The following is a 57,671-nucleotide window of genomic DNA, read 5'->3' as shown; positions in this document are numbered from 1 at the left end:
AAGATGTTTGCGAGTCCCATGGCGCCGAACATGATGGGCGACGGCTAGGCAGCCTGGGCTGGATCTCCAATTTTTCGTTTTACTACGCCCACCACATGAGCACCATCGAAGGTGGAATGATCTGCACCAACGACCCACTGGTGTATCAGCAAGCGCGAATGTTGCGTTCCCACGGCATGGTGCGCGAAGCGGATGACCCTCGATTTCGCGCCGACTACCAGGCCCAATACCCACAACTGAACCCGGATTTCATCTTCGCCTTCCCGGCATTCAACACACGCAACACGGAAATCGGCGGAATTTTGGGGCGCATGCAACTCAAGCGGCTGAACGCCAATGTCGAGCGGCGCACTGAAAACCTGCTGCATTTTCTCAGCCGCATAGACCCACAGCTCTACCGCACCGACTTCAAGCTGCAAGGCTCCAGCAACTACGCATTCAACCTGATTTTGCGCCAGGCCGATGACGCCCTGGCAGAACGACTTATGGCGCGCATGAAAGCCGCCGGCATCGAGTTTCGCCGGGGCAGTGCCGGTGGCGGCAATCAGCTGCGCCAGCCGTATCTGAAGAACGTCGTGCCAGCGAACTACCACCAACAGTTTCCACAGACCGAGCACATTCATTTCTACGGCTTTTATATCGGCAATTTCCCGGATCTGCACGTCGAGGAAATCGACGAACTCTGCCACGTCCTCAATGACCTCTGACGTATGACTATCACCACCGCGATCATCCTCGCCGGCGGGCTGGGCACGCGCCTGCGCAGCGTAGTAGCAGACCGCCCAAAACCCATGGCGCTCATTCACGGACGGCCCTTTCTGGAGTGGCTGATGGATTACTGGATAGATCAAGGCATCCGGCGCTTTATCCTGTCGGTGGGTTACCAACATTTGGCCATCACCGAGCACTTCGGTAGCCGCTATCGGCTCGCTCGGCTCAGCTACGCCATCGAGCCCGAGCGCCTGGGAACAGGCGGCGGCTTGCTGCTGGCGGCACGCCAGCTGAACGATGAAGACGCTTTTTTAGTGCTCAATGGCGACACCTTTTTCGCCGTCGACCTACCGGCCCTGGACCATTTTTCCCGCACCCACGCCGCAGACTGGAGTCTGGCGCTGTTTCGCGCCGGGCAAGCCGATCGCTATATGGGCGTCACGCTCAATACACAGGAGCGCATCGTTGCCCTTGCCTCGCGCAAAAGCTCGGAAGGCTACCTGGCCAACGGCGGTGTGTATTGGGTGCGCACCACCAGTTTGGCCAAGTTTCCCTCGCACACGGAACAAGCCCTGTCGCTGGAAGACGAGTTGTTGCCTGCCTTACTAGACAGCAGCACGACGCTCGCCGGCTTTGTCGCCCAAGGCACGTTCATCGATATCGGTGTGCCTGAGGATTACGCGAAAGCCAAACAACTTCTGCTCCCTTTCCCATAACCGTCAATTGAAAAGGTACAACTGATGGGCCACAACATTCTCGTCACCGGCGGCGCCGGCTACCTGGGTTCCACCCTGGTGCCCAGCCTGTTGCAAGCCGGCCATCACGTCACGGTGCTGGATAATTTTCTGTTCAAGCAAGCCAGCCTGAACCATGTCTGCCATGCGCCAAATTTCACCGTTGTAAAAGGTGATATTCGTCTGGCCAGTGTTATGAAACCACTGCTGGCCAAGGCCGATGTGATCATTCCGCTTGCCGCCCTGGTAGGCGCGCCGATGTGCAATGCCGACCCCATAGGCGCCTCCAGCGTCAACCACGACGCCATCGCCTTGATGCTCGGGCTGCTGTCACCCGAACAGCGGGTGTTGATGCCGACGACCAACAGCGCCTATGGCACCGGTGACGCCAACAACTTCTGCAGTGAGCAATCGCCGTTACGGCCAATTTCCCAGTACGCCAAGGAAAAGGTCAAAGTCGAATACATGCTTATGCAGCGCGAAAATGTCATCAGCTTACGCCTGGCCACGGTGTTCGGCATGTCACCGCGCATGCGCACCGACCTCTTGGTCAACGACTTTGTCTACCGCGCCGTTCACGACCGTTTCGTCGTGCTGTTCGAAAGCTCGTTCAAACGCAACTACATCCATGTGCGCGATGTCGCTCGCGTGTTCCTGCATGGCCTGGCAAATTTTTCCAGCATGAGTGGGCAGATCTACAACGTGGGCCTGTCGGACGCCAATATCTCCAAGCGCGAACTGTGCGAGCGCATCCAAGCGCAAATCCCCGACTTTGTGTTCCTTGAAGCACCCGTGGGCAAAGACCAGGACCAGCGTAACTACGTGGTCTCCAACGCCAAGCTCGAAGCTACAGGCTACCGTCCGAGCATGTCGTTGGATGACGGCATCCAAGAGCTGATCAAGGGTTTCACCATGATCAAGAACAGTGCCTACGGCAATGTCTAAAGAGCTGCGGCCCTGGGTCGGCAAGGAGCTTTGGTTTGCCCGGTAAGTTTACGACAGGCCAACTCTTGCGCACCGTCAGTCGCCATCGGGCGTTGGTGCTGGCCCTGGCCATGCGCGACCTGCAAGCCCGCTATGTGGGAACGCTGGGGGGCCTACTCTGGGCGCTGGCGCACCCTCTGGCAGTAGTGGTGGTTTTTTACTTGGTATTCGCCGTCGGTTTCCGTTCTCAGGGGCCCGCCGACACGCCCTTTATTTTGTGGTTCGTAGCAGGTCTAGTGCCGTGGTTTTTTTTCAGCGACGCCTTGCAGGCTATTACCTTCTCGGTGACACGCAACAGCCACCTGGTAAAAAAAACCATATTTCCCACCGAAATTCTGCCGCTGGTGCACCTGGTGTCCGGCTTGATTCCCCATGTTTTTTTTCTCGCAGTGCTTACCGCGCTAATGCTGTTTTTCCACGTGCCGCTGCTGGCCGAACGCTTGCTGTTTCTCTACTTCCTGCTGTGCATGGGCGTGCTGTTGCTCGGCTTGGGCTGGCTGTTGGCCGCGCTGCAGGTTTTCTATCGAGATATCGGCCAGGCGCTGACCATTGTCCTCAACCTGTGGTTCTGGAGCACACCGATTGTCTGGTCCGCCGAAATCATGCCGCCCTCCATTGCCAGCTGGCTGGTTTACAACCCGATGTTCTACATCGTCAACGGCTATCGAGACACCTTGATCGCCCAGACCGTGACTTGGCCACCCCTGGACCAGACCCTGGTGTTTTGGGCCGGCAATTTATTGCTGCTCGGGCTTGGCTGTTTAATTTTTCACCGGTTGAAACCGGAATTTGCGGACGCCCTTTAATCGCCATGTCGACCGATACCGTTATTACCGTTCACCGGGTGGCGAAGAAATTCAAACTGTTCTCGTCTGCCCGCGAGCGACTTTTCGAAAGCCTGCACCCGCTGCGCAAGCGCTACCACAAAGCGTTCTGGGCGCTGCACGATGTTTCGCTGGAAGTGAGTAAGGGCGAAATCATTGCGGTGCTAGGCCGCAACGGATCGGGCAAATCCACGTTGCTGCAAATTATCTGTCAGATCATGCAGGCGACCCGCGGCGCAGTGGTCGTAAAGGGCAAGATTTCGGCGTTGTTGGAGTTGGGCGCGGGTTTCAACCCGGAGTTCACCGGACGTGAGAACGTGATTCTCAACGGCTCCATCATGGGTTTCAGCCGTGCCGAGATGCACGCGCGAATGGCCGACATCGAGCGATTTGCAGAAATTGGCGAGCATTTCGATCAACCGGTAAAAACCTATTCATCGGGAATGTTTGTGCGCGTGGCGTTTGCCGCCGCTATTCATGTGGACCCGGAAATTCTGATTCTGGACGAAGCGCTGAGTGTGGGCGATGCCCGCTTTCAGCACCGCTGTTTTCAGCGCATTCGCGAGCTTGTCGACCAAGGCAAAACCATTCTGTTCGTGTCGCACAGCGCGGATACCGTTCTGCGCTTGTGTCAGCGCGGCGTGGTAATTGAACAGGGCCGGGTAAGTTTTGACGGCCCCATTGTCGCGGCGGTCAATCACTACCAGCACTTGCTGGCAGGCGGCGCGCCGCAGGCCGAGCCCGATAATGCCGCGCCGGTCGCCCTGGCGCCGCGCGGCATTTCGGCGCTGGAAAATGCCGATCAGGTTTGCCGCCAGCCGTTCTACAACAACCATGAAACCCGCCTAGGCAATGGCACGGTACAAATCATCGATATCTCGATAAGCGTCGATGGTAGGCCATTGTCGTCGCCCATCCGCACAGGCCAGCGGGTGGAGTTGCTGTTATCGATGCGCTTCAACGAAACACTCGCGGGCGTGTCGGCGGGCTTTGCCATCGTCACGCTCGACGGCACTTATGTATTTGGCACCAACCTCCTGATGCGCCAGGCACTGCTGCTGTCAGCGCAAGCTGGCGAACACCGTCAAGTGCGGTTTTCCTTTTGCGCGGGCCTGATCGGAGCGGATTATTTTCTCGATCTGGGCTGCAACCAGATAACCGCTCAGGACGACCTTTTTCTCGACGTCAGACGCTCCGTGCTGACCCTTCGGTTTGCCGACACCCCAGGTATAACCGGGATCGCCGACCTGCAAGTTCAGCATGAAATTCTGTAAGCGTGTACTGCCCAAATTTGCCGTGGCCCTTCCCTGGAACCTGCCCTACTACATAGCCTGGGGCGGCTGCGACTCGCTGTACAAGGGGTTAGTCGACCCAGCATGCGCAGGCATCACGATCAACGCGTGGGATCACCCAGCCGTGCAGCAACAGCTGAAGACGTGTGCACGCACACGGAAACGGCTGCTGGCCGAATTATCTCGCCCGCGCGTACCGCAAGCAGGTGGCCCGTTGAATACGCTGACGGCTGAAGAACAGCTGCTAACCCGGCTGCTACCCGGCGATATCGAGTTTTTTCACTCGGTGCCTTTGCCCAGCATGACCCGCCCTTTCTGGTTGCATATCGAGTCGCTGCGCTCACTTTTTTCGCCCTGGCTTCACACTGGTGTCGCGGCTGAAGAGCACCTGAGGGTTATTCGCCAGCATTACCAAGAGGTGCTGAGTCATCCTTGGTGCCTGGGCGTTTCCTCCCATCGGCCCGAAACCCTCCTGGCACTGGAGGAATTTGTCGATCACCGCGCTATCTCATCGCGTCTGGTCCACCTGCCATTGCCCCTGCCCGAGTGGAAGCAGATCGATGCTCAACCGCACCCCGTAAAACCACCGCTCTCCTGCCCCCGGTTGCTCTTTACCGTTAGCGAAAACCACGACGCAGATTTCTTCACCTGCGGAGGCCACCGCGTGCTGCGTGCCTGGCAAGCACTGTGCACCGCTGGCCAGCCAGGCATTCTCACCATGGCCTGCGAGCGACCCAGCGCCCAGGCGCTGGAGGCGGCGGGTGTAGACAGCCAAGCAGTGGCACAGCAGACGGGCCGGAGCCTCATCTGGATAAGGGCCTCGCGCTCTGAACTCGATGCGTTGATGGCGAATTCGCACCTGTTTGTGCAACCAGCTGATGTGCTGTGCACGTCCGATATCCTGCGGGGATTGCGCAGAGGTTGCGTTCCCTTGATCGCTGCCGTCGAGGGCAGTGCCACGCTGTTGCAAAACAACCACCTGGGCTTGGCCGTAGGTAGTGAGCGGCAATCGGCGCCTTGGTTGTGGCCGGCGCGCAGCGCACACGATGACGAGCAGATCGTTATCCAGCTGAGCCAACAGATTCCTAGGCTACTGACCGAGTCGGTGTACAGCGCCAAGCAAGCGGCGGCCCAAGAGTGGGCCGCAACCGAACCGGGCGCCGGGGCATCGGCCGCCTCGGTATGGAGCCACATACATCAACGCTATAGGGAAGCCCGGCTGCCTGCACACTCTGCGGCTACCGGCCCGCTGCGGCGCTGCGTTCTGACCGACGCGGCGCTATGTCGGGCCTTTGATGGCAATGCCCAGGCGCAGCTGCAGATCAACACCGGCCAGCGCAGCGTATGGTCCCTGGGCGGTTACTACGTGATGGCTGAAAACCGTAACGATGCGGTCGCGCCACAATGGTCGCTGCTTTCGCCTTACACCCAGGCCGACACCCAGCCGTTGGTATTTGCCCATAACCTCGTCGATCTACAGGGCATCTATCTGCCAGCGAGCGCCACCGCCAGGCAGTCCTTGCTGGTTGCGGCGCTGTCGCACCTGTTGCTGGGGTTTCCGCGTTTACACAGCTATTGCGCCAACTGGTTACGGCGTTACCGGCGCCTGCACCAGCGCCTGAATGCCGCGCGCAGCAAAAAGCAGGGTGGCACGCATGGAGCGCCTTGACTGCAAGCCGGGTATCCATATCTGGGTGTTCAATCATGCCTATTTCGGCATCAGCGATCAGGTCGACTTCCTGACGCTGGCACTGCAGCAACAAGGCTATAGCGTCAGCGTTGGCAACCAGCCCCGTGCCGAGCGGCTGAACATCGTCATCGAGAACTTCTCCGAGCGCTCGCGCGACACGTTGATGGCCTTCTGCAAGGCGCATGGAAAGCGCGTTGCAGTGGTGATGACCGAGCACCTCGACTTCGTCGACGAGCAGATTCGTATCCACGGCGAACCGCTGTGGAGCAACAACGACTATATGCATCCGGCCACTCAGGTGGCACGTATTCGCCACCTGTTCGAATGCCTGCCTTATATCTGCAGTTTTCTGGTGTTAGGTGACCTTCCCGAGCTGCTGAACATCCATCGTCTAGTGCCAGGCGTAGCGGTACGCACCATCAACTTTCCAAACCTTGCGTTCGAGCCCGGCACCACGCAGCACATCGACCAAGATTTACTCTTCACCGGCGTGGTCACCCAGTACCGGGGCGAGATCCTGGAGTTGCTGCGCCTCGAAGGATTTGCGCTCGCCTGCCCAGGGCAATTTCTGCCGCATGAGCAGCGCGACACCCTCAATCGCTCGGCGCGCCTGGTGCTCAACATTCCCCAGCGTGTGGATTGGCCATGGCTGTCGCTGATGCGCGTTATTCCTGCCCTGCGGGTTGGCCGCGTGACGGTGTCGCTCGGCACGGCAGACACCTCACAAATTGCCTCTTGCTGTTTGCAGTTAGACCTGAGTGCGCAGGACTGGCTGGAGCAGTTGCGCCACCACATTGCCAACGCCGTGCCGCTGTATGGGCGCATGCACGCCAACTACCAGGCCATGGCGCAGGCCTTCGCACGCCAATGGCCTTTTCCCCATGACATGTTCATAGGCTGGCAGATGACCGATCAGGTGCCTTTATTGCCGGCTGAGCAGCCTCAGGAGTTCACCGATGGACGTTAATCCCGCCCCTTCCACAGCCACAGCAAACCCGGCGCTTATCTCCCTGCTACTGCCGACACGTGGCCGCCCGGAATTAGCCGAGCGTTTTTTCGCCAGCGTGGTAAAAACCGCCGAGCACCTGGCGGCCATCGAAGTCATTCTTTACGTCGACGAAGACGACCCCGGCAGCCACCAACTGGACGGAGGTGCGTTGCACACCGTGCGCATCATTGGCCCCAACCGATCGATGGGCGCCTACAACACCGCGTGCTACCGCGCCTGCCGTGGCGAAATAGTGGTACTGGTCAACGACGACATGGTGATGGGCACCCCAGGCTGGGACCAAGCACTACGCAACCTGCACGACCGCTATGCCGACCGCATTTACCTCGCCTATGGCAACGACCTGCTGAAAAAGCGCGGCTTGGCCACGTTTCCGATACTGGCGCGCAGCACCTGCGAGCTTCTGGTCGACCCTTACCCAGAAACCTATGCAGGAGCCTTTATCGACGTACACCTGTTCGATATTTTCAAGCGCGTACAGCAAGCCGGCTTCGAGCGCATCGTCTATCTGCCAGACGTGATCTTCGAGCACCTGCACTACCGAACCGGCAAGGCCAGCTACGACGCCACCTACAGCAAACGTGGGCGGTTCCAGGATGACCCGGCATTCATTCAACTGGCAGACAACCGGCGTGAGGCTGCTGGCCGTGTCGTCGCGGCACTTCAGGGCCTGGCGCCGCCCACCGATGCATTGCCGCCGGCCCTGGGCGCAGTACCCGCCACCAATCGCAGTGCAGTGTGGTTTTACTTCAACGCTATCGCGTTGGACCGGCAACTGCCGCTGCGGTGGCGCGCGCGCCTGTGGCTGTGGTTCTCCCTGCGACACTCAGCAGCTAACGGCTGGTTGAAACCCTTTGTCAAAGGTTGAGGGGGGGCCGGCCAGGGCCGGGTTTCACCCCTGTACCGCCATTCCCTATAAAAATGGCAAAACGTTAAACGCCACCGCCCCAACCTTTTATGCGCCAGGTGTCTGCGGCAGGCTAAGCAGTTGGCACATCAGCAGCAGTTTTGGCGGCGGCTTTGGCGCTGGTGACTGGACCGCAAGTTACTCCTCCTCCCGATAATCACTCGGCAACTTTCCCGTCCACTTCTTGAACGCCCGGCGAAAATTCGACGCATCGCTAAACCCCAGCAAATACGCGATCTCATACAGCGGCAGCTGCGTGGTGTTCAGGTATTGCAGCGCCAGCCGTTTGCGCACGTCGTCCAGCACCTGCTGATAACTGGTGCCCATGGCTGACAAATGCCGACGCAAGCTGCGCCCGCTGGTGTGCAGCGCCTTGGCGGCGCTACTGAGGTCCGGAAAGTCGCCGGGGCGCGCTAGCAGCAAGCGGCGCACGCGGGTGAGCAAGGCGTCTTGTACGTCCAGGCTGGCCAGCAGCGCTTCGCATTGCTGCTCGCACATCTGCACCGTCGCCGGGTTGGCCAGGGCCATGGGGCGTTGCAGGTAGTGTTGGGGAATGCTGATGCGGTGGTACGGCTGGTCGAACAGCACGCGCGGGCCGAATACCTCTTGGTAGCGCTCGGCATAGAGCGGCGCCGGGTAGGCGAAGCCCACTTCTATGCCGTGCATTTTTTCGCCGAGTAAGAACTGCGCAATGCTGTGCAGGCTGCACATCAAGCCTTCCGCGGCAAAGCGGCCAAGCGCACCCAACGGCATCGATTCGCTGGCGCGCAGTTCCGAGCGTTCGCCGTCTTCGCGTCGTTCCAGTTCATACGCCAAACCCAGCACGCGGTAGTACTTGAGGGCGAATTGAATGGCTTTGTCGAGAGTGGCGCTGGAGAGCACGGCGTAACCCAGAATGCCGTGGGTGGACACGTTCAGACGCTGGCCCAGCAGCAACCCCAGGGCCGGTTCGTCGCATAGGGTCAGCGCGGCACTGGCGAGCAGGTTGAAGTCGATAAATGACAGCCGGCCATTGGGGCTTTCCAGCACCTGGGGTTTTATCCGAGCGGCCTGCAGCAGGTCTTCGCGCGCCACGCCCAGCTCGGCAGCCAGGTCGATCAAGGCGCTGGCGTAGGCAATGGGTACCAGCTCGGCAGCGAAATTCATGGACTGCTTCATCGTGACTAAGCTTCATCGTTGTTGTTGTTGTTGTTGTTGTTTTAGGCCCGCATGGCCACAAATGACGTGCGGCCCATGGATAGTCAGGCGTGCATAGCCGCCGCACCACTCCTAAAGGTTTGGAAATATACCGGCGGCGGCCGTGATGGCCATAAATGACTGCCACATTGGCAGCTATCAACCTGTGCGCGCTTGCCCGTCCCGCCCATAGTGACAACCATGGTTAAGCAACGACTCAGGGAGTCAGCATGGTCAGCACCACACCCGAAGGACTGCAGATTCGCCCACGCCATCTGGATTTCGATCTGCCCAATCCACTGCCCCGCCATTGGCACAGCGGCGATGCCTTCAAGACTCACTTGTTCGATGCCATGTCGGTGTTGTTTCCCGATGGCGAGCGCTTCTTTATCGACTCGGTGCGCCACTTCCGCGACCAGATCACCGACCCGGCGCTGAAGGAGCAGATCCGCGGCTTTATCGGCCAGGAAGGTCACCACAGCCGCGAGCACCTGGAATACAGCAACCGCCTGCGTGAGCTGGGGTACAACATCACCCGCATCGAAAAACGCGCCCAGGCCCGTATTCGCTATACGCAGAAAAAGTTTTCGCCGCAGCGCCAGTTGGCTGCCACGGCGGCACTGGAACATATCACCGCGATCATGGCTGACGGGCTGCTACGCGAGCCGCGTCACCTGGAAGGCGCGCACCCTGAACTCATCCGCCTGTGGCGCTGGCACGCCCTTGAAGAAACCGAGCACAAAGCGGTGGCCTTCGACGTGTACAACCAGGTGTGTGGCAGCCGCAAACTGCTGCGCCGGGCAATGATGATGGGTACGTTCTTCTTTGTGTTCGACACCTTTCGCGGCCTGACCCATATGCTCAAGCAGGACGGCCTGCTGTGGAACTGGCGCGTGTGGCGTGACGGCATCACCTGGATGTGGGGCAAGAACGGCGTGTTCCGCCCGCTGATCAAAACCTACCTGGATTTTTTCAAGGATGGTTTTCATCCGTGGCAGCACAACAACATTGATTTGCTGCACAGCACGCGGGATGAGTTTGATGCGCCGTTGGCGCAGACGGCGTGATGCATGTGAGATGAAAATGGCCCTTCGGGGCCATTTTTTGTTGGAGCGGCGGCGCCTGCAACCCTCTCCCACAGGAGAGGGGGCCGACGGATGTACGCCGCTAGTCCGCGACTTAGCTCCCCTCTCCCGCGTGCGGGAGAGGGGCTGGGGGTGAGGGCAACCTGCAAGCGCTAATTCCCGTCCTGAATGCTCTCACCCCTGAAGAAACCGCAACGCATCCGCCGCACTCTGCTCGGGAATCTCCTCCATCGGAATATGCCCAACCCCCGGATACGTTTTCACCTGAATCCCCGGTAAATCACGCTGCCACAACGGCACATGCTTGGGCGAAATCCAGCGGTCGCGCTCGCCCCACATCAGCAGCGTCGGTGTGGTGATCTGCGCCACGCGCGCCGGCGTGCCGTGCAGTTCTTCACGGTTTACGTTGAGCAGCACACGGAAAATATCCATCATCGCCCGTCGGTTGCCGGGGCGGCGGCTGAGGTCGTAATAGCGGTCTACCACGCCGGGTTTGATCCGCCCCGGCTCGCCGTACACTTCCTTGATGCCCTGGGCAATCAAGGCGCGCGGCATCCACATCGGCATGGCCCAGGTGGCGCCCGGCAGCGCAGCGGCAGCAATCATCAGCGGCACCTTTTGCATGTGGTACCCGGCTGGGTCGATCAGTATCAGTTTCTCCACCCGTTGCGGCTGCTCCAGGGCGAAATTCCAGGCGATGTAACCGCCCAGCGAGTTGCCCGCCACCACCGCCTTGTTCACGCCCAGGTGGTCAAGCAACAGGCCGAAGATTTTCACCATGCGCTCGGCGTTGTACTGGCCATCGCGCGCTGGGCCAGTGAGGCCGAAGCCTGGGACATCGAAACGGATAATGCGGTAGTGCTCGGCAAAGGCGCCGATCCAGCCGTCCCAGGTGTGCAGGGAAGCCACCACGCCATGAATCAGCACCAGCGCCGGTTTATCCCGCGTGCCTTCGTCGCGGTAGTGCACGTTGAAGCCGTCCAGCTCGATAAACCGCGAGCCGCTGTCGGCACTGGCGTAGCGCGCTTTAAGGCGCTCAAGTGGCAACGCGCCGAAACCCAGACGGGCAAAGCCGACGGCCAGAGGTGGCGTCAGCGTCAGGCTGGAAGCAGTCATGCGGGAACCTCGACAATCTTGTTATGGGTTCGGCCATCAGAACATGCAGGCCAGCCCCCTGCGCCCAACCTAGGTTGTGACGGGGCACAGCGCGGCAATCAGCAAGTCGCTCAACACCGCCTTGGCATGTTCGATTTCTACCCGCGTGGCGGTACGCCCGAGTAGCTCCAGCGAGCTGGTTTCCAGCGCCCAGATCAAGGCGCGATAGGTCAGCGGGTCGCGGCGGTTGCCGTCGTGCTCCAGACGCTCCACCAGCAGCGCGGTCATTTCCACATGGGCACGCTGACGATGACGGGCCAACGGCGAGTCCGCCCGTAATGCCTCTTCCTGCATCAAGCGGATGATCGGTCCTACCGCCGAGTGATAGTCGAAAAAGCACCCCACCATATTGCGCAGCCACTCCTGCGGGCTGCCGGCGCCGTGCTGCATGTCGCGAAAGCGCGCCAGCAGTAACACCACGGCGGTCTGGTAGATGCCTTCGAGCACATCCATCTTGTTACCGAAGTATTTGTAGAAGGTACGGCGCGACACAGCGGCGGCGGCGAGCAGGTCGTTGACCGTAGTCTCGTTCAAGCCTTTGCGGGCAAACACCGGGATGGCGGTGAGCTGGATATTGATGCGCTGCAAGTGCCCCACCAATGGCCCATCGGCCACATCGCCCTGCTGACGCGCCACCGCCCCGTAACCGCCGAGGTCTTCGAACACCGCCAACACCGCGCCCTGTACGGCCTTTTCCGCTTCCATCGGGTTCTCCTTGAACGACCCAACCTCTGCTGGGTGACGGCGCTCGCCGGGCTGGATACTCTTGCACCCACTCTTATAAAAATTCTGCCGGAACGCCCCTGCCAATGAAGCTAACACGCTGCCTGCTGTGGCCGCTGGCCATCCTTTTGTTGGTTGTTGCGCGTACGGTGCCGGCCGCCGACCTGTTTTATCTGGGGCAGAAAATTCCCGACATCCAGAAACCCTGGAGTAGCCGCGATTACCACCAGTTGGTGGAGGCTTTGCAGAAGGTCGACAGCACCCAGGCCAATGCCCTGCCCCGGCGCAGCGGCGAGTTCACCGGGCCGATCTACCAACGCATGGTCAGCGAAGAAAATTTTCGCCCGCAGCTCAATATCTATGCGCCCCTGGAACTGCGGCAAAACGAGGCCCGCGAGTTGCTGTTCCAGCTCAAGGAGCTGATGCGCCTGTATTTCGATTTCCACGCCGCCCAGCAACCCTACGGCGCCGAAGCCTTGGGCCTGATGACCTACTCACTGCGCCAGCAAGCCGTGCTGTTCACCCTCACCACCGAATTCTGGATGACCCTTTCGCAGCCCGAGCAAAGCAACCCCGTGCGCCTGCAAGGCCTGCAAGACACCAAGGAAGCGGCCGCCATGCTCACCTCCAGCGCTCTGGATTACCTGGGTTTGACCAAACAATTCGGCCGTGAAGACCTGGCCCTGTACGCCGCCGAACTGAGCAAACAACTGCCCGAGCTATTCGTACACCTCAACGCCGAGGTCCGGCCGCAGGTGCTGGCGCGGATCCAAGAGCTGACGCAAAAACACCCCTACAGCGAAGTGCGCGCCAGCATGAATGAACTGCTGCCGGTGTTGGTGGCGATTCAGGCGGATGTGGAAAAGCAGCTGGCGATGCCCGCGGCAGAAAAACCGGCAGCCAAGAAGTTGGACCTGTCGGCCCCGTAGGGTGTGCTCCGCGCACCGTTGCGATCGGCCATCAATCGCTTGGTGCGCGTAGCACACCCTACAAGCGCCTAACGGAGTACGCCTAAGGCCTTGGCTCTGGCCACGGCCTGGGTGCGCCGCTCGACGCCCAACTTGCTGTTGATATGCCGCGCATGGGTTTTAACGGTGTGCAGGGAGATAAACAGCTGCTCGCTGATTTCCTGATTGGAGCACCCCTGCGCAATCAACTTGAGCACCGCCAGTTCGCGGGTACTCAGGGCCTCGGTGTGAACGCCGCCTTCGATGACTTCAATCGGCTCCTCATCCAGCTCTGGCAGCAAACTAAGCAGCCGTTCGCGCAGCGGGCATGCAGGGCGCGCCTGCATTTGTTCGCGCAACCACTGCGGGCGTTTTTGCAGCAGCTCGGTAAAGGGCAACAACCCACCGCCAATAGCCGCCTCCAAGCTGCTGAATAGCTGATGTTGCGCCTCGCGTTCACGGCCCTGATCGAGCAGCAGCAAGGTTAAATGCACCTGGGCAAAGCCGCCCATCAACTGCCCGCCTACGCCCTGGGCCCGCGCAATGAGCGAGCGCAAGCGGCGCTCGGCATCCGGCACCTTGCCGAGCAAACGCTCCAGCACCGCCTGCTGCATTTCGATGTGCAACGGCAGTTGCGGGTTGTACTCCGGGGCGGCAGCGGCCTGCTCGCCGCTGTAGGTGCTGGCCAGACGATAAAGCCAATCACCAGCCAATTCGGTTTGCCCGCGCAGCAGCCACAGCTCGCACTTCACCAGCGTGATCATCGCCAGGTAATAGATGGCCGGCACGTCCCAGATATGCATCAGGCGTTCAGCTTCGGCGAGTTGGGCAAAGGCTTCGTTGAAACGCCCGCTGCGCCCCTCGATAGTCGCCAGCACGCAATGACCGATCAGCACGCTGGTATCGCGGCAGGCCCGGGCCTCGGTAATGCCCGCCAGCAACCGCGCCCGTCCGGCTTCGGGCTGCATGCGCAGGGTGAGCAGGTAACCGTCGTACAACGTCAGCCGCGCCCGTACGGCGTAGAGCCGCTGCGACGACAAACCGTGCAAGCATTCCAGGCCATGGCGCACCTCTTCCTGGGCGCGCAACACTTCGCCACGCGCCTGCAATACCCGCGCGCGGTCGTAATAGGCCAACGCTTCAAACAGCGGATTGCCATAGCGCTGCGCCAACTCCAACGCATCACGGTTGAGCCCACGCGCGCGCCACAAGTCGTTACGCACAATGGCCAGGTTAGCCAGCGTCGACAGGCACATCAGCCTCTGCCCGCAACGCTCCTGAGGCAAGGCCGACAAGGCTTCGCTGCAATAGGTCTCAGCCAGTGCGCTATCGCCTCGCCCGCGGGCGATCACCCCGCTCAAGGCCAGCCACTGGCCGATCATCGAGCGCTGCGCCCGGGCATTGGGCGCCGGTAAAAACCGCGCCAACTGGCTGGCCAATTCTTCGGCCGCATCCAGTTGGCAGGCCAGGGCCAGGGCCCAGGCGTACAACACAATCAAGCGTGGAGAGCTGCCGAGCAGGCTTTCGGGCAAATCCATTTTCCAGCGCAGCAACATGGCCACGTTCTGCTCGCCGAGCAGCTGTTCTTCCGACAGGTTCTGCACCAGGCTGGCCGCCACATCGGGCTGGCCCGCGCGCAACGCCTGCTCGATGGCCTCGTCCAGCAGGCCCTGGCCACTGAACCAGCGACAGGCGCGCAAGTGCAATTTGGCCGCCGGCTGGCTCAGCGAAACCGGCAAGCGCGCGCGCAGCAAATCGGAAAACAGGTGGTGATAACGGAACCAGCGGCCGTGCTCATCCAAGGGCACCAGAAACACCTGATGGGCCTGCAAATGCTGAAGAATGGTGGCGCTGTCATGGCTGTCGCGTACCGCGTCGCACAACTCGACACAGAAGCGCTCAAGAAAGGCCGTTTCATAAAGAAACTCCTGCACCTCGGCGCTCTGGCTTTCGATCACTTCTTCCAGCAAGTAATCGCGGATCAGGCCATCGGCACCGTCCAGCGAATGCCCCCAGTTCGGCGCGTCGCCGGCTTCGCTGGCGGCCAGCATCCACAGGCGCAGCCCGGCCACCCAGCCTTCGCTGCGTTGTAGCAGGTTATCCAGCGCCTCGCCCTGCAGGTTGACGCCCTGGCTTTGCAGCAACTGGCTGGACTCGCCGTCGGTAAGGCGCAAATCCTGTTCCTGCAACTCCAGCAACTGCCGCGACAGACGCAAACGCGCCAGGTGCCAGTTAGGCCGCTGCCGGCTCGTCACCAGAAGCAGCATGCCGGCGGGTAAATGATTGAGAAAAAACTGCAGACACCGATCAAGCACCGGGCCCTGGGCCAGGTGGTAATCATCCAGCACCAGCAACAGTGGCGATGCGGGTTCCAGGCGATGGGTCAACTCATCCAGCAGGCCGTCCAGCCACTCTTCAAAGGCAAAGGGTTGGTGGCGTTGACGCAACTTGAGCAGGCCCAGGGCCTCCTCGCCCAGGCCGGGAAAGCAGCGTTGCAGGCCCACTACCAGGCGTTCGAGAAAGCGGCCCGGGTCGCTGTCCATTTGGCTAAGGCCCAGCCACAAGCTCTGCCACTGGTTGGGCAAGCGCTCGCAAAACTCGATAGCCAGGGAGCTTTTGCCAAAGCCGGCGGGGGCGGTAAACAACAACAGACGGCCCGATAACCCGGCAACCAGGCGCTCGCACAAACGCGGGCGGGTGATATAGCCCGCCGGCAGCGGAGGACGGAAAAAACGCCCCTCGGCGGCAGGGATAGTGGGAAAGGCCAAACCTTGCGAGCTGGAAAGATCGGTCATCGGCAGATTCTTGTTTTTAGGCCTGTTGACGTCGCGTAGCAGACACCCATCGCGGCTCACTCCCTGTGGCTGGCTCTAGCGCATCAGAACGGGCAGCCAATGCGCGAACGCTTTGCAGCCTAGCCCCTTGCAGCGCGCATTTGAAGCGAATACCTCGCAATAGCTCGGCTAATTACGCAGTTTTCTGACCGGACGCCCGTAGGGTGCGCTTGGCGCACCGTTGCGATATCGGTCAGATCGCTAGGTGCGCATAGCACTCCCTACGAAAGCGTGTCGAACGTGGCGATATCGGCCGCGACACAACTCAAGAGCGAGCGAGCTAGGTGAAGCAAGGCGCCCCGCAGCTTTTAAGCGCAGCGTACTGCGGTACGTGAGCATTAAAAGCGAGGACGCAACGCCGCATCACCGACGCGCAGCCGCTCGCCAAGCAACAAAAAACCGGCCCTAAGGCCGGTCCTTTTGTTGCTAACGCCGTTACCGCACGCCGGACTGGCGCAGGGCCGCCGGGGTGTAGTCAGACTCGGAGGCTTTGAAGTCAAAGTCATAAGCCGACTTCTCTTCGTTTTTCATGCCCAGGGCAATGTAGCGGCCCGAGAGCAGGTCATACAGGGTTTCCAGGGTGTACCACGGCACTTGCTTGTCGTAGTAGTACTCGGCATGGGCCTCGGCTACACGCCACAGGGTGCCACGGCCGTCGTAGTGGTCGCCTTCGGAAACCTGCCAGGTGTCTTCGTCCAGGTAGAAGTCACGCTTGGCGTAGATATGACGCTCGCCTGCTTTCAGCGTGCCCACTACGTGCCACACACGGTGCAGTTCGTAACGGGTCAGGTCCTGGTTGATGTGCCCGGCCTTGATGATGTCGGCGTACTTGAGGTTCGGCGAATCGAGGCGGTAGTTGTTGTACGGAATGTAGATCTCTTTCTTGCCTTCAAGCTTCCAGTCGTAGCGATCCGGCGCACCGTTGTACATGTCGAAGTTGTCCGAGGTACGCAGGCCATCGGCTGCAGTACCCGGGCCGTCGTACGACACTTGCGGAGCGCGACGAACGCGACGCTGACCGGCGTTGTAGATCCACGCCAGACGCGGTTCTTTAACCTGGTCGAGGGTTTCGTGCACCAGCAGCACGTTACCGGCCAGACGCGACGGCGCAGTTACCTGTTGCTTGAAGTAGAACAGGATGTTGCTTGGCTTGCTGGCATCGTAGTCGGTCAGGTTGGCGCGGAAGGTGAACTGATCCTGGAAGTACACCAGCGAGTAGGAACCGTTTGCCTGCGGAGTGGCCTGGGTAACCAGACGCTTCAGGCTGCCGCCGCGATAACGGGTGATCTGGTTCCAGATCGCTTCCACGCCGTCTTTTGGAATCGGGAACGGATAGGCCGTTTCGAAGTTCTCCAGACCGTTGCCACCTTGTACCAGCTTGGTGTTCACAGCGTTTTTCTTCGCTGCTGCTTGCACGTCTGCCGGCACGGTAGCGGTACGGTGCGTGGTGTACACCGGAATCTTGTAGGTTTCCGGGTAGCGTTTGAACATCGCGTACTGGCCCGGGGTGAGCTTGGCCTTGTACTGCTCGACGTTCTGCGCGGTGATGGTAAACAGCGGCTTTTCGTTGGCGAACGGATCGCTCAGAAAGCCTTTGCCGTCCACGCTGCCGGCGTTTTTCGGCAAGCCGCCGGTCCAGGCTGGGATGGTGCCATCGGCGTTACCGGCCATTTCTGCGCCAACCGGGGTCAGGGTAGTACCAAGCTTGGCAGCTTCTTCGGCCGAAACGGCCGCCATCACGCTAGTAGCCAACAGCGACAGTGCCAGGGCAGCGCCGGTATTGAGCAGACTCTTTGTTATTTTCATCGTCATACCTTCCTCAAAGTCTCTGTCTGCTTAGAAGTTCACGCCGACGCTGAGAGCGGCGAAGTCACGGTCCACCAGGGTGTTGTAGTCGCCACCGAAGAAGTTGGTGTACGACAGGCTGGCGGTGTAGGTGTTCTGGTATTCAGCGTCCACGCCCAGGCTCACCGCTTTGCTGCCTTCGTTGAAGGAGCTGTTTGGGCCGTAACCATGGACGTCATGCGACCAGGCCACGTTCGGCTTCAGGTTCACACCCGCGAATACGCTGTTGTAGTCCCAGATGGCGCGGGCGCGGTAGCCCCACGAAGTCGAGGTGGTGAAACCATCGTTTTCGCACCACTTGCTGACATTTTTGGTGTTGGTCCCCAGGGTTGCAGCGTTGAGGCCTTGGCAGCTGTTGTTAGGCAGTGGGCCCGGGCCGTAGATCGGGTCGCGGCCGTAGCGCACATCGGAGTTGCTTTCCAGACCGCCCACATGCACCACACCTACTTCGCCTACCAGCGTCAGACGCTCGGCGCCCATCACCTGATCGAAGAAGTGCGTGAACGTGGTCTGGAACTGGGTGATTTCCTTGCGGTTGTAGCCGTGTTGATCCTGACCCGGCAGGCCGTCGAGCGTCGATGCATCGGCATAGGCGCCGCCGAGCAATTTCACACCGGCGTAGAGGATGTCGGTGGAGTTGATTTGCACCGGAGCGTTCGGGCGGTAGCTCAACTCACCGCTCCAGGCCGTGCCTTCGGGCAACGTGGTGGAGAAGCTCAGACCGTACAGACGGATGTCTTCCGGGTATTCCATGAAGTAGGAAGAGTTACCGGCAACAACCAGAGGCGCCAGCGTACCGAGCGCGCCGGCTGCGGTGTAAACCGCCTGGCTTGGCGCGGTAGCACTGAAGATCGGTGTGCGGCTGTGGTAGTTCATGAAGTAAGCACCGAACTCGGTGTTCAACTCATCTGCAAAGTAGCGAAATGCTGTACCCCATTGGCCGCCATCACGTGCATCACGGTCACCACCGCGACGTACGATCACGCCCTCGTCAGGCGCGCCCCATTCCACGCCCGCCGCGCGCAGCGCAGCGATACGGCCGGCTGCCACAGCTGCCGCTGTAGCAGGCGGCGCGCCGAGGCCGATCAGCGTGTTGTAGACCGCGTTATAGGTGCTTTCCTGCGTACGCAACACCGCGAGGTTGCTATCACAGCCATCGGAAACGATGTCCGGCTGGGCGAAGAACGTACCGCAGTTATCGGTAACGGTCTGGTCCCATTCCAACTGGTAGAAGGCTTCAACCGACAGGTTTTCGGTGAGGCTTTGCTGCATAGAGAACATGTTTACCGGGATCAGACCTTCCTTGATTTCCGCGCCTGGGCGGCGGAAAGCGGAAACGTCGATCGGGTTAACGGCGTTGATACCGTTCTGGATAAAGGTACTTTCACCCCAGCTCAGTACCTGCTTACCGAGACGGACGCTGCCCGGCTGATTGGCAATGGCGTAGTTGTGGTAAACGAAGGCGTCGAGGATCTGGCCACCGGAGGACTGCGCGCCCTCTTTACGGTTGCTGTCGGAGATATCTTTGAACTCGCGGTTTTCGTCTTTCAGCTCAAAGTCGTACCAGTACTTGCCACGAACGAATACGCCGGTGTCGCCGTATTTCAATTCGAGGTCGTGGATGCCTTTGAAGATCTTCGAGAAGGTTTCGCCGCTCTTGAAGTTCAGGTGTGAATCGTCCGAGGTCTGGGACAGGCCGTTGCCACCGTTGTTAACCCCGATCAGATCCTTGTCCGCACCGGTAGTCGACCAGCTCGCGCCCACAGAGAGCGACGAGTCGAACGAACCTTCAATTTCACCGATGTTGAACGTGACTGCGAAAGCAGGTGTGGCGAGGGTGGTGGCGAGGCTGACGGCCAGCGGCAGTCTTGCCAGGCGCCAGAACGTTCTTGTTGAGGTCATCGACGCTACTCCATGTTTGTTTTTTTGTTATGGATGGCAGCGACTATAGGTACAAGGTCGTACGAAATGATCCATCTAAAGTGTGATTTGAAGGCGCCGACCACTCTGGAATGCAGGTTTCGGCGGTTTTAGCGACGTACGCAGGAGTGAAAAGTGGCGCAAGGCCAGCGCTTGAGCGGGCCAAGCGCTTGCTCGGGAGGGGGCCGTACCGGATATATACGGCCCGTTACAGTCACAGAGTGGACAAAAAGGCGCTGCCGGCCTCCTGCCATTGCGCGATATCCAGGCGGATACGTTTCTTATCCAGCTTGCCAACGCTGGTCTTGGGAATTTCAGTAACAAGCGCAATTTGCGAAGGAATCGCCCACTTGCTCAGCAGCCCTTGTTCAACAAAAGGCTTGAGGTGTTCCTTCAGGCTTTTCGCGTCCAGAGTGTGACCCTCGCGCGCCACCAACAGGGCAAACGGGCGCTCGCCCCACTGCGGGTCGGGAATACCCACCACCGCCACTTCGCGTACGCCGGGGTGGCGGCTGACCAGGTCTTCGAGCTCCAGCGACGAGATCCACTCCCCGCCGGTTTTGATCACGTCCTTGATACGGTCACGAATATCGATAAAGCCCATATTGTCGAGCGTCGCCACGTCACCGGTGTGCAGCCAACCGCCTTCCCACAACTCCTCGCTCTTCTGCGGCTCGCGGAAATAACCCTGGGTCAACCACGGCGCACGCAGCACCAACTCGCCTTGCGACTCGCCATCGGCGGGCAGGAAGTTGCCGTCAGCATCGATAATCGCTGCCTCCACCAACGGCACCGGTACGCCGGCCTTGATCTTGTAGGTGGTGCGCTCGTCTTCGCTGCCGGCCAGCAACTCGTCGTTCATATGGGCGCAGGAAATCATCGGGCAGGTTTCCGACATGCCGTAAGCAGCGGTCAGGTGAATACCGCGCGCTTTGGCGGCTTCGTACAACGAACGGTTGAGCGAACTGCCGCCGATGATGATTTTCCAGCCGTTGAACTCAACGTCTTGCGCGGCTTTGGCGTTCATCACCATTTGTAGAATGGTCGGTACACAGTGGGAGAAAGTGACCTTCTCTTTTTTCCACAGGCCCACCAGCAATTCAGGATCGTAACGGCCCGGGTACACCTGCTTGATACCCAGCATGGTCGCTACATAAGGCACGCCCCAGGCATGCACGTGGAACATCGGGGTGATGGGCATATACACATCGTCATTGGCCATCAGCCGCGGCGTGTGCACGGCGCCCATCATGCTGGCCATGCCCATGGTGTGCAGCACCAGTTGGCGGTGGGTGAAGTACACGCCCTTGGGGTTGCCGGTGGTGCCGGTGGTGTAGAAGGTGGTGGCCACCGAGTTCTCGTCGAAGTCGGGGAAGTCGTACTGCGGGCTCGCGCCAGCGAGCAGTTGCTCGTACTCACCCACCAGGTTCGGCAGGTCGGCGGTTTTATCGGCGCCGTCGGTGAGCAGAATGGTTTTTTCGACGGTGGTCAGCGCGCCCTTGATGCCTTGGTAAATCGGCAGAAATTCGCTGTTGACCAGCACCACGCGGTCATCGGCGTGGTTCATGGTGTAGAGAATCTGTTCCGGGGACAGGCGGATATTGATGGTGTGCAACACGGCGCCGATCATTGGTACGGCAAACATGCATTCCAGGTAGCGGTGGCTGTCCCAATCCATCACAGCCACGGTGTCGCCCGGTTTGACACCGGCGTTGGTGAGCACGTTGGCAAGGCGGGCGACCCGCTCGTTGAAGGTGAGGTAGCTGTAACGCACCAGGTCGCGATACACGATTTCCCGGGTTTTCTCGTAGCGACTGCCTGACAGCAGCAAGCGTTTAATCAACAGCGGCGCTTGGTAAGCGTTGTCAGCGGGTTGGATTACACGGGTTTGCAGCATTGGTTCACCTGTACGCACGGCCTAATGAAATGAAACTACTGCGCTCGGCCATGCGGCGTTGAACCCTGACTCAAAATGCTCATTGGCTACAGCCAACTCCGCTTTTTCGTCATCGTTCGCCTTGCCTGGCCTTCGCTCGCTACGTTTCACACGCTTCTTATAACCGCACTCTAGAGCCGTTGCGCCAGGCATAAATCAACCAAAAGAATGATTTCAACGTGACTCTTTGGCCACTTTTAGTCACGAGGTAGAATCGGCTCCATCGGCCGGTATTCAACGGCCGCACCACACGTAACAGAAGAACAAGAGGACAGCGAAATGACAGACATCGTTATCGTCAGCGGCGCTCGTACGCCAATGGGTGGTTTTCAGGGCAGCCTTTCCAGCGTTCCCGCTGTAGACCTCGGCGCCCTGGCGATCCGTGAAGCCGTACAACGTGCCGGCATAGACGCTGCCGACGTGCAGGAAGTGATCATGGGCTGCGTACTGCCCGCCGGCCTCAAGCAAGGCCCGGCCCGCCAGGCCTCATTGAATGCCGGCCTGCCCGCCGCCACCGGTTGCACCACCATCAACAAACTCTGCGGCTCCGGCATGAAAGCCGTAATGCTCGCCCACGACGCCCTCAAGGCCGGCACCAACAGCGTGATGGTGGCAGGCGGCATGGAGAGCATGTCCAACGCCCCCTACATTCTGGAAAAGGCCCGCACTGGCCTGCGCATGGGCCACGGCGAGATCAAGGACCACATGTTCCTCGATGGCCTGGAAGACGCCCGCACCGGTCGCCTGATGGGCTCGTTTGCCCAGGAAACCGCGGACAAATACGGCATCAGCCGCGAAGAGATGGACGCCTACGCCATCGAGTCGCTCAAGCGCGCGCAGAAGGCGATTGCCGACGGCTCGCTGACCGCTGAAATCGTGCCGGTTACTGTCACCAGCCGCAAAGGCGAGGTGGTGGTCAAAGACGACGAGCAGCCGCTGAACGCCAATCTGGACAAAATCCCAGGCCTGAAACCGGCCTTCCGCAAAGACGGCACCATCACCGCCGCCAACGCCAGCTCGATCTCCGACGGCGCCAGTGCATTGGTGCTAATGACCAGCGACGAAGCTGCCCGTCGCGGCCTGAAACCGCTGGCCAAAATTGTCGGCCACGCCACCCAGAGCCAGGACCCGAGCGAGTTCACCATCGCGCCCATCGGCGCCATGAGCAACCTGTTCGCCAAAACCGGCTGGAGCAAGAACGACGTCGACCTGTTCGAAATCAACGAAGCCTTTGCCATGGTCACCATGCTGGCCATGCGTGAACACGGGCTGGACCACGCCAAGGTCAACGTTTACGGCGGCGCCTGCGCCCAGGGCCACCCGGTGGGTTCCACGGGTTCGCGCATCATCCTTACCCTGATCAACGCACTGAAAAACACTGGCGGCAAACGCGGTGTGGCATCGCTGTGCATTGGTGGCGGTGAAGCGACGGCGGTGGCGATCGAGTTGCTGTAACGCTTCGCCAGAAACAAAAAAGCCCGGCTCAAACGCCGGGCTTTTAAATTACTGATACCTGTCTGTGCTCCGTCATTCCCGCCTGCGCGGGGATGACGGTATTAGGCTAAGGATCGCGTCACGGCATCCGCGCCAACGCCACCTTGATTCCCAACCCCACCAACACCACTCCCATCGCCCGATCAAACCAGTGCCCCATGCGCGAGAAGCCGGCGCGCACACGCTCCTGGCTGAACAACCACGCCACCATGCAAAACCAGGTCGCGGTCGCCGCCGCCAGGTACACGCCATAACCGGCTTGCACCAGCAAGGGCGTATGCGGGTTGATCACCACGGTAAACAAGGAGAGGAAAAACAGCGTGGCCTTGGGGTTCAGTCCGTTGGTAATAAAACCGCTGACAAAGGCCCCGCGCGCGGTGCGTTGCACCGGTTCGGCAACTACTTGCGCTTCATCAGCTGCAACAGCCGGCTGCGCCCGCAAGGCTTTGATGCCGATGTACACCAGGTATGCCGCGGCCAACCATTTCAAGGCACTGAACAGCACAATCGACTGCGACACGATCAAGCCGATACCCAGCAACGAATACGTGACGTGGAGGAAAATCGCGCACCCTACACCCAGCGCCGTCCAGGTTCCGGCGCGCCGCCCATTGGCCACGCTCTCGCGCACCACCACAGCGAAATCCGGGCCGGGGCTGGCCACCGCCAGCAGGTGAATCAGGGCAACGGTCAGAAATTCCGTCCAGTACATGGTGACGCTCCGCGGTCTGTTAGGCTGACAACGATACGCCCTCCTAAGACTGCAAAAAAGGTACAGCTGATGACCAACCCCAGCCGCGCCGTGTTCCTCGATCACGACTCCCTTGACCTCGGCGATCTCGACCTTGCTCCGCTGCACGCGGCGTTCTCCGAGCTGACGCTGCATGGCAGCAGCACGCCCTCCGAAGTTGCCGAACGCTTGCGCACGGCCACGGTGGTCATTACCAACAAAGCGCCGATTACCGCCGCCACGTTTACCGCCAACCCGCAGCTGAAGCTGGTGCTGGTTGCCGCCACCGGCACCAATAACGTCGACCTCGCCGCCGCCCGCGAACACGGCGTGGTGGTGAGCAATTGCCAAGGCTACGGCACGCCGTCGGTGGCCCAGCACACGCTGATGTTGCTGCTCGCGCTGGCGACGCGTCTGCCGGATTACCAACGGGAAATTCGCCAGGGCAAATGGCAACAGGCCAAGCAGTTCTGCTTGCTGGATTTCCCCATCGTCGAGCTGGAAGGCAAAACCCTCGGGCTGCTGGGAGCCGGCGAATTGGGCAGCGCCGTGGCCAGGCTGGCCGAAGCGTTCGGCATGCGCGTGTTGCTCGGCCACTTGCCGGGGCGCCCTGCTCGCCCGGACCGTTTGCCGCTGGAAGAACTGCTGCCGCAGGTGGACGCGCTAACCCTGCACTGCCCGCTCAACGAGCACACCCAAAACCTGATCGACACCCCGCAGTTAAACCTGATGAAGCCCACGGCTTACCTGATCAACACCGCGCGCGGCGGTCTGGTCAATGAGCAGGCCCTGGCGGACGCCCTGCGTCGCGGGCATCTGGGTGGCGCGGCCACTGATGTGCTGATTCAGGAACCGCCCGTTGACGGAAACCCGCTGCTGGCCGACGACATTCCGCGGCTGATCGTGACCCCGCACAGCGCCTGGGGCGCCCGAGAAGCGCGGCAACGCATCGTGGCGCAGATGAGCGAAAACGCCGCCGCGTTCTTCAACGGTGCGCCGAAACGGCAGGTCAGCTAAGCTGCCCGGCTTTTTTCCCGAGCGCCTATTCAAGGAGAAGCCCATGGACCCGCGAAGCGAAGTGCTGTTGCGCCAGCAGGCGCTGTTTACCGGCAACCTGCTATTGGCCGGCCTGCCCGCCGACGACCTGCTCGGCCAATTGCCCGACGCCCACGGCTGGAGCTGGCACGCCGGCGACCATGGCAGCCTGACGGCGCGCTTTGCAGCGCGTTGCCACTTTGGTGTGGAACCGGGTGAAAAAACCTTCGATGCCGCCGTGCTGTTTCTGCCCAAGTCCCGCGAGCTTACCGACTACCTGCTGCACGCCCTGGCCTCGCGTCTGGCCGGGCGTGAGCTGTATCTGGTGGGGGAAAAACGCGCCGGTATCGAACGTGCGGCCAAGCAACTGCAGCCCTTCGGCAAGCCGCGCAAACTCGACAGCGCGCGCCATTGCCAGCTGTGGCAGGTGACGGTGGAAAACGCCCCGGTCACGCCCGACTTGAACGCCCTGGCGCAACGCTACGAACTGCCGCTGGACGATGGCGTGCTCACCGTTGTCAGCCTGCCCGGCGTATTCAGCCATGGCCGCCTGGACCGCGGCACCGCGCTGTTTCTCGAGCACCTGGACAAGTTACCCACAGGCCACCTGCTGGACTTTGGCTGCGGCGCTGGCGTGCTCGGTGCGGTGTTGAAACGTCGTTACCCCGAGAGTCAGGTGACGATGCTGGATGTGGATGCCTTTGCTGCCGCAAGCAGTCGTCTGACCCTGGCCGCGAATAACCTCGAGGCCGAGGTCATCACCGGCGACGGCATCGACGCCGCGCCGAAAAACCTTATGAGCATTCTCACCAATCCGCCGTTTCACGAAGGCGTGCACACCCATTACCAGGCCACCGAGCACCTGCTGCGCCAGGCGGTAAAACACCTGGAGCACAAAGGCGAGCTGCGTTTGGTGGCCAACAGTTTTCTCAAGTATCCGCCGCTGATTGAACAACACCTGGGCCCGTGCGCCACGCTGGGCGAGGGCCAGGGCTTCAAGATCTACCGCGCGAAACGCCATTAACTCGGTTGCGCTCGTAGGGTGTGCTCCGCGCACCAAGCGATTCCCCAGGCAATCGCAACGGTGCGCACAGCACACCCCACGCGGCGAAATCCCTTCAGAATTTTGGCTTGCCCCTTACAGATTCCTCGGGCAGAATCCGCCCCGTCCTAGGGGAGTAGTCTCCCGCAAGTAACGCTTCTACGCGCTACTTCGCCCGGCCCGCGTCAACATACTTGCTCCACAGAGCATGGCGCGTGCGACCCAAGGTCCGCTCAGACGGACCCAGGGGTTTGACAAGACCTATGACACGTAACTCCTTACCCGGGGCGGGAAGAAGTACGTGTCATAGCCGTGTCTACCCGCCCCTGAGGAAGCCTGATGCTTGATTCCCTTCTCGTTCCAACCGGTATTGTCGCCTTGGCTGAAATTGGCGATAAAACCCAGCTGCTCGCCTTGATTCTGGCGGCACGCTTTCGCAAACCCTGGCCCATCATTGCCGGTATCGTCGCCGCCACGCTGGCCAACCATGCCGCCGCCGGCGCGGTGGGCGCCTGGTTCGGCAGTCTGTTTTCCAACGCCGTATTGCACTGGATTCTGGCCGTGAGCTTTGCCGCCACCGCGCTGTGGACGCTGGTGCCCGACAAGATCGACGACGAAACCACCACCGCCAAAAGCTTTGGCCCCTTCCTCACCACGCTGATCGCCTTCTTCCTCGCCGAGATTGGCGACAAGACCCAGATCGCGACCGTGATGCTGGCAGCGCAATACCCGGAACTGTGGCTGGTGATTATCGGCACGACGCTGGGCATGTTGATTGCCAACGTGCCGGTGGTGCTGGCGGGTAATTTTGCGGCAGACAAGTTGCCGTTGACCTTGATCCGTCGGCTGGCCGCGACCGCGTTTTTTGTTCTGGCGGGGATTGCTATCTACAAGGCCATGCAGGCCAGCGGCATGGTGTAGGCCTTCACAATTCTGGGCCCCCGCCTGCGCGGGGGAGACGGTGGAGGCTGACAAAACCCCCGTCATTCCGGCGCAGGCCGGAATCCAGACTTCAGGGCTGAACGCAAAAGTCGAGGCAGCTGTTTATCTGACGCCAACCGACTGGCGTTTCGGCCAATGCCGAATGACGGCGGCGCGATGCACAGTTTGCTGCGTTTTTTCCCACAGCAAACCGCAGAGCGCCGCTATGTCATTGGATGATATGAAAAGGCTGGTCCGCCACCACATCGACCTGTCCTGGAACAAAGGACGCACCGCCCTCGCCGAACAACTGCACAGCAAGAGCTTCCTCTACAAGAGTTCGTTTGTCGGGAGACCGCTCGATAGCGCAGCCTTCAGCCTGATGGTGCAGGAAATCCGCAGCGCCATGCCCGATCTGGTGGTCGTGGTAGAAGAAGTGATGGCCGAAGGCAACAAGGCCTTCACCTGGTGCACCCTTATCGGCACCCTGGAAAAACCCGCCCTGGGTTATCCGGCCAGCGACAAAGTGCTGAGCATCTCCGCCATGGCCTATTGGACCTTGAACTGCGCAGGCGAAATCGAAGAGCTGTGCACTATTTTCGATATGGAAAGCTTCCGCGCCCAACTGGGTCTGGTGACCCGACCGTTTGCGGAAACAGCGTTGCCGTAGGGCGAATATCCGCATTGCGGATATCCGCCGTTACGACAATGCGTGAGGCGATAGAGGTCGTCGTGAGCTCAATCTGCGAAACGGCGGATATCGCCCACGGCGATATTCGCCCTACGGCTTGGCCTGTTTATAGAGTGGCTCAACCTTCGGAATCGCCGCCTGCAAGGAGGCAATGCGACTGCTGTTCGCCGGGTGGGTGCTCATGAATTCCGGCGGTGCACCTTCGCTGGCCTTGCCCATTTTCTGCCACAGAGTGATAGCGGCGTTGGGGTTGTAGCCGGCGCGGGCTGCGAGTTCGAGGCCGAGCAAGTCAGCTTCGTCTTCATTGGCGCGGCTGTTTGGCAGGGTCATTCCGTATTGAGCCACGGTATCTGCCAGGGCCATGGTGTCCTGGCCCAGCCCCAGCAATGCACCGGCGCCCTGCTTGGCGATTTCCATGCCGTAGGCTTTGGACATCGCCTCACGACCATGCTCGCGCAGTGCGTGGGCGATCTCATGGCCCATCACGGCCGCCAGTTCGTCATCGGTGAGTTTGAGCTTATCGATCAGGCCGCTGTAGACGATGATCTTGCCGCCCGGCCCGCAGTTGGCGTTCAGCTCGTCGCTGTCCACCAGGTTCACTTCCCACGCCCATTGTGCCGAGTCCGGCCGCAGCTTGGGCGCCTGGGCGATGAGGCGTTTAGCTACTGCATCCACGCGCTTGGCATTGGCACTGGTTTTATCCAGTTGACCCTTGCCCTTGGCTTCGCTCAGGGTCTGTTGATACGACTGGGCATACATCTGGTTGACCTCTTGGGTCGACAGCATGCTGAACATGTATTGCTTGCGGCCAACGCCAACGGAATCGCCGCTGGTGGTGTTTACAGCCTGACAAGCGCTTAGCAGCAGGCAACCTGCCAACGCAGTCAAACGAAAAGAATGATTCATACCGGTCCTCCATTACAGGGCCCACATGCTAGTTCGCCACACTTTCCAGAACAACCTCACTTGCGCTCTGGCATTCGGCCATCTTTGCTCTACGAATCCGATCATTAATGGTTTCGCTACCATCTGCCGATACGCCAGGGACCGGCTGCTAACAAGTCCGACGTGGGGGTTTCTATGCGCTTCAAATCGATCCAGTTCTCCGTGGCATTGCTGGCAGGCGCCAGCGTGTTGGCCGTTGTCGTGGCATTGGTGCTGTACTCGCTGTTTGCCGGCGCGCGCACCCAGGAGCTGGTCAAGACCAGCACCCAGTCGCTGCTCGAAGACATGATTCATCAGCGCCTCACCGCCCTGGCCCAAGCCCAGGTAAGCCAGGTGCTCAAAGAGCTCGAATACCCGCTGGTGATTGCCACCAGCCTGGCACAGACCAACGCCCTGGCCGGCGAAACCGATGCCAGTGGCGCACCGGCGCTGAGCCTCACCCGAGAAGGGTTGCTCAACCTGTTGCAAAACGTGCTACAGAAAAACCCGAAACTGGTGGACGCCTATATCGGCTGGGAGGTGAACGCCTTCGATGCCCAGGACGCCACCTACGCCGGCCAGACCGCCAAGGGCGCCAGTGACACCGGGCGTTTTATTCCCTGGGCGTACCGCAAGGATGACGGCAGCCTGACCCTGGACACCCTCGGCCCGGATATCGAAAGCGACAAGCTGCTGCCCACCGGCGTGCGGGCGGGCGAGTACTACCTGTGCCCGCGCGACAAGAAGGTCACCTGCCTGATCGACCCGGCGCCCTACGAAATGGGCGGCAAGATGGTGATGCTGGCCTCGTTCAACGTGCCGATTCTGGTCAACGGCAAGTTCCAAGGCATCGTCGGCGCAGACCTCACCGTCGACTTTATCCAGGAATTTCTCAACGCCGCCGACAGCAAGCTGTATGACGGTGCCGGCGAGCTGGGCCTGATTTCCGACAACGGCCGCATCGTGGCCTACACCAAAGACCCGAGCAAACGCGGCACGCCCAGTGCCGAGGTGCTGCCGGGCATAGGCGAGCTGAAATCCCTGCCGCTCAATCAGCCCACCTTCAGCACCAACAAGGACACCGGCATGCTGCAATTGCTGATGCCGTTCACCATTGGCGATACCGGTGCCCGCTGGACCCTGGTAATGCAGCTGCCGGAAAAGGCGGTGTATGCCGAGCTGGGAAAACTGCACAACGAACTCAATGAGCAACGCCAAACCGACACCCTGGGCATGACCGTGGTGGGTCTGCTGATTGCGTTTGTCGGCCTGCTGGTGATCTGGTTCGTCGGCTACGGCATCGCCCGGCCGCTGAAGCAGATGGTGCTGATGCTCGACGATATCGCCAAGGGCGACGGCGACCTGACCAAACGTTTGCAGGTCGACCGTGCCGATGAACTGGGGCAGATCGCCAACGGCTTCAACACCTTCCTCAACAAGTTGCAGAACATGATTCGCGACGTGGTGGGCTCGGTGCAGAAAGTGAGCGACTCCTCGGAGAACACCGCCGATATCGCCATCCGCACCAACGAGGGCGTGCAGCGGCAGATGGTCGAGATCGATCAGGTCGCCACCGCCGTGCACGAGATGACCGCCACTGCCCAGGACGTGGCGCGCAACGCCACCCTGGCCGCCGAGTCGGCCAACGCCGCCGACCGCTCGGCCAACGAAGGCAAGCGCATCGTCAACAACACCTCGCAGGCCATTGCTTCGCTGGCCACCGAAATCGGCCGCGCGGTGGCGGTGGTGCAAAACCTGGCCAAGGACAGCGAAAACATCAACGCCATCCTCACTGCCATTCGTGGCATTGCCGAACAAACCAACTTGCTCGCCCTTAACGCCGCCATCGAAGCGGCGCGCGCCGGTGAACAAGGGCGCGGCTTTGCCGTAGTGGCGGACGAGGTGCGTAACCTGGCGCAGAAAACCCAGCAAGCCACCGAAGAAATCCAGACCATGATCCAGCAGCTGCAGCAAGGTACACGGGACGTGGTGAAGGTGATGGAAGACAGCCAGGGCAAAACCGACGACAGCGTGCGCCACGCCGCCGACGCCGCCGGCGCGCTGGATGCCATTACCCAGGCCGTATCGGTGATCAACGACATGAACACGCAGATCGCCAGTGCGGCCGAACAGCAGAGTGCGGTGGCCGAAGACATTAACCGCAACGTCAGCAATATTGGCCAGGTGGCGGCCGAGGTGGCCGGTGGCGCGGATGAGGCCAGCCAGGCCAGTGCGGAGTTGACCAAACTCGCCGAGCAGCAACGGCGGCTGATCAATCAGTTCCGGGTGTAACCCGTTTTTGTAGAGCCAACCGCGTTCAAGCACAAAACAAGGCTTTTGCTCTTGTAGGGTGTGCTCCGCGCACCATTGCGATCTTCTGGCAAACCGCTGGTGCGCATAGCACACCCTACGAAAAGCCGACCGCGTTCAAGCACAAAAACAAAGCCCGGCTTATGCCGGGCTTTTTTGTCAGCGCTAACGCCGTATTAGCTGATGCGATTGGCACCTACACGGTCAGCACCGCCTTCGGCTACACGGTTAGCGCCAGTACGGTCTGCGCCACCTTCAGCTACGCGGTTAGCGCCAGTACGGTCTGCGCCGCCTTCAGCTACGCGGTTAGCACCAGTGCGGTCAGCGCCACCTTCAGCTACGCGGTTAGCACCAGTGCGGTCAGCGCCACCTTCGGCTACACGGTTAGCGCCAGTACGGTCAGCACCACCTTCAGCTACACGGTTAGCGCCAGTACGGTCTGCGCCACCTTCAGCTACACGGTTAGCGCCAGTACGGTCAGCGCCGCCTTCAGCTACGCGGTTAGCACCAGTACGTTCAGCGCCGCCTTCAGCTACGCGGTTAACAGCAGCGCGGTCGGCACCGCCTTCGGCTACACGGTTTACGCCGGTACGGTCAGCGCCACTTTCGGCGACTACCGGGGAATTCAGTTGTTGGTACAGGTCGGTGGCATGCACGGTTACTGCGCTAGCGGCCAATACGGAGAGGGTCAGGCTGAGGATCAGTTTGCTGGTTTTCATGATGTTCGCTCCAGAAGTTGTTTTGCTTGGGTGTGGAGCTAGTATTGATCGATTTATTTTGAGTAAAAAGCGCAAATATCCGGCTTAATTAATCACATTATTCGATGCATATGGAAAAAACGCCGGCATTCAGACAGTTAACGCGCGCTGGTATCTGGCAAAAGACTGCTCTAGGGTAAGGCTCACAGCCATTTTCCCAGCACAACCCAGGAGAAACCATGGACGCCTTTATGCAAGCGGCAATCGAGGAAGCACAGTTGGGGTTGGCCGAAGGCGGCATTCCCATTGGCTCGGTACTGGTGCACGAGGGCCGCATCATTGGCCGTGGCCATAACCGCCGGGTGCAGGAAGGCAGCGTGATCAAGCATGGCGAGATGGACGCCCTGGAAAACGCCGGTCGCCAACCCGCCAGCCTGTACCGTGAGGCGGTGCTCTATACCACCCTGTCGCCCTGCCCCATGTGCAGCGGCGCTATCCTGCTGTACGGCATCCGCCGGGTGATCGTGGGCGAGAACCAGACCTTTATGGGCGACGAAGAGCTGCTGCGTTCACGCGGCGTGAATGTCGATGTGCTGCAGAACCACACGTGCGTGGCGATGATGGAGCAATTTATCGCCGACCAGCCGCAGCTGTGGAACGAAGATATCGGTGAATAACGCAGGCGCTTGAGGGGCATCAGGCCGAAGGCGGTTTGCCTTTGGCCAGTTGGTTAAGGCCCCGTTGTTTGAAGTAGCTGCGCGGTGGCAAACCGGTGCGCGCGCGAAAGCAGCGGTAAAACACCGACAGCGAATTGAAGCCGGCAGCGAATGCCAGTTCGTCGATACGCGTGCCGTCCTCGCCATCCAGCTGCGCCAGCAAGTGATCCACGCGGGCTCGATTCACGTACTGGTAAAAGCTCAGCCCCAACACCTGGTTCAGCAGGTAGGAAATCTGGTTGCGGGTGTAGCCGGTGTCGCTGGCTACTTTGCTCAAATCCAGGTCGGCAGCCAGATAGGGCTGCTCGGCGGTGAAATACTGTTCCAGGTCTAGCAACATCAACCGCACCTGCGCCGACGACAAGCCCAGGCGCGGCACCTTGTCGGTGGCCGGCGGCTGCTCTTCGCGCACCGGGGTCGCATACTCATGCACCCGCCATACCCGGCCATCGCGCACGGTAATTGCCTCGCTGGCGCGGAACGATGCCAGCCGGCTGCTGCGCCGCAGGGTCAGCCGTGAGTGGTACTGAATGAAGGCGGTATCGCCATCGACGCGAATGCGGTCCACGTGCTCCATACGGTGCTGAGCGCTGCGAGGCATCGCCGTGCTTACGTACTCGCGCAACTGCGCCAATGGAATGCGCAGGTTGTTGAAAAAGTCGTAGTACTCAACATCGGGGTGAAACAGCGCGAGCACGCCGTCCACATCGCGGTTGACCCAACACTGGTGATAACGCTCCACCACCTCGCGCGTGCGCTCGGTTTCCTCGTCCACAAACCGTTCCCTCTTTTGGCTATTGCTCCCTCTCTAGCAATACGCCGGCCAAGTAGGGGGCGCTTTAGCAGGCCACACAAAATCACCGATTTTCCGCGCGTGCACGCGCGAACGACACTGTACCAGGCAGCCCCTAGATTCGAGCCACTGCCCGCTTCACCTGTTTGCGCGCCAGCCACCTGCGTGGTCTGGCAAACCCTCACCGAACCGCTGCCGGCCTAATTCCAACTCCCTGCACGGTTCACTGGAGTACGCATGATGAAAGGCTCGTTCGGTAAAACCACGCTTAGCTGCGCCATGGGGCTGTTACTGGGGTTCACACTGCAGGCCAGTGCCGCCCAGCAGGAAATTCACTTCGCCAACTGGGCCGACTACGTAGGCCCCACCACCTTCGCCGATTTTGAAAAAGAAACCGGCATCAAAGTGGTACTGGAACCCTTCGACTCCAACGCCATTCTGGAAACCAAGCTGCTTACCGGCAACTCCGGTTATGACGTGGTGGTAACCCCTGCCGACTTTCTCGCCCGCCAGGTGAAAACCGGCGTCTATGCCCCCCTGGACATGGCGCAACTGCCCAACAGCAAAAACCTCAGCCCCTCCTTGCTCAAGCGCCTGGAAACCTCCGACCCAGGCAACAAATTTGCCGTGCCGTATCTGTGGGGCACCGTGGGTATTGGCTACAACACCGCCAAAGTCAAAGCCGCGCTTGGCGACAAGGCGCCAGTCGATAGCTGGGACCTGATTTTCAAACCGGAAAACCTGGCCAAGCTAAAAGGTTGCGGCGTGGCCATGCTCGATGAGCCAACCAAGATCATCCCCCTGGCCATGCTCTACCTGGGCCTGGACCCCAACAGCGAAAAGACCGAGGACATCGCAGCCGCCACCACGCTGCTCAAAACCCTCAAGCCCTCGATCACCTATTTCAACTCCACCAAGTACATCGCCGACCTTGCCAATGGCGATATCTGCGTAGCCGTCGGTTTCTCCGGCGACGTGCTGCAAGCGCGCCAAAGCGCGATCGATGCCGGCAATAAAAACACCGTGGCCTACAGCCTGCCCAACGGCGGCAGCAATATCTGGTTCGACAACCTGGCCATTCCGAAAACCGCCAAAAATGCCGCCGGCGCCCATGCGTTTATCAACTACCTGATGCGCCCGGACGTTATCGCCAAAATCAGCAACTACCTGCACTACGCCAACCCCAACACGGCCTCGCAGCCGCTGCAGGATCAGGCTGTGCGGGAAAACCCGGCCATTTACCCGGATGAAAAACTGATCGACAAACTGTTCGTCAGCCTGCCGCCTTCGCAAGCTGCCATGCGGGTGATTACCCGTAACTGGAGCTCGATCAAGTCAGGCATCTGATGTGAATACGTAAACAAAAACGCCCGGCTCAAAGCCGGGCGTTTTTGTTCGGGGAACGAACCGCGTGTCTACAACAACTCGACTTATTGTGCCTCGATCTTGAAACCAAACCGCGGGAAGTGCACATGCACCACCCCGCCACGCGGATCTTCGCGGCGCAGAATCAATTCCTCACGCCCGGCGTACACCAGCTCGCCGGCTACCGGGTCCACACCGTAGTCGATCGCGGCAATGGTCACCTGCTGGCCCGCCTTGAAACCATTTGGATCTTCAAACGCTTCATCCGGCAGCGGCGCAGGCGTGGCGTTGCGCGCCACGTCCAGCGCTTCTTCGGCGGTCATCGGCGTAGACGAGCCATGGCCAAAGCCCAGCACACGGCCGAGCCAGGCCGATACCAGCGGATAGTTATCCACAAGCGGCGAGGTCACCGGCGTGGCTTTGAGGAACCAGAGTTGGTGGGCCAGGGCAAAGTCGGCATGGCTGGCCTGGCCAAACAGGAAGTCGCTGCCGCTGGCACCCAGTTGCTGCTCCAGGCGCGCCATCAGTTGCGGCCAGTGGTGTTGCGCCTGCGCCAGCGGTACGCGGCTGGCGTTGCCGCCGCTGAACAGACCGGCGCGGTCGGCGATAAATGCCTTTACCGCTTCCGGTGGCAGCTTGGCGAAGCGTACAGCCACCGAATCGGGCTGAAACACCAGCGCCACGGCGTGCTGAAACAGCACCGAGTCAATCCAGTTGGTAAAGCCGGTAATGGCGAACAGTTGTTCAGCCGGGAACAGCGCCGGGGTGGCCTTTTCCGCCTCCAGACGGCGGGCAATCAGCGCGGTGTCGCAATAGATATCGGCGCCCACTTGCAGTACCGGGGTCTTGCGGTAGCCACCGGTGAGGGCCACCAGGTCGGGCTTGGGCATTACCGGCGAAATCATCACCGAGCGCCAGGAAAGCTGCTTGAAACCCAGCATCAACCGCGTTTTTTCAGCGAAGGGCGATGTGGGGTAATGGTGCAGAATCAGCTCATGCATGGCAGGCTCCGGGGCGTTTTTTTATGAACGCTGAGCTTACGCGGCTCTGTTGCCTGGGCCTACCCAATCAGGCTGATGGCGCGTCATAACCGGATTGAATCGCGGCCCAGGCAAGCACCAGGTTTTCCTTGGCCTTCTTGCTTAACCGCTTGATCGTGCGCTCGCGCCGCAGCGCATCGCCCTTGCCCGCGCAGCTTTCCACATACACCAACGCCACTGCCGGGCTGGAATAGAAAAACCGCGCACCCTTGCCACTCTGGTGCACGGCAAAGCGCCGCTGCGCATCGTCGCTGATGCCGCAGTACAACGCGCCGTTAGCTGCGCGCACAAGGTAGACGAACCAGGGTTTACCGGGAGCCAGAGGCAAAGCTTTGGCGGTGTCATCGGACATGCGAGGTATCTGAACAGTAGAGAGGCGACCGTTATGGTAACCGAGCTCTTACCCCCAGCATTTAGGAAGTTGCCTGATCAGGTTTAGGCAGCGAGCGATTGTGTGAAAAACCTCGCCACCGATACTCCCTGTGTCAACACGTAAGGTGCCAAAGGAGAGAGCCCATGACATTCCCATTGTTCACATTTCGCGCTGAAGATCGCCTGATCCAGGGTCTGGAGCTGGTTGTATCGATCACCGGCAAGGACTACCAGTACCATCTCACCCGGGCGCTCGAGCAGTACTTGAAGCAGGAGCTTGCGCCGCTGCGAAAAGTGGTGGAAGACATCGCCGAAGCCGGTAACACCCATGAGCGTGAAACCGGCGCGCACGACACCGACAACCCTGTGGGCACTTGAGGCCCCGATCACCGCCCCGCCCGGTACGCCGCCAAGCCTTTAGCCGCCTGCTTGCGAATAGCCCCTTGCACCAGCGGCGTCCACCCCAGCAATGCACCCTTGGCGCCCAATGCCTGCGCAGACCATTTCCACAGATCAAACCGGTCATGGTGCTCAACGATCTTGCCGTCACGAAACACGAAACTGGCCTGAATCCGATTGACCACCATGCGCCCGGTGCCGCTGAACAGGTACGTCGCTACCCAGTGCGCACTGCCGGTCTGGTCATTGGCCTGCACATTGGAAAACGCCAGAGAAAAGTTCTGCGCGCGGCTGGTAAGCATGCGCCACATATCACCGGCCTCAGAGCCTTTAAGGCTGGGAAAGACCGGGTCGCTGAAATGCACATCGTCGGCATAGCAGGCCGCCATGGCTTCGGCGTCCTGGCGCTGGAAAGCCTGGTAGAAACGGGTAATCAGTTCGGCGTTGGGGTGGCTCATGGCAAGTCCGTGAACAGTGGGCGTTGACCTATTGTGGTTGCCCAACCGCTACCGCGCGATTGGCTATATCGACAACTTTGTGTCAAATATAGCCAATATTCACATCAAATTAGTCGACTCATGCTGCGTATCGCGTTGTATGTCTGCCCCCAGACCGTGTGCTCGAGCCTGAGCATGGCGATGGACGCCTTTCAATTGGCCAACCAGTTGGCGGGTGAGCGGGTGTTTCAGTTGCAGCGGTTCAGCCTTGATGGCCATGGGGTGGATTTGCAGTTCGCGCGCATCACTGTCAACGGTGCGCTACGCCTGGCCGAAACCGCAGATCTGGTGTTGCTGCCCGCCACCGGCAGTGCAGTCGATACCACCTTGGCCAGTAATGCCGCCTTGCTGCCCTGGCTGACGGCACAGGTTTCCCAGCGTTACTTGGCAAGCCTTTGCAGCAGCGCATTTCTTCTGGGAGCTGCCGGCGTGCTAAATGATCGGGCAGCCACCACCCACTGGAGCCTGGCGCCGGCCTTCCGCCAGCGTTTTCCATTGGTGAAGTTGCAGGCCGAGCAATTGCTTACCCATGACGGCCCGGTGTTCTGCTCGGGGGGCGCGCAGGCGGGGCTGGATCTGTGCCTTTATCTGATTGCCTGGCATGCCGGTGCCGACCTGGCGCAAAAGGTGGCGGCGGCGCTGGTGGTCGAACACCACCGTGGCCAGCAGACGCGCTTTGAACCGTTACTGCCGCAGGTTCAACGCAACGACCCGCTGCAGCCCCTGCTCAACTGGATGCACAAACACCAGGCCGAACCGATGAACCTGCAGCGCCTGGCCGAACATGCCAACTGTTCACCACGCACGCTGCTACGCCGTTTTCGCGCCAGCACTGGCATTACGCCCAACGAATACCTGCAACGCCTGCGCATCAGCGCCGCGCAGGCGGCATTGCGCCAGCCCTCGCGCTCACTGGAGCAAGTGGCGGCACAGGTCGGCTTTGGCGACCGGGCAGCGTTTGCCAAGCTGTTCAAACAGCTCTGCGGCGAAACACCCGGAGCCTATCGGCAACGCCTACGCGGCTAAGACAAAACCATTGGCAGCGCTTAGAATCGCCGCTGCCTTTAGGAGACGCCCCCATGCTGATGGTGATTTCACCCGCCAAGACCCTGGACTACGACACCCCGCCGGTCACCTCCCGCCACACCCAACCGCAACACCTGGACCATGCCCAGGAGCTGATTGCCCAGCTGCGTGACTTCAGCCCAGCGCAGATCGCCGACCTGATGCACCTGTCCGACAAGCTCGCCGGTCTGAACGCCGCACGCTTTGGCAGCTGGTCGCCAAAATTCACCAGCAAGAACGCCAAGCAGGCGCTGCTCGCGTTCAAAGGCGATGTGTACACCGGCATGCATGCCGAAGACTTCAGCGAAGACGATTTCGACTTCGCGCAAAAACACCTGCGCATGCTCTCGGGCCTCTACGGCGTGCTGCGCCCGCTGGACCTCATGCAGCCCTACCGGCTGGAGATGGGCACCAAGCTGGCCAACGCCCGTGGCAAAGACCTGTATGCATTCTGGGGCGACAATATCAGCGCCTGGCTCAACCAGGCACTCAAGGCCCAGGGCGATGACGTGCTGCTGAACCTGGCCTCCAATGAATACTTTGGCGCGGTAAAACGCCAGGCCTTGAAAGGTCGGATCATCAATACCGACTTCAAGGACATGAAGAACGGCCAGTACAAAATCATCAGCTTCTACGCCAAAAAGGCGCGCGGCATGATGGCCCGCTATGTGATCAAGGAGCGGCTGACCGACCCCGCCGGCCTGAAGGACTTCAACTACCAGGGCTATTGTTTCGATGCGGCCCAATCCAAGCCCGATCATTTGATCTTCCTGCGCGACGAACAAAGCGACGCGTAAACGCCGTGCAAGGGTGTGCTTCGCGCACCCTACACAGCCACAGCTGCTGCTTTTCCGACGTCAATATCTCCGCACACCTGCGGCTATACACTTTATAACCAATGAAAGTTCCCCGGCCTTTAGCCTAACTTTCATTGGGTACCCTCCTATAATTGTCCTACATTTAACTACTGGCACTTTAACCAATCTTTAGTACTGGCAAAAAGTTATTGCGCCGCCTCACGCCCACTACCCGGCGGTATACAGCGCACTTGCCATTATATTGCGATCACAGCTATTTCCTCGCCTGTGTCCAAGTGTTACGAAAGTCTGACGAACGGTAGGAACTATCATTAAATTTGCGGGCTCATAACCCCGTAACGACTTTTTACAGGTTGGTTTTCTTAGTGCTGCCCAGCACTGGCCACCTAAACTTGCGCAATAAGCCGTGGTTGTTTATTCGCTATAAGTCGGCACACGGAACGTTTTAAAAACGATGGAGAAGCAGGTAGAAGCAGACCTACTGCAACAGCCTCACCAAGGCTCTACGACCAGTATTGGAGCGTAGGCCTGAACATCCGGGCGCATCCCTTTTACAACATGCCCAAACACGCATTCAACAAGTTGAATGTGACGAACTTATTATGCCTGCGCTTTCGTAATTACAACTTACGAAGTGCATTACAAGGGTGATGGTTAATCCAACCATCCACTGTTTAACGGCGTAACTCAAAGTAATAGGTGAATACAATGCGTATTAGCATTTTTGGTTTAGGTTATGTCGGCGCAGTATGTGCCGGTTGCCTGTCTGCACGCGGCCATGAAGTTGTCGGCGTGGATGTTTCCACCGCCAAGATTGATCTGATCAACAACGGCAAGTCGCCGATTGTTGAACCGGGCCTTGAGGCCTTGCTACAACAGGGTATCGAAACCGGACGCCTGCGCGGCACCACCGATGTGGCCGCCGCCATCCGCGATACTGAACTGTCAATGCTGTGCGTAGGCACCCCCAGCAAAAAGAACGGCGACCTGGAGCTCGATTACATCGAATCGGTCTGCCGCGAAATCGGCTTTGTGCTGCGTGAAAAAACCACCCGCCACACGGTTGTCGTGCGCAGTACCGTACTGCCCGGCACGGTTAAAAATGTGGTGATCCCTATTCTTGAAGACTGCTCCGGGAAAAAAGCCGGGGTGGACTTTGGTGTTGCCGTAAACCCGGAATTTCTGCGCGAAAGTACCGCGATCAAAGATTACGACCACCCGCCCATGACCGTTATCGGTGAATTGGACAAAGAGTCAGGCGATGCCCTTGAGTCGCTGTACAGCGAACTCGACGCGCCGATCATCCGCAAAGACATCGAAGTCGCCGAGATGATCAAGTACACCTGCAACGTCTGGCACGCCGCCAAGGTCACCTTCGCCAACGAAATCGGCAACATTGCCAAGGCCGTCGGCGTGGATGGCCGCGAAGTGATGGACGTGGTCTGCCAGGACAAAACCCTCAATCTCTCGCAGTACTACATGCGCCCCGGCTTTGCCTTTGGCGGCTCGTGCCTGCCCAAAGATGTACGCGCCCTCACCTACCGCGCCGGCCAGCTGGACGTTGAGCACCCGATGCTCGGCGCCATCATGCGCAGCAACGTGGCCCAGGTGCAGAACGCCTTCGACATCATCGCCAGCCACGACAAACGCAAAGTTGCGTTGCTCGGTTTGAGTTTCAAAGCCGGCACGGACGATCTGCGTGAAAGCCCACTGGTGGAGCTGGCCGAGATGCTGATCGGCAAAGGCTTCGATCTTTCCATCTACGACAGCAACGTGGAGTACGCCCGTGTGCACGGGGCCAATAAGGACTATATCGAGTCCAAGATCCCCCACGTTTCATCGCTGCTCAACAGCGACTTCGACCAGGTGGTCGATGGCTCCGACATTATCGTGCTGGGCAACCGCGACGAGCGTTTCCGGCCACTGGCGCAGCATGCCCCCGAGGGCAAGCAAGTGGTCGATCTGGTGGGCTTTATGAAGCACACCACCAACGGCACTACCGAAGGCATCTGCTGGTAGCCGTAAGGCGCAAACCCGCCGTCATTCCCGCGAGGGCGGCGGTGCGCCGGTGCGCAATCCAGAACCCCTCAGGCAATCGAAGTTGCCGCCCTGGCCCCCCAGCCTTCGCTGGGGGGTAACGGCCAGTTTATAAACGGACAGGACACATAGATGGATAGGCTCAAGCAGAGTTTGGCAGAAGGCGCAGGGTGGTTGTTCTACCTCAGCCTTCTGTGCGGGCTCGCCCTCGCGCTGCCCCGCACGGTGTTCGACCCCGAGTCGAAAGACTTTATCTTTCTGATCGGCGCGGTCGGCATCTGGCGCTACTCGATGGGCGCGATGCATTTTCTGCGTGGCGTGCTGTTTCTGTATGTGGTGTTCCCGCACTACCGGCGCAAGGCGGCCAAGCTGGGTACAGCGGCCGATCCTTCCCACGTATTTCTGATGGTCACCAGCTTTCGCATCGACGCACTGACCACCGCGCAGGTGTACCAATCGGTGATTCGCGAAGCCATGGAGTGTGGCTTTCCCACCACCGTGGTGTGCTCCATCGTCGAGCTTTCCGATGAATTTCTCGTCAAGAGCCTGTGGGAAAAATACAACCCACCGCAAAACGTCACCCTCGACTTCGTGCGCATTGCCGGCACGGGTAAACGCGATGGCTTGGCCCACGGTTTCCGCGCCATTTCCCGGCATATGCCCGACCGAGATGCAGTGGTGGCAGTGATCGATGGCGACAGCGTGCTGGAGCCTGGCGTGGTGCGGCGCACCGTGCCGTATTTCAAGCTGTTCCCCAATGTCGGTGGCCTGACCACCAACGAATTTTGCGAAGTACGCGGCAGCTACATCATGAGTGAATGGCACAAGCTGCGCTTCGCCCAGCGGCACATCAACATGTGCTCCATGGGCCTGTCCAAGCGCGTGCTGACACTCACCGGGCGTATGTCGATGTTCCGCGCTCCGGTTATCAGCAACCCCGAATTCATTGCCGACGTGGAAAGCGATTCGCTCGACCACTGGCGCCTGGGCCGCTTCAAGTTTCTCACCGGCGACGACAAGTCCAGCTGGTACAGCCTGATGCGCCTGGGCTACGACACCTTTTACGTGCCCGACGCGGCCATCAACACCGTCGAGCACCCGCCGGAAAAGAGCTTTATCAAAGCCAGCCGCAAGCTGATGTTCCGCTGGTACGGCAACAACCTGCGGCAGAACTCGCGGGCCATGAAGCTGGGTAAAAAGCGCCTGGGGCTGTTTACCACCCTGGTGCTGTTCGACCAGCGCGTATCGATGTGGACCTGCCTGCTGGGCCTCACCGTGGCGATCATCGCCAGCCTCAAATACAGCATCGCCTTCTTGCTCGTGTACTTCCTGTGGATCGGCTTTACCCGCCTGCTCCTGACCTTGCTGTTGGCCGTCAGCGGTCACCACATCGGCCCGGCCTACCCGGTGATTCTCTATTACAACCAGATCGTCGGCGCCTTGGTGAAGATCTACGTGTTCTTCCGCCTCGACCAGCAGTCCTGGACGCGCCAGCCGACCAAACTCAACCGCGACCTTGCCAGCTTCCAACAGTGGTTCAACACCTGGTCGTCCCGAACCATGACCTTCTCCGCCGCCAGTGTGTTTGTCGCCACGCTGCTGCTGGTGGTGTGAGCCCCCTGCCAGGGCCGTCAGACTCAAAGTAGGAATAACGCCATGAATACAGCCGTCAACGTCAATGTGGTGCACGAATCCGAAGCCCAGCGTCAGTACGCCCGGGTACGCCTGCCTGCAAAAATCCGCTTCAGCGGCAAAAACCGTGAAGTGGTGGAGCAAACCGTTACCGATATTTCCGCCGGCGGTTTCAGCTACGGCGCTATCAACAGCACGGTGAAAGTGGGCGACTTCCACAAGGGCAAAATGCTCTTTGTGATCGACAACATCACCCTGGCCATCGACACCGAATTCCAGGTGCGCTCGGTGGACTTCGAAACCAACCGCGTCGGCTGCCAGTTCAGCAACATGCGCCCCCGGGAAATCGCCACGCTGCGCCATTTGATTACCGCGCACCTGAGCGGCGAGCTGGTCAGCGTCGGTGAATTGCTCACCACCTTGCAGCGCGAAAACTTCACCAAAGCACGCAAGCAGAAGGCCGTTGGCGGCATGAGCGCGTTTGCGCGCATGCGCGCCGTAGGGTTCAGCGTTGGCGTATTTTTGCTGGGTCTGCTGGCCTTTGGCTTCCTGTTCAAATCCATCTACGGCCTGTACTTCGTCACCCACGCCCAATCGGCATTGGTACAGGTGCCGGGCATGCAAGTGACCATGCCGCGCGAAGGCACCGTGCAAAGCCTGATTGGCGCCGATGGCGTGGTGAAAAAAGGCGCGCCAATCGCCACCTTTAGCGCCTCGATGCTGGAAATGCTCAAGGGCCACCTGGACGACAAAGACCTCAGCCCATCCAACGTCGCCAACCTGTTCAACAAGCAAATGAAAGGCACCCTCACCAGCCCGTGCGACTGCGTGCTGGCCAAGCAATACGTGGCGGACGGGCAATACGCGAGCAAGGGCGATGTGATCTTCGATCTGGTTTCGCGAGAAGCCAAAGCCCAGGTTGAAGCGCGTTTCCCGTACAGCAAATTCAACGAAATCAAGCCGGGCGCGCGGGTGACCTTCCAGGTAGCCGGCGTCGATGAAGTGCGCGGCGGCAAGGTGGTTAGCAGCAGCCTGAATGACACCGGCAACCTGTCCTCGGATATCCGTGTGGTGATTCAGCCCGATGAGCCGCTGGAGAACGCCCTGGGCGGTCGCCCGGTGGAAGTGAGCAGCGATAACGGTCCTTCGTTCGGCTGGTTTATCGACAAAGCCAACGCAGCAGGGCTCTGAATATGGCTAGCACTCAACCCAAGCGTCCCCTGTTGCTAATTGCGCCCTTGGTGATGGCTATGACCATGGCCGGTTGTGCCGGCCTGCCCGACCAGCGCCTGGCCAACGAGGCGCTGAAAAACGGCGACACCGCCACCGCCCAGGCCAACTACAAAGCCCTGGCCGATATGGGTTATGCCGATGCCTCGGTGGGCTTGGCCGATATCCAATTGGAAAGCGGCGACCCGGCACAATTGGCGGCGGCCGAAGACACTTACCGCCAGGCGGCCGACACATCCCCACGGGCCGCCTCACGCCTGGGCCGTTTGCTGGCGACCAAACCCAACGCCACCGAGGCCGAGCACAAGGAAGCGGAAAAACGCCTGAAGCAAGCCTTTGCCAATGGCGAAGAAGGCGCGGTGCTGCCGCTGGCCATGCTCTACCTGCAATACCCGCAAACCTTTCCTGAGGTAAATGCCCAGGAACAAATCAGTCAGTGGCGCGAGCAAGGTCACCCACAAGCGGAGCTGGCTCAGGTGCTGCTCTACCGCACCCAGGGCACCTACGACGCGCACCTGGCCGAGGTGGAAAAAATCTGCAAAAGCGCGCTGGCCACCGCCGATGTTTGCTATGTGGAACTGGCCACCGTCTACCAGAAACGCGGCGAAGCCGATAAGCAGAAAGCACTGGTGGAACAGCTGCGTGGCGCCTACGGCCGTGGCGTAGTGCCGGCCGCGCGAATGGAAGGCGTGGCGCAAGTATTGGCCGACCCTGAACTGGTAATCCAGGGGGGCGGCAAAACCGACCCGGCTACCGCACAAGAGATGCTGGAACAGATCGCCCCCACCTACCCCGCTGCCTGGGTAAGCCTGGCGCAATTGCTCTACGACTACCCCGAGCAGGGCGACATCGACAAGATGCTCGAGTACCTGAAAAAAGGCCGCGAGGCTGCGCAGCCGCGCGCCGAACTGCTGCTCGGCAAGCTCTACTACGAAGGCAAACTGTTGCCGGCCGATCCCGAAAAAGCCGAGCAGCACCTGCTCAAGGCGGCGCAAAGCGAAACCAGCGCCAACTACTACCTGGGCCAGATGTACCGCCGTGGCTACCTCGGCAACGTGCAACCGCAACAGGCGCTAGACCGCCTGCTGGCCGCCGCCCGCGCCGGGCAGAACAGCGCCGATTTCGCCCTGGCGCAAATGTTCTCCCAAGGTCGCGGCATTGCCCCCGATCCGGTGAACGCCTACGTGTTCAGTCAGATCGCCGTGCAAAAAGGCACACCGCAAGCGCCCGAGTTGGCGGCGCAGATAGAACAGCAATTACCCCCTGGCTCGCGCCCCCAAGCGGAACGCTTGCTGCGTGAGGAACAAGCGCTGCGTGGCGCAACTCTACAAACGGCAACGCAGATGCAAGCCATGCAAAGTCAGGACGGGCAGGAGCCACTATGAAACGCACCAAACGTAAAACCACTACCCCATGGACGCGCGCCGGTTTGTGCTTCAGCGCCACCTTGCTGACCAGCCATTGCGCCTGGGCCGTGCAGATGACCGACAGCAGCAGCTACGGCCTGGACGTGAAGATCACCGCCCAGTCCGAAGATGACCGCGACCTCGGCACCCGCAGTGGCGGCGATGTAAACGGTATCGGTATCGACCTGCGCCCCTGGGTGTACGGCAAACGCGGCAACTGGAGCGGCTATGCCATGGGGCAAGCGGTCAGCGCCACCGACATCATCGAAACCGACACCCTGCAACAACCCGAAGACGGCGAGAATGCAGGTAGCGGCAGCAGCGATGACAGCCGCCAGCCCGACAAAAGTTACTTGGCCCTGCGGGAATTCTGGATCGGCTATTCAGGCCTGACGCCCTACCCCGGCGAAGAACTGCGACTGGGGCGCCAGCGTCTGCGCAACGACGATGGCATGTGGCGCGACACCAATATCGAAGCGCTGAACTGGACCTTCGACACCACCCTGCTCAAAGCCAACCTGGGCGTGGCCGAACGCTTCAGCGAATACCGCACTGACATCGACGAGCTCTCGCCCAAAGACAAAGACCGCCTGCATATCTACGGCGACATCGCCGCGCAGTGGACGCCCGGCCATTGGGTGGGCCTCAACGTGCAGCACGCCCGCGACGACGGCAACCTCAATAGCCCCGGCGAACGCGTCGATGAACTGGATAAAACCAGCACCGGCGACCTGACCTGGGTAGGCGTGCAAGCCAATAGCGACGCCTACAACCCGCGCAACGAAAACCGCCTGAACTACTGGGCCAGCGTCACCAGCCTCACCGGCGACCGTGACCGCCTGAGCACCCAGACAGTGGGCGGCGAAGAGTTTGCCACCGGCAAACAAAGCGGCGATGTCAGCGCCTGGGCCACCGACCTGGGCCTGCGCTGGAAATTCGATGAGAACTGGCAGATCGGCGGCGCCTACGCCCGTGGTAGCGGCGGTGGCGGCGACGAGGGTGGCGATAACTTCGAGCAGACCGGGCTGGAAAGTAACCGCTCCACGTACACCGGCACGCGCTCGCGGGTGCATCGCTTTGGTGAAGCGTTTCGCGGCGAGCTGAGCAACCTGCAGGCGGCCACGCTGTTCGGCTCCTGGCAGTTGCGCGAGGACTATGACGCCAGCCTGGTGTATCACAAGTTCTGGCGCGTCGATGACCAGCAACCCATCGGCACCAGCGGCATCAACGCCGCCATGCAGGACGGTGAAAAAGACATCGGCCAGGAAGTGGATGTGGTGCTCACCAAGTACTTTAAACAGGGCCTGCTGCCCGCCTCGCTTAGCCAGGCCATCGATGAACCGTCGGCCCTGGTGCGCTTTCGCGGCGGCGTGTTCAAGCCCGGCGATGCCTACGGCCCCGACGCCGACTCGTATATGCACCGCGCCTTCGTCGATGTGATCTGGCGCTTCTGATGAGCCAGGCGAGCCGGCCCGATACGACGCGGCCATGGAGAAACACTGATATGACTGCTCAACACCCGCCATTGCTTCCTTTGCTGTTGGCCGGCGCGCTGCTCTTCAGTGGCTCGGCCATGGCCGTCGAAGCGCCGCCGGCCTCGGACAGCCAGCAAGACGTGGCGCGAGCCAGTGACGCGCCACTGCCGCAGGACGGCAAACCGCAGGCCACCAAAGAACTGCGCCAAGCTAAAAGCTACACCGTCACCACCGCGCCCACCGAAGCGCTGGAACTGGCCGCACCGAAGTTGCCCGACCTCAGCGGCTATACCGCTGAGGCGGTCAACGCCAAGATCGACCGCAGCAAAAAAGGCAGCGCCACCGTGCGGCGCATGGTGCAGCAAGACGCGCTGAAAGAATTTATCGGCGGTAACAACCGCATGGCCGAGTGGGTCACCCGCCAGCGCGGCATGCCCCAGGCCATCTTCGTTGAAGGCGGTTATATGAGCCTGAGCGAGCTGAGCAAAAAAGTGCCCAAGCAATACCTGAGCAGCGATGCCAATGGCGTCTACACCCTGCGCTTGCCGCTGGTGGTGGCGCACAACGCCAGCCTGCAAATCGATAAAGACGTGAAGGAACTGCACCTGTCGCAAGACCGCGGCGCCTTTATCGTCAACGACGGCAAACTGTTTATCACCGGCAGCAACCTCACCGGCTGGAATGAAGCGAAAAAGGCCCCGGCCACGTTTAAAAAGCCGGAAGAATTCCGCCCGTTCCTGCTGTCCTGGGGCGGCACCGAGACGTACATCGTCAACAGTAAGATCGCCAGCTTTGGCTACAACACCAGTAAGTCCTACGGCCTGAGTATTTCCCAGTACACGCCGAACATGAGCAAGCAGATGGGCCGTGGCATGCCCACCGGCTGGATCATCGGCTCCGAGTTCTCGGACATGTGGTACGGCTTCTACTGCTACGAAACCCAGGACTTCGTGGTTAAGGACAACACCTACCGCGACAACATCATCTACGGCATCGACCCCCACGACCGCTCGCGTCGCCTGGTGATTGCCGGCAACACCGTATTCGGCACCCACAAAAAGCACGGCATCATTATTTCCCGCGAAGTGGACGACAGCTGGATCATCAATAACAAAGTCTACGAGAACAAACTCTCGGGCATCGTTATCGACCGTAACAGCGTCAACAACCTGGTGGCCTACAACGAGGTTTACCGCAACGAGTCCGACGGCATCACCCTCTACGAAAGCTCCAACAACCTGCTGTGGGGCAACAAGGTGGTGAGCAACGACCGCCACGGCATCCGCCTGCGCAACAGCGTAAACATTCGCCTCTACGAAAACCTCGCGGTGGATAACCACCTGGTGGGCGTCTACGGCCACATCAAAGACTTGAGCGACACCGACCGCGACATCGACCTCGACCCATTCGACACCAAGGTGTCGATGATCGTGGTCGGTGGCCAACTGGTCAGCAACGGCTCCGGGCCGTTGTCCATCGACTCGCCACTTTCCGTGGAGCTGTACCGGGTAGCCATGCTGGCGCCGACCAAATCGTCGGGCATCAGCTTCTCGGGAATTCTGGGTGACAAGCAAAACGAAATTCTGGACCTGATGGTCCGCCAGGATAAGGCAGTGCTGATCGACCCCGTTGAAAGCCAGGCCGAACTTCAGGACTGAGGAGCATGCATTCCATGACCGCAACCACCCCAACCCGCCATTGGCTCGCCCCGTCGGCATTGGCCATGGCCCTGCTGGCCGCCAGCAACCTGACCCAGGCCGCCGACACCGGCGTGCCGCAGTACCAAGTCAAAGGCAACGCCCCGCTGTGCCCGGCGGCGGCCAATAACGGCCTGTACAACACCAAGTACCTGGGCTTCTTTACTCACCTGGTGCAGGCCCAGGACGACTGGCTGTTCCGCACCACCTACGACCTGCGCACCGACTTCGGCACCACGCCCGAGGGCTACGCCAAGCTCAAGGGCCTGCGCGATGCGTTGAAGAAAAAAGGCATCGAGCTGGTGGTGGTGTATCAGCCCACGCGCGGCCTGGTGAACCGGGAAAAACTCACCCCTGCCGAGAAGGCCTCGTTCAACTACGACCTGGCGAAAAAGAACTACCTGGCAACCATCGCCAAGCTGCGTGAAACCGGCATGTACGTGCCCGACTACAGCCCGCTGTTCGACGAAAAAGAAGAGCACGCCTTCTACTTCAAAGGCGACCACCACTGGACGCCATACGGTGCCGAGCGCGCGGCGAAAATCACCGCCGAAACGCTCAAAGAAGTGCCCGGCTTTGCTGACATTCCCAAGCAGCAATACGAGAGCAAACGCGTGGGCCTGCTGAGCAAACTCGGCACCTTCCACAAAGCCGCCGCGCAGCTGTGCGGCAACAGCTACGCCACCCAGTACGTGGACCGCTTTGAAACCACCGTGGCCGGCAGCGGTAATGGCGACGACGGTGGCGGCGACCTGTTCGGCGATGAAAGCCAGCCACAGGTGGCGCTGGTGGGCACCAGTAACAGCGGCCCAGCGTACAACTTCGCCGGCTTTCTGGAGCAATACAGCGGCGCCGAAATTCTTAACAACGCCATCTCCGGCGGCGGCTTTGACAGCTCCCTGCTGCAATACCTGAGCAGCAACGAGTTCCACGAACACCCGCCGAAAATCATCATCTGGGAATTTGCCACCCACTACGACATGGCGCAAAAAAGCTTCTACCGCCAAGCCATGCCCCTGGTGGACAACGGCTGCGAAGGACAAAAAGCAGTCCTTACAAACGATGTGAAACTGCACAACGGCGCCACCGAGGTACTGGTCAACGGCAAGAACCAATTGCTCAACCTGCAAGGCAACCACTACCAGGTTGACCTGACCTTCAGCGACCCCTCGGTAAAAACCATGAAGGCCACCATCTGGTACCTCAATGGCCGCCGCGAAAACTTGAAACTGGAACAGAGCGCCGCTGCCGACACCGGTGGCCGTTATGTTTTCCAACTGCGTAACGACCCTGGCTGGGCAGACCTGAACATGCTCGCCATGGAAATTCACAGCCCCGATGAAATGCCGGCCAACCTCAGCGTCAAAGCCACGCTGTGCAAACGGCCCAGCATCGGTGCCGGCACCCTAACGGCAAAAGCCGCTGGAGGCACAGACTCATGAACACACCCCACCTTCTTTTTCGCGGTATCGCACTTGGCACCCTGCTGATAGCAGGCAGCGCCAGCGCGGCCCTAATTCCCCCACAGGGCTACTACGCGCCCATTGAAAGCCACAAAAGCAAACCACCTGAAGAGCAATGCGGCGCGCCGCCCAAGCCCTACACCGACAAGCTGGTATTTCGCAGCAAATACGAAGGCTCGGACGAAGCCCGCGCCACGCTCAATACCAAGTCGGAAAAAGCCTTCCGCGACTCCACCGCCAGCATCACCGAGCTGGAACGCGGCGTGAGCAAACAGGTGATGGGCTATATGCGCGACGGCCGCCAGGAGCAGCTCGATTGCGCCCTGACCTGGCTCACCACCTGGGCGCAGGCCGACGCCCTGCTTTCCACCGACTTCAACCACACCGGCAAGTCCATGCGTAAATGGGCGCTGGGTAGCGTGTCCTCCGCTTACCTGCGCTTGAAGTTTTCCGAATCCAAACCGCTGGCCGCCTACGGTACGCAATCGGCACTGATTGAAAGCTGGTTCGCCAAGCTCGGCGAGCAGGTGGTCAAAGACTGGAGCTATCTGCCGCTCAAGCAAGTGAACAACCACTCGTACTGGGCAGCCTGGTCGGTAATGGCAACCGCCGTGGCCACCAACCGTCAGGACCTGTTCGACTGGTCGGTGGAGCAATTCCGGGTCGGCGCCAACCAGGTCGACGACCAGGGTTTTCTGCCTAACGAGCTCAAGCGCAAACAACGCGCCCTGTCGTACCACAACTACGCCCTGCCGCCGCTGGCCATGATCGCCAGCTTCGCCCAGGCCAACAACGTGGACCTGCGCACCGAGAACCGTGATGCCCTGAGCCGCCTGGCCAAACGGGTGATGGAAGGGGTGAACAACCCGGCGGACTTTGCCAAGAAGGCCGGCAAGAAACAGGACATGACCGACCTGAAGATCGACGCCAAATACGCCTGGCTGGAGCCCTATTGCACCCTGTACCAGTGCGGGGCTGACACCTTGAAGTGGAAGCAGTCGATGCAGCCGTTCAAGACCTTCCGCCTGGGCGGGGATTTGACCCGCGTGTACGACCCGAAGGCCGAGAGTAAGGACGGCAAGAAGAACTCCTGAGCGACACGGTCTAGCCCCCTCGCCCCAGCGGGGAGAGGGCTGGGGTGAGGGGGTTGGATTTCAGCCCCGACGATTGAGTAACGGCGACTAGTTTGCCCTCACCCTAGCCCTCTCCCGCACGCGGGAGAGGGGACTGATCGAGCAAGGCGCGGCAACACCGATCCGCCCCCTCGCCCCAGCGGGTAGAGGGCTGGGGTGAGGGGGTTGGATTTCAGCCCCGACGATTGAGTAACGGCGACTCGTTCGCCCTCACCCTAACCCTCTCCCGCACGCGGGAGAGGGGACTGACCGAGCAAGGCGCGGCAACACCGATCCGCCCCCTCGCCCCAGCGGGGAGAGGGTTGGGGTGAGGGGGTTGGATTTCAGCCCCGACCATTGAGTAACGGCGACTGGTTCGCCCTCACCCTAGCCCTCTCCCGCACGCGGGAGAGGGGACTGACCGAGCAAGGCGCGGCAACACCGATCCGCCCCCTCGCCCCCAGCGGGTAGAGGGCTGGGGTGAGGGGGTTGGATTTCAGCCCCGACGATTGAGTAACGGCGACTGGTTCGCCCTCACCCTAACCCTCTCTCGCACGCGGGAGAGGGGACTGACCGAGCAAGGCGCGGCAACATCGATCCGCCCCCTCGCCCCAGCGGGGAGAGGGTTGGGGTGAGGGGGTTGGATTCCAGCCCCGACGATTGAGTAACGGCGACTAGTTTGCCCTCACCCTAACCCTCTCCCGCACGCGGGAGAGGGGACTGACCGAGCAAGGCGCGGCAACACCGATCCGCCCCCTCGCCCCAGCGGGAGAGGAGACTGATCGAGTTAGGCAAAACACGCAATCCACCCGGATTTTCCCGGGGGGGTTTGGGGGGGATGTGGCGCTAGCCACGTCCTCTGAACCGAAGGTGAAGATGGAGAGAGGCGGATGGTTTTTTCATCCAACGTGTTCCTGTTCTTGTTCCTGCCGATTTTTCTCGGCTTGTACTACTTGAGCGGGCAACGCTATCGCAACTTGCTGCTGCTGATTGCCAGCTACGTGTTTTACGCCTGGTGGCGGGTGGACTTTCTGGCGCTGTTCGCCGGCGTCACCCTGTGGAACTACTGGATCGGCCTCAAGGTGGGCGCCGCCGGGGTTCGCACCAAGCCGGCCCAACGCTGGCTGTTGCTCGGCGTGGGCGTGGACCTTTGCATTCTGGGCTACTTCAAATACGCCAACTTCGGCGTCGACAGCCTGAACGCCATCATCACCTCGTTCGGTCTTGAGCCGTTTATCCTCACCCATGTGCTGCTGCCGATTGGTATCTCGTTCTACATCTTCGAGTCCATCAGCTACATCATCGACGTGTACCGCGGCGACACACCGGCCACCCGCAACCTGATCGACTTTGCGGCGTTCGTGGCCATCTTCCCGCACCTGATTGCCGGCCCTGTGCTGCGCTTTCGCGACCTGGCTGACCAGTTCAACAACCGCACCCACACACTGGATAAATTCTCCGAAGGCGCCACGCGCTTTATGCAGGGGTTTATCAAGAAGGTGTTTATCGCCGACACCCTGGCGGTGGTCGCCGACCATTGCTTCGCCCTGCAAAACCCCACCACCGGTGATGCCTGGCTCGGCGCCCTGGCCTACACCGCGCAGCTGTACTTCGACTTCTCCGGCTACAGCGACATGGCCATCGGCCTTGGCCTGATGATGGGCTTTCGCTTTATGGAAAACTTCAAGCAGCCCTATATCAGCCAGTCCATCACCGAGTTCTGGCGGCGCTGGCACATCAGCCTGTCCACCTGGCTGCGCGACTACCTGTACATCACCCTGGGCGGCAACCGTGGTGGCAAGTTCGCCACCTACCGCAACCTGTTCCTGACCATGCTGCTAGGCGGTTTGTGGCACGGCGCCAATATCACCTACATCGTCTGGGGCGCCTGGCACGGCATGTGGCTGGCGATTGAAAAAGCCATTGGCATCAATACCGCGCCACGCAGCTTCAACGTGCTGCGCTGGGCCTTCACCTTCTTGCTGGTGATTATGGGCTGGGTGATTTTCCGCGCCGAAAACCTGCACATGGCCGGCCGCATGTACGGCGCCATGTTCAGCTTCGGCGACTGGCAGCTGTCGGAACTCAACCGCGCCAGCCTGACCGGCCTGCAAGTGGCAACCCTGGTAGTGGCCTACGCCACCCTCGCCTTCTTTGGCCTGCGCGACTTCTACCTCAACCCGCCCGTGGAGAAACGCAAACCCGAGGTCACCAGCACCGAGGCCGATGGCCCCGCCACCGCGCAACCGGGCACCGTCAAAGCCGTTCCCGGCGAACAGCCGAACATCCATGTGCCCGGCTACACCGTAGGCCGTGAGGCCAATGTGCAAGCCGCCTACTGGACCGCCGACTGGCCGCGTTACGCCATGCGCGCCCTGGTACTGCTGCTGTTTGTCGCCTCGATTCTCAAGCTCTCGGCGCAGAGCTACTCGCCCTTCCTCTACTTCCAGTTCTGAGCGAGCCGACCATGACCCGATCCTTACGCATTCTCTACATCGCCGTGTTCCTCGGCCTGCTGCTGGGCCTGGGCCTGTGGTCGCTGCGCGGCTTCATGGGCTTTAGCACCACGCCAAACGACACCGTGCTCAACGGCAAATGGGCCAAGGCCACCGAAACCCAGTACGACAAGGAATTCCCGCTCAAACGCCTAGGCACCAACCTCTGGGCCGCGCTGGACTTCAAGCTGTTCAACGAAGGCCGCCCCGGCGTGGTGCTGGGCCAGGACCAGTGGCTGTTCAGCGATGAAGAATTCAACCCCATCGCCAACGGCAGCCAATACCAGGATGAAAACCTGGCGCTGATCAAAGGCGTGCGCGACCAGTTGGACAAAAAAGGCGTGAAGCTGGTGCTGGCCATCGTGCCCGCCAAGGCGCGCCTGTACCCCGAACATATCGGCGACGAGCAACCGGCCACGTTGCATAAAGACTTGTACCAGCGCTTCCACGCCAGCGCCGAGCAGGCCGGCATCCTCGCTCCCGATCTGCTTATCCCGCTGCGACACGCCAAGCTCAAAGGCCAGGTATTTTTGCGCACCGACACCCACTGGACGCCCATGGGCGCCGACGTGGTCGCCCAGCACCTGGGCGCCACCGTGGCGCAGAAACTGCCGCTCAATAGCGCGCCGCAGCAGTTCATCACCGAAGCCAAACAGCCCGAACCGTACAAGGGCGACCTGACCACCTTCCTGCCGCTGGACCCGCTGTTCAGCAACCTGTTGCCCAAGCCCGACCAACTGCAACAACGCACCACCCGCACCGCCGAAGAAGGCAGCAGCGAGGGCGGTGACGACGCGTTGTTTGCCGACAGCCAGGTGCCGGTGGCGCTGGTAGGCACCAGCTACAGCGCCAACCCGCACTGGAACTTCGTCGGCGCCCTGCAACAGGCGTTGCAAAGCGACGTGGTGAGCTACGCCGAAAACGGCCATGGCCCTATCGAGCCGATGCTCAAGTACCTGCAAAGCGACGCCTTCAAAGACGCCGCGCCGCAGCTGGTGATCTGGGAATTCCCCGAGCGCTACCTGCCGATGAAAACCAACCTAAGCGAGTTCGACCCGAACTGGATCGCCCAACTCAAGGCCGCCGGTGCGGCTACCAGCAACCTGGCCACTTCACAGGCCAGCCACTCACCCTTGCCAATTCAGGCAAACCGCTAGACCGGTGCTGATCGAAGCACCAAACCCCTCATGGAGAACAAGACAATGAAGCCATCCATCACCCATGCAATCGTTAACAACCGCCTCGGTAAAGCCTGCGCGTTCGTGTTAGTTGGCCTGCTCGCTGCCCAAGTCCACGCCGACGAAGCCGCCCTCTACGGGCCGACCGCGCCCAAGGGCTCGGCCTTCGTGCGGGTGTACAACGCCGGCAGCCAGGAAATCAACGCCACGGTCGGCACGGCCAAACTCAGCGAAGTGGGCCCCCTGGGCAGCAGCGACTTCGGCTTTCTGCCAGGTGGCGACTACAGCGCCCAGGTCGGCTCGCAAACCGTGCCGGTGAAACTGGCAGCAGACCACTACTACACCATCGTCGCGCTGCCGGGCGCACAGCCAAAACTGGTGGAAGAACCCCCGTTCAAAAACAAACAGAAAGCCCTGGTGCGCGTGCAGAACCTGAGTGACACCAAGGTCACCCTGAAAACCGCCGACGGCAAAACCGCCGTGGTCGAAGACGTGGCCCCAGCCGCCCGTGGCGACCGCGAAATCAACCCGGTGAACGTCAAGCTCGCACTGTTCAACGGCACGCAGAAAATCAGCGACGTTAAGCCGGTAACCCTGGCCCGAGGTGAAGCCGTAGCGCTCTACGTCACCGGCAGCGGCAGCAAGTTGTCGCCGGTATGGGTTAAACGCCCCGCCGCTACCGAGTAACGCTTTTGTAGGGTGTGCTATGCGCACCAAGCGATCCATGGGCGAGCGCTGTGGTGCGCGAAGCACACCCTACAAGGACAAAAAAGCCCGGTGTTAAAGCCGGGCGGATCGGCTGTTTTGAAACCTCATTTTTGTCAGGAGACACACCCATGATTCCAATCATCTTGTCCGGCGGTAGCGGCTCGCGCCTGTGGCCTTTGTCGCGCAAACAGTTTCCCAAGCAATTCCTTGCCCTGACCGGTGAGCACACCATGTTCCAGCAAACCCTCGAGCGCCTGGTGTTCGAGGGCATGCAGCCGCCGGTGATCGTGTGCAACAAAGACCACCGTTTTATCGTGCAAGAACAACTCACCGCCCTGAACCTCGCCAGCCAGGCCGTGCTGATGGAACCCTTCGGCCGCAACACCGCGCCGGCAGTGGCCATTGCTGCCATGAAGCTGCTTAACGAAGGCCGCGACGAACTGCTGCTGGTGATGCCCGCCGACCACGTGATCGACGACCAGAAAGCCTTCCAGCGCGCCCTGGCCATCGCCACCATTGCCGCAGAAGGCGGTGACCTGGTGCTGTTTGGCGTACCGGCCACCAAGCCGGAAACCGGCTATGGCTATATCAAATCCAGCCAGGCTGCCGAGCTGCCTGAAGGGGTGAGCCGCGTCGACCAATTCGTGGAAAAACCAGACGCGCAACGCGCTGCCGAATTCGTTAAATCCGGCAACTACTTCTGGAACAGCGGCATGTTCCTGTTCCGCGCCAGCCGCTTCCTCGACGAGCTGAAACGTCACGACCCCGACATCTACGACACCTGCCTGCTGGCCCTTGAACGCAGCGCCATCGACGGCGAAAACATCGACATCGACGCTGCCACATTCGAATGCTGCCCCGACAACTCCATCGACTACGCCGTAATGGAAAAAACCACCCGCGCCTGCGTGGTGCCGCTGTCTGCCGGCTGGAGCGACGTGGGCTGCTGGAGCTCGTTGTGGGACGTGCACGAGAAAGACGACGACGGCAACGTCACCAAAGGCGACGTGGTTGTACGCGACAGCCACAACTGCCTGGTGCACGGCAACGGCAAGCTGGTGTCGGTGATTGGTCTGGAAAACATCGTGGTGGTGGAAACCAAAGACGCCATGATGATCGCCCACAAAGACCGGGTGCAGGAGGTCAAGCAACTGGTCAATACGCTGAACGAAGCGGGCCGTACGGAAACCCAGAACCACTGTGAGGTGTATCGGCCGTGGGGCTCGTATGACTCGGTCGACATGGGTGGCCGCTTCCAGGTCAAGCACATCTCCGTGAAGCCGGGCGCGCAGCTGTCGCTACAGATGCACCACCACCGCGCTGAGCACTGGATCGTGGTGTCGGGCACCGCTGAAGTGACCTGTGATGAGAACGTGTTTTTGCTGACGGAAAACCAGTCGACGTATATCCCGATTGCCTCCGTGCACCGCCTGGCCAACCCTGGGAAGATTCCGCTGGAAATCATTGAAGTGCAGTCCGGGAGTTACCTGGGTGAGGATGATATCGAGCGGTATGAGGATATTTATGGGCGCAATGAAGAGCATGGGGTGCAGGTGAAAACTGTAGTGCGCTGAAGCGGCGCATTGTCCTCAAAAAGCACCGTGGCCACGTCTGGCTACGGTGCTTTTTTTATGGGCTGGTCAGGCGGCCTTTTCGGTTTCGGCCAAGCCGGCAAGGCTGGCTTCGACCAGGGCGCTGGTTATTTCCAGCAGGTATTGAATGGTGTTGCGTTCGTCTTCTTTGGGGCGGTCGATCATGGACAGGCGAGTGAGGCAACTGAGCAGGATGCTGGCTTGTTCGAGGGCGTCGCTGACGTCTACGCCGGCGTTAACGCTGAACAGGGGTTTGCCGTCGGGCATGCAGAAACTGCGGGTGTGGGTAACGGCGTTCATTGGGTCACCTCCAGGGTGATTGGAGGATGAGGGGTAAGCGTATTTGGGTACGTCATGGTGAAACCTCTGTAGTTAGAGCTACCAAACATCGCTGTCAGACGAAGGGTGGCAGCTGTGTACGGCCTGACAGACCGGGACAGAGAACCCGGCGTACCCGAAGGTACTCCGCACACAACCGCCATAAAGAGAACAACAGATACCAGAAAAGCATCCTGCTGTTCGAGGGAGGTTATGCGTTCTACTGTAGTTCGAGCTGTCAGGCCCGACCGCTGAACGATTCAGCGATGGCGGTGACTTTGCTCTTATGGGAAAGCCCTTACAGCCGGCTCGTGCCGAGGGATGCGTAGGCAACGAAGTGCATGGGACGGTGATGGGGAGAAGAAACTTGCTTTGAAGGCTGAACGTTTGCTTCGCGCCTTACGCGCAAGGCTTTTGTAGGGTGTGCTCCGCGCACCTTGCGGTTTACCAGGCGACTTTTGTGTTTCTGCATTACCGCGTTTGCTGAACGTTTTGTTTCGCGCCTTACGCGCGAGTTTCTTTTTCCAGTCGTCGGAATGCCGCACCATAAAAAAGAAACCAAAAAATCTTGCCCCTACCTGGGGTTTTCACTGCGTGAAAACTTCCCTCGCTACGTCGTCGCTCCAGGGGCCGGGCTGAAGGGCCA

48 protein-coding genes and 1 riboswitch (1 of these 49 running past the window's edge) are annotated in these 57,671 nt (G+C 60.3%); of the genes, 34 read left to right on the top strand and 14 right to left on the bottom strand.

Annotated elements, in window-relative coordinates:
- The 8 genes from PKE98_RS04050 to PKE98_RS04015 all read left to right on the top strand — a co-directional run.
- On the top strand, nt 1-707 hold the 3' portion of the coding sequence (locus PKE98_RS04050) for a DegT/DnrJ/EryC1/StrS family aminotransferase (protein WP_271194003.1). 463 nt of this gene lie to the left of the window's left edge; 707 of the gene's 1,170 nt are visible here — the last part of the coding sequence; the start codon falls outside the window, past its left edge; its stop codon occupies nt 705-707.
- A 3-nt stretch (nt 708-710) separates the two neighbouring features.
- Entirely contained in the window at nt 711-1,427 is a 717-nt protein-coding gene (locus PKE98_RS04045) for a sugar phosphate nucleotidyltransferase (protein ID WP_271194002.1), read from the top strand.
- Nucleotides 1,428-1,451: 24 nt separating this feature from the next.
- The gene (locus tag PKE98_RS04040) at nt 1,452-2,390 is read left to right on the top strand and encodes an NAD-dependent epimerase/dehydratase family protein (RefSeq protein WP_271194001.1); all 939 of its coding nucleotides are present in this window, start codon (nt 1,452-1,454) and stop codon (nt 2,388-2,390) included.
- Nucleotides 2,391-2,425: 35 nt separating this feature from the next.
- Entirely contained in the window at nt 2,426-3,235 is an 810-nt protein-coding gene (locus tag PKE98_RS04035; protein WP_271194000.1) for an ABC transporter permease, read from the top strand.
- 5 nt (nt 3,236-3,240) lie between these two features.
- Nucleotides 3,241-4,527: an ABC transporter ATP-binding protein gene (locus tag PKE98_RS04030; RefSeq protein WP_271193999.1), complete on the top strand. Its 1,287-nt coding sequence runs from the start codon at nt 3,241-3,243 to the stop codon at nt 4,525-4,527.
- Between the two features lie 232 nt (nt 4,528-4,759).
- Nucleotides 4,760-6,214, top strand: coding sequence for a hypothetical protein (locus PKE98_RS04025; protein WP_271193998.1), 1,455 nt, complete (start codon nt 4,760-4,762; stop codon nt 6,212-6,214).
- The gene (locus PKE98_RS04020; RefSeq protein WP_271193997.1) at nt 6,201-7,202 is read left to right on the top strand and encodes a hypothetical protein; all 1,002 of its coding nucleotides are present in this window, start codon (nt 6,201-6,203) and stop codon (nt 7,200-7,202) included. The genes PKE98_RS04025 and PKE98_RS04020 overlap by 14 nt, the downstream gene beginning before the upstream one ends.
- On the top strand, nt 7,192-8,112 hold the full coding sequence (locus tag PKE98_RS04015) for a glycosyltransferase family 2 protein (protein ID WP_271193996.1): 921 nt from the start codon (nt 7,192-7,194) through the stop codon (nt 8,110-8,112). Before PKE98_RS04020 ends, PKE98_RS04015 begins: the two co-directional genes overlap by 11 nt.
- A 177-nt stretch (nt 8,113-8,289) precedes the next feature.
- Here the strand turns inward: PKE98_RS04015 and PKE98_RS04010 are convergent, their stop codons facing one another.
- Nucleotides 8,290-9,309 carry an AraC family transcriptional regulator gene (locus tag PKE98_RS04010; RefSeq protein ID WP_271193995.1) on the bottom strand — a complete coding sequence of 340 codons (1,020 nt, stop codon included), beginning with the start codon at nt 9,307-9,309 and terminating at the stop codon, nt 8,290-8,292.
- 248 nt (nt 9,310-9,557) lie between these two features.
- On the opposite strand from PKE98_RS04010, the gene PKE98_RS04005 reads away from it, so the two are divergent.
- Nucleotides 9,558-10,394, top strand: a complete 837-nt coding sequence (locus tag PKE98_RS04005) for a metal-dependent hydrolase (RefSeq protein WP_271193994.1) — start codon at nt 9,558-9,560, stop codon at nt 10,392-10,394.
- 192 nt (nt 10,395-10,586) lie between these two features.
- On the opposite strand, the gene PKE98_RS04000 is transcribed toward PKE98_RS04005, so the two are convergent.
- Both PKE98_RS04000 and PKE98_RS03995 read right to left on the bottom strand, forming a co-directional pair.
- Complete coding sequence (locus PKE98_RS04000; protein WP_271193993.1) at nt 10,587-11,528, bottom strand: alpha/beta fold hydrolase; 942 nt, start codon at nt 11,526-11,528, stop codon at nt 10,587-10,589.
- A gap of 69 nt (nt 11,529-11,597) precedes the next feature.
- Nucleotides 11,598-12,272 (bottom strand): TetR/AcrR family transcriptional regulator, encoded by a 675-nt coding sequence (locus PKE98_RS03995; RefSeq protein WP_271193992.1) that lies wholly within the window; start codon nt 12,270-12,272, stop codon nt 11,598-11,600.
- 104 nt (nt 12,273-12,376) lie between these two features.
- Between PKE98_RS03995 and PKE98_RS03990 the strand changes: the two genes are divergently transcribed.
- Nucleotides 12,377-13,219 (top strand): hypothetical protein, encoded by an 843-nt coding sequence (locus PKE98_RS03990; RefSeq protein WP_373877806.1) that lies wholly within the window; start codon nt 12,377-12,379, stop codon nt 13,217-13,219.
- A gap of 68 nt (nt 13,220-13,287) precedes the next feature.
- Here the strand turns inward: PKE98_RS03990 and PKE98_RS03985 are convergent, their stop codons facing one another.
- The 4 genes from PKE98_RS03985 to PKE98_RS03970 all read right to left on the bottom strand — a co-directional run bounded on the left by PKE98_RS03985 (nt 13,288) and on the right by PKE98_RS03970 (nt 21,733).
- Entirely contained in the window at nt 13,288-16,032 is a 2,745-nt protein-coding gene (locus tag PKE98_RS03985) for a winged helix-turn-helix domain-containing protein (RefSeq protein ID WP_271193991.1), read from the bottom strand.
- Nucleotides 16,033-16,506: 474 nt separating this feature from the next.
- Nucleotides 16,507-17,877, bottom strand: a complete 1,371-nt coding sequence (locus PKE98_RS03980) for a DUF1329 domain-containing protein (protein WP_271193990.1) — start codon at nt 17,875-17,877, stop codon at nt 16,507-16,509.
- Nucleotides 17,878-17,907: 30 nt separating this feature from the next.
- Complete coding sequence (locus PKE98_RS03975) at nt 17,908-19,818, bottom strand: DUF1302 domain-containing protein (protein WP_271193989.1); 1,911 nt, start codon at nt 19,816-19,818, stop codon at nt 17,908-17,910.
- A gap of 232 nt (nt 19,819-20,050) precedes the next feature.
- Nucleotides 20,051-21,733: a fatty acid--CoA ligase gene (locus PKE98_RS03970; RefSeq protein WP_271193988.1), complete on the bottom strand. Its 1,683-nt coding sequence runs from the start codon at nt 21,731-21,733 to the stop codon at nt 20,051-20,053.
- A 318-nt stretch (nt 21,734-22,051) separates the two neighbouring features.
- Here PKE98_RS03970 and PKE98_RS03965 point away from each other — a divergent pair, with 318 nt between their 5' ends.
- Nucleotides 22,052-23,227, top strand: coding sequence for a thiolase family protein (locus tag PKE98_RS03965; RefSeq protein WP_271193987.1), 1,176 nt, complete (start codon nt 22,052-22,054; stop codon nt 23,225-23,227).
- A 118-nt stretch (nt 23,228-23,345) separates the two neighbouring features.
- On the opposite strand, the gene PKE98_RS03960 is transcribed toward PKE98_RS03965, so the two are convergent.
- Complete coding sequence (locus PKE98_RS03960) at nt 23,346-23,978, bottom strand: LysE family translocator (protein WP_271193986.1); 633 nt, start codon at nt 23,976-23,978, stop codon at nt 23,346-23,348.
- A 69-nt stretch (nt 23,979-24,047) separates the two neighbouring features.
- Here PKE98_RS03960 and PKE98_RS03955 point away from each other — a divergent pair, with 69 nt between their 5' ends.
- The 4 genes from PKE98_RS03955 to PKE98_RS03940 all read left to right on the top strand — a co-directional run bounded on the left by PKE98_RS03955 (nt 24,048) and on the right by PKE98_RS03940 (nt 27,664).
- Complete coding sequence (locus PKE98_RS03955) at nt 24,048-25,013, top strand: 2-hydroxyacid dehydrogenase (RefSeq protein ID WP_271193985.1); 966 nt, start codon at nt 24,048-24,050, stop codon at nt 25,011-25,013.
- A gap of 43 nt (nt 25,014-25,056) precedes the next feature.
- The gene (locus PKE98_RS03950; RefSeq protein WP_271193984.1) at nt 25,057-26,055 is read left to right on the top strand and encodes a methyltransferase; all 999 of its coding nucleotides are present in this window, start codon (nt 25,057-25,059) and stop codon (nt 26,053-26,055) included.
- 137 nt (nt 26,056-26,192) lie between these two features.
- A riboswitch (yybP-ykoY riboswitch) is annotated at nt 26,193-26,326 on the top strand.
- An 86-nt stretch (nt 26,327-26,412) separates the two neighbouring features.
- A complete protein-coding gene (locus PKE98_RS03945) occupies nt 26,413-26,994 on the top strand; it encodes a TMEM165/GDT1 family protein (protein ID WP_271193983.1) in 582 nt (193 codons plus the stop codon).
- A gap of 226 nt (nt 26,995-27,220) precedes the next feature.
- Nucleotides 27,221-27,664 carry a ketosteroid isomerase-related protein gene (locus PKE98_RS03940; protein ID WP_271193982.1) on the top strand — a complete coding sequence of 148 codons (444 nt, stop codon included), beginning with the start codon at nt 27,221-27,223 and terminating at the stop codon, nt 27,662-27,664.
- Between the two features lie 111 nt (nt 27,665-27,775).
- On the opposite strand, the gene PKE98_RS03935 is transcribed toward PKE98_RS03940, so the two are convergent.
- On the bottom strand, nt 27,776-28,591 hold the full coding sequence (locus PKE98_RS03935) for a M48 family metallopeptidase (protein WP_271193981.1): 816 nt from the start codon (nt 28,589-28,591) through the stop codon (nt 27,776-27,778).
- A gap of 174 nt (nt 28,592-28,765) precedes the next feature.
- Here PKE98_RS03935 and PKE98_RS03930 point away from each other — a divergent pair, with 174 nt between their 5' ends.
- The 3 genes from PKE98_RS03930 (at nt 28,766) to PKE98_RS03920 (ending at nt 32,294) form a co-directional block, all read left to right on the top strand.
- Nucleotides 28,766-30,901, top strand: coding sequence for a methyl-accepting chemotaxis protein (locus PKE98_RS03930; protein ID WP_271193980.1), 2,136 nt, complete (start codon nt 28,766-28,768; stop codon nt 30,899-30,901).
- Nucleotides 30,902-31,062: 161 nt separating this feature from the next.
- The gene (locus PKE98_RS27020; RefSeq protein ID WP_373877805.1) at nt 31,063-31,680 is read left to right on the top strand and encodes a hypothetical protein; all 618 of its coding nucleotides are present in this window, start codon (nt 31,063-31,065) and stop codon (nt 31,678-31,680) included.
- A 176-nt stretch (nt 31,681-31,856) separates the two neighbouring features.
- Complete coding sequence (locus PKE98_RS03920) at nt 31,857-32,294, top strand: nucleoside deaminase (protein WP_271193978.1); 438 nt, start codon at nt 31,857-31,859, stop codon at nt 32,292-32,294.
- Between the two features lie 19 nt (nt 32,295-32,313).
- On the opposite strand, the gene PKE98_RS03915 is transcribed toward PKE98_RS03920, so the two are convergent.
- On the bottom strand, nt 32,314-33,108 hold the full coding sequence (locus PKE98_RS03915; RefSeq protein WP_271193977.1) for a nuclear transport factor 2 family protein: 795 nt from the start codon (nt 33,106-33,108) through the stop codon (nt 32,314-32,316).
- A 258-nt stretch (nt 33,109-33,366) separates the two neighbouring features.
- Here PKE98_RS03915 and PKE98_RS03910 point away from each other — a divergent pair, with 258 nt between their 5' ends.
- Complete coding sequence (locus PKE98_RS03910; protein WP_271193976.1) at nt 33,367-34,473, top strand: polyamine ABC transporter substrate-binding protein; 1,107 nt, start codon at nt 33,367-33,369, stop codon at nt 34,471-34,473.
- A gap of 83 nt (nt 34,474-34,556) precedes the next feature.
- Here the strand turns inward: PKE98_RS03910 and PKE98_RS03905 are convergent, their stop codons facing one another.
- Both PKE98_RS03905 and PKE98_RS03900 read right to left on the bottom strand, forming a co-directional pair.
- Nucleotides 34,557-35,492 carry a glutathione S-transferase family protein gene (locus PKE98_RS03905; protein ID WP_271193975.1) on the bottom strand — a complete coding sequence of 312 codons (936 nt, stop codon included), beginning with the start codon at nt 35,490-35,492 and terminating at the stop codon, nt 34,557-34,559.
- 67 nt (nt 35,493-35,559) lie between these two features.
- Nucleotides 35,560-35,883: a GIY-YIG nuclease family protein gene (locus tag PKE98_RS03900; protein WP_271193974.1), complete on the bottom strand. Its 324-nt coding sequence runs from the start codon at nt 35,881-35,883 to the stop codon at nt 35,560-35,562.
- Between the two features lie 164 nt (nt 35,884-36,047).
- On the opposite strand from PKE98_RS03900, the gene PKE98_RS03895 reads away from it, so the two are divergent.
- On the top strand, nt 36,048-36,281 hold the full coding sequence (locus PKE98_RS03895; protein WP_271193973.1) for a transcriptional regulator: 234 nt from the start codon (nt 36,048-36,050) through the stop codon (nt 36,279-36,281).
- Nucleotides 36,282-36,289: 8 nt separating this feature from the next.
- On the opposite strand, the gene PKE98_RS03890 is transcribed toward PKE98_RS03895, so the two are convergent.
- Nucleotides 36,290-36,760, bottom strand: a complete 471-nt coding sequence (locus tag PKE98_RS03890) for a nuclear transport factor 2 family protein (RefSeq protein ID WP_271193972.1) — start codon at nt 36,758-36,760, stop codon at nt 36,290-36,292.
- Nucleotides 36,761-36,880: 120 nt separating this feature from the next.
- On the opposite strand from PKE98_RS03890, the gene PKE98_RS03885 reads away from it, so the two are divergent.
- The 14 genes from PKE98_RS03885 to PKE98_RS03820 all read left to right on the top strand — a co-directional run bounded on the left by PKE98_RS03885 (nt 36,881) and on the right by PKE98_RS03820 (nt 56,689).
- The gene (locus PKE98_RS03885) at nt 36,881-37,825 is read left to right on the top strand and encodes a GlxA family transcriptional regulator (protein ID WP_271193971.1); all 945 of its coding nucleotides are present in this window, start codon (nt 36,881-36,883) and stop codon (nt 37,823-37,825) included.
- Between the two features lie 53 nt (nt 37,826-37,878).
- Entirely contained in the window at nt 37,879-38,661 is a 783-nt protein-coding gene (yaaA, locus tag PKE98_RS03880) for a peroxide stress protein YaaA (RefSeq protein ID WP_271193970.1), read from the top strand.
- A gap of 729 nt (nt 38,662-39,390) precedes the next feature.
- A complete protein-coding gene (gene algD, locus PKE98_RS03875; RefSeq protein ID WP_271193969.1) occupies nt 39,391-40,701 on the top strand; it encodes a GDP-mannose 6-dehydrogenase in 1,311 nt (436 codons plus the stop codon).
- Between the two features lie 150 nt (nt 40,702-40,851).
- Nucleotides 40,852-42,333: a mannuronan synthase gene (gene alg8, locus PKE98_RS03870; RefSeq protein ID WP_271193968.1), complete on the top strand. Its 1,482-nt coding sequence runs from the start codon at nt 40,852-40,854 to the stop codon at nt 42,331-42,333.
- 42 nt (nt 42,334-42,375) lie between these two features.
- Nucleotides 42,376-43,542 (top strand): alginate biosynthesis protein Alg44, encoded by a 1,167-nt coding sequence (locus tag PKE98_RS03865; protein ID WP_271193967.1) that lies wholly within the window; start codon nt 42,376-42,378, stop codon nt 43,540-43,542.
- A 2-nt stretch (nt 43,543-43,544) separates the two neighbouring features.
- Entirely contained in the window at nt 43,545-44,966 is a 1,422-nt protein-coding gene (gene algK, locus PKE98_RS03860) for an alginate biosynthesis TPR repeat lipoprotein AlgK (RefSeq protein WP_271193966.1), read from the top strand.
- The gene (locus tag PKE98_RS03855) at nt 44,963-46,441 is read left to right on the top strand and encodes an alginate export family protein (RefSeq protein ID WP_271193965.1); all 1,479 of its coding nucleotides are present in this window, start codon (nt 44,963-44,965) and stop codon (nt 46,439-46,441) included. The genes algK and PKE98_RS03855 overlap by 4 nt, the downstream gene beginning before the upstream one ends.
- A 50-nt stretch (nt 46,442-46,491) precedes the next feature.
- Nucleotides 46,492-48,120: a mannuronan 5-epimerase AlgG gene (algG, locus tag PKE98_RS03850; RefSeq protein ID WP_271193964.1), complete on the top strand. Its 1,629-nt coding sequence runs from the start codon at nt 46,492-46,494 to the stop codon at nt 48,118-48,120.
- A gap of 14 nt (nt 48,121-48,134) precedes the next feature.
- On the top strand, nt 48,135-49,601 hold the full coding sequence (locus tag PKE98_RS03845; protein ID WP_271193963.1) for an alginate O-acetyltransferase: 1,467 nt from the start codon (nt 48,135-48,137) through the stop codon (nt 49,599-49,601).
- A complete protein-coding gene (locus PKE98_RS03840; RefSeq protein ID WP_271193962.1) occupies nt 49,598-50,716 on the top strand; it encodes a mannuronate-specific alginate lyase in 1,119 nt (372 codons plus the stop codon). The genes PKE98_RS03845 and PKE98_RS03840 overlap by 4 nt, the downstream gene beginning before the upstream one ends.
- A 908-nt stretch (nt 50,717-51,624) precedes the next feature.
- Nucleotides 51,625-53,190, top strand: coding sequence for an MBOAT family O-acyltransferase (locus PKE98_RS03835; RefSeq protein ID WP_271193961.1), 1,566 nt, complete (start codon nt 51,625-51,627; stop codon nt 53,188-53,190).
- A gap of 11 nt (nt 53,191-53,201) precedes the next feature.
- Nucleotides 53,202-54,386, top strand: coding sequence for an alginate O-acetyltransferase (locus PKE98_RS03830; RefSeq protein WP_271193960.1), 1,185 nt, complete (start codon nt 53,202-53,204; stop codon nt 54,384-54,386).
- A 57-nt stretch (nt 54,387-54,443) separates the two neighbouring features.
- Nucleotides 54,444-55,094, top strand: a complete 651-nt coding sequence (locus PKE98_RS03825; protein ID WP_373877813.1) for an alginate O-acetyltransferase AlgF — start codon at nt 54,444-54,446, stop codon at nt 55,092-55,094.
- 149 nt (nt 55,095-55,243) lie between these two features.
- A complete protein-coding gene (locus PKE98_RS03820; RefSeq protein WP_271193958.1) occupies nt 55,244-56,689 on the top strand; it encodes a mannose-1-phosphate guanylyltransferase/mannose-6-phosphate isomerase in 1,446 nt (481 codons plus the stop codon).
- A 66-nt stretch (nt 56,690-56,755) separates the two neighbouring features.
- Here the strand turns inward: PKE98_RS03820 and PKE98_RS03815 are convergent, their stop codons facing one another.
- Nucleotides 56,756-57,007 carry a DUF3077 domain-containing protein gene (locus PKE98_RS03815; protein ID WP_271193957.1) on the bottom strand — a complete coding sequence of 84 codons (252 nt, stop codon included), beginning with the start codon at nt 57,005-57,007 and terminating at the stop codon, nt 56,756-56,758.
- Nucleotides 57,008-57,671 lie beyond the last annotated feature (664 nt).

Origin of the sequence: Pseudomonas turukhanskensis (assembly GCF_027922365.1) — a bacterium.
GTDB classification, from domain to species: domain Bacteria; phylum Pseudomonadota; class Gammaproteobacteria; order Pseudomonadales; family Pseudomonadaceae; genus Aquipseudomonas; species Aquipseudomonas turukhanskensis.
Note: the sequence above shows the minus strand (reverse complement) of the source record. Positions and strands in the feature narration are given on the sequence as shown.

Bases quoted from the DNA above. Each gene is read 5' to 3' on its own strand.
- PKE98_RS04045 (WP_271194002.1), top strand. From the start codon at position 711: ATGACTATCACCACCGCGATCATCCTCGCCGGCGGGCTGGGCACGCGC.
- PKE98_RS04040 (WP_271194001.1), top strand. From the start codon at position 1,452: ATGGGCCACAACATTCTCGTCACCGGCGGCGCCGGCTACCTGGGTTCC.
- PKE98_RS04030 (WP_271193999.1), top strand. From the start codon at position 3,241: ATGTCGACCGATACCGTTATTACCGTTCACCGGGTGGCGAAGAAATTC.
- PKE98_RS04020 (WP_271193997.1), top strand. From the start codon at position 6,201: ATGGAGCGCCTTGACTGCAAGCCGGGTATCCATATCTGGGTGTTCAAT.
- PKE98_RS04015 (WP_271193996.1), top strand. From the start codon at position 7,192: ATGGACGTTAATCCCGCCCCTTCCACAGCCACAGCAAACCCGGCGCTT.
- PKE98_RS04010 (WP_271193995.1), bottom strand. From the start codon at position 9,309: ATGAAGCAGTCCATGAATTTCGCTGCCGAGCTGGTACCCATTGCCTAC.
- PKE98_RS04005 (WP_271193994.1), top strand. From the start codon at position 9,558: ATGGTCAGCACCACACCCGAAGGACTGCAGATTCGCCCACGCCATCTG.
- PKE98_RS04000 (WP_271193993.1), bottom strand. From the start codon at position 11,528: ATGACTGCTTCCAGCCTGACGCTGACGCCACCTCTGGCCGTCGGCTTT.
- PKE98_RS03995 (WP_271193992.1), bottom strand. From the start codon at position 12,272: ATGGAAGCGGAAAAGGCCGTACAGGGCGCGGTGTTGGCGGTGTTCGAA.
- PKE98_RS03990 (WP_373877806.1), top strand. From the start codon at position 12,377: ATGAAGCTAACACGCTGCCTGCTGTGGCCGCTGGCCATCCTTTTGTTG.
- PKE98_RS03985 (WP_271193991.1), bottom strand. From the start codon at position 16,032: ATGACCGATCTTTCCAGCTCGCAAGGTTTGGCCTTTCCCACTATCCCT.
- PKE98_RS03980 (WP_271193990.1), bottom strand. From the start codon at position 17,877: ATGAAAATAACAAAGAGTCTGCTCAATACCGGCGCTGCCCTGGCACTG.
- PKE98_RS03975 (WP_271193989.1), bottom strand. From the start codon at position 19,818: ATGACCTCAACAAGAACGTTCTGGCGCCTGGCAAGACTGCCGCTGGCC.
- PKE98_RS03970 (WP_271193988.1), bottom strand. From the start codon at position 21,733: ATGCTGCAAACCCGTGTAATCCAACCCGCTGACAACGCTTACCAAGCG.
- PKE98_RS03965 (WP_271193987.1), top strand. From the start codon at position 22,052: ATGACAGACATCGTTATCGTCAGCGGCGCTCGTACGCCAATGGGTGGT.
- PKE98_RS03960 (WP_271193986.1), bottom strand. From the start codon at position 23,978: ATGTACTGGACGGAATTTCTGACCGTTGCCCTGATTCACCTGCTGGCG.
- PKE98_RS03955 (WP_271193985.1), top strand. From the start codon at position 24,048: ATGACCAACCCCAGCCGCGCCGTGTTCCTCGATCACGACTCCCTTGAC.
- PKE98_RS03950 (WP_271193984.1), top strand. From the start codon at position 25,057: ATGGACCCGCGAAGCGAAGTGCTGTTGCGCCAGCAGGCGCTGTTTACC.
- PKE98_RS03945 (WP_271193983.1), top strand. From the start codon at position 26,413: ATGCTTGATTCCCTTCTCGTTCCAACCGGTATTGTCGCCTTGGCTGAA.
- PKE98_RS03940 (WP_271193982.1), top strand. From the start codon at position 27,221: ATGTCATTGGATGATATGAAAAGGCTGGTCCGCCACCACATCGACCTG.
- PKE98_RS03935 (WP_271193981.1), bottom strand. From the start codon at position 28,591: ATGAATCATTCTTTTCGTTTGACTGCGTTGGCAGGTTGCCTGCTGCTA.
- PKE98_RS03930 (WP_271193980.1), top strand. From the start codon at position 28,766: ATGCGCTTCAAATCGATCCAGTTCTCCGTGGCATTGCTGGCAGGCGCC.
- PKE98_RS27020 (WP_373877805.1), top strand. From the start codon at position 31,063: ATGCCGGGCTTTTTTGTCAGCGCTAACGCCGTATTAGCTGATGCGATT.
- PKE98_RS03920 (WP_271193978.1), top strand. From the start codon at position 31,857: ATGGACGCCTTTATGCAAGCGGCAATCGAGGAAGCACAGTTGGGGTTG.
- PKE98_RS03910 (WP_271193976.1), top strand. From the start codon at position 33,367: ATGAAAGGCTCGTTCGGTAAAACCACGCTTAGCTGCGCCATGGGGCTG.
- PKE98_RS03905 (WP_271193975.1), bottom strand. From the start codon at position 35,492: ATGCATGAGCTGATTCTGCACCATTACCCCACATCGCCCTTCGCTGAA.
- PKE98_RS03900 (WP_271193974.1), bottom strand. From the start codon at position 35,883: ATGTCCGATGACACCGCCAAAGCTTTGCCTCTGGCTCCCGGTAAACCC.
- PKE98_RS03895 (WP_271193973.1), top strand. From the start codon at position 36,048: ATGACATTCCCATTGTTCACATTTCGCGCTGAAGATCGCCTGATCCAG.
- PKE98_RS03890 (WP_271193972.1), bottom strand. From the start codon at position 36,760: ATGAGCCACCCCAACGCCGAACTGATTACCCGTTTCTACCAGGCTTTC.
- PKE98_RS03885 (WP_271193971.1), top strand. From the start codon at position 36,881: ATGCTGCGTATCGCGTTGTATGTCTGCCCCCAGACCGTGTGCTCGAGC.
- yaaA (WP_271193970.1), top strand. From the start codon at position 37,879: ATGCTGATGGTGATTTCACCCGCCAAGACCCTGGACTACGACACCCCG.
- algD (WP_271193969.1), top strand. From the start codon at position 39,391: ATGCGTATTAGCATTTTTGGTTTAGGTTATGTCGGCGCAGTATGTGCC.
- alg8 (WP_271193968.1), top strand. From the start codon at position 40,852: ATGGATAGGCTCAAGCAGAGTTTGGCAGAAGGCGCAGGGTGGTTGTTC.
- PKE98_RS03865 (WP_271193967.1), top strand. From the start codon at position 42,376: ATGAATACAGCCGTCAACGTCAATGTGGTGCACGAATCCGAAGCCCAG.
- algK (WP_271193966.1), top strand. From the start codon at position 43,545: ATGGCTAGCACTCAACCCAAGCGTCCCCTGTTGCTAATTGCGCCCTTG.
- PKE98_RS03855 (WP_271193965.1), top strand. From the start codon at position 44,963: ATGAAACGCACCAAACGTAAAACCACTACCCCATGGACGCGCGCCGGT.
- algG (WP_271193964.1), top strand. From the start codon at position 46,492: ATGACTGCTCAACACCCGCCATTGCTTCCTTTGCTGTTGGCCGGCGCG.
- PKE98_RS03845 (WP_271193963.1), top strand. From the start codon at position 48,135: ATGACCGCAACCACCCCAACCCGCCATTGGCTCGCCCCGTCGGCATTG.
- PKE98_RS03840 (WP_271193962.1), top strand. From the start codon at position 49,598: ATGAACACACCCCACCTTCTTTTTCGCGGTATCGCACTTGGCACCCTG.
- PKE98_RS03835 (WP_271193961.1), top strand. From the start codon at position 51,625: ATGGTTTTTTCATCCAACGTGTTCCTGTTCTTGTTCCTGCCGATTTTT.
- PKE98_RS03830 (WP_271193960.1), top strand. From the start codon at position 53,202: ATGACCCGATCCTTACGCATTCTCTACATCGCCGTGTTCCTCGGCCTG.
- PKE98_RS03820 (WP_271193958.1), top strand. From the start codon at position 55,244: ATGATTCCAATCATCTTGTCCGGCGGTAGCGGCTCGCGCCTGTGGCCT.
- PKE98_RS03815 (WP_271193957.1), bottom strand. From the start codon at position 57,007: ATGAACGCCGTTACCCACACCCGCAGTTTCTGCATGCCCGACGGCAAA.